Source organism: Phaeospirillum tilakii (assembly GCF_042683125.1).
Classification (GTDB): domain Bacteria; phylum Pseudomonadota; class Alphaproteobacteria; order Rhodospirillales; family Magnetospirillaceae; genus Phaeospirillum; species Phaeospirillum tilakii.
Genome location: NZ_JBHUIY010000036.1, coordinates 1 through 40,609 on the forward strand (window position 1 = coordinate 1; position 40,609 = coordinate 40,609).

The window sequence follows — 40,609 nt, forward strand, 5'->3', positions numbered from 1 at the left end:
CCGGCCCGGCCGCCGCCGCCGCGACCGGGGCCGCCGCCAGCGCCAGCACGGCGACCGCCGCCGCCGCCGCCGCCCAGCAGGCGGTGGGCGGCACGCGGGTCAGCCCCACCGACACCACCCCCGCCACCCTGTCGGCCAAGATCGGGGCGTCCGGGCTGCTGGGGGTCGCCATCACCAACCCCGGCGCGGCCGAGGGACTGACCCTGTCGGTTCCCGTCGCCCCCCAGGCCGAGGCCGAGGCCGGCACCGCCGGCGACAAGGCGATGACCCCGCTCCGCACCGCCCAGGCGATCGCGGCGCAGGCTCTGCCGCCGTTCCGCAACCTGCTGATCAACACCGACTTCGCCGACCCGGTCAACCAGCGGTCCTACGCCAGCGGCACCGTCACCACCGCCGCCAACCAGTACACCTACGACCGCTGGCGGGTGGTGACCAGCGGACAGGCGCTGGTCTGGGCCGACGGCGTCATCACCGCCCCCGCCGGTGGGCTCGAACAGGTGGTCGAGGGGAAGATGATCCCGCGCAGCGGCGTTTACGCCCTGTCCTGGACCGGCACCGCCACCGCCATCATCGATGGCGTCGCCGTCGCCAAGGGCGGCACCGTCACCCTGACCAAGGGCACCGACGCCACCGTTCGCTTTTCGGGCGGCACTGTTCAGTATCCGCAACTGGAGTGGGGACCCCGGGCGACCGCCTGGGAGGTGCTGCCCTACGACGTCACATTGGCGCGATGCTGGCGGTACTACGAACTCGTGGTGTACGGCGGTCGCTACTGGGGAACCGGCATCTCCACGACAATGTACGAAGTTGCCCCGTTTAAGGTACCCAAGCGAGTCACTCCGACGATTGTCCTCCCCCCGGCCACCAACGCCGCTTGGAACGCCACCGGCGGCGGGGCCACCCCAACGTCCTGGACGGCCGGTGCGACCCTTTGGGCTGCCGTGATCTGCGCAACCTGTAGCTCTTCCTTTGCCGGAATCTGCCTCAGCTACTTGAGCGCGAATGCGGAGTTGTAAGCCATGGCCCTCTATCGCCTGACCACCACCACCGAACCCTGCGTCGTGATCCGCGAGAGCGACGGCGCCTGTATCCCGCCCGATCCGGCCAATGGCGATTACGCCGCCTATCTCGCCTGGGTCGCCGCTGGCGGCGTGCCCGACCCCGCGCCCGCCGCCGCCGCCAACGCCGCGCTGCTGGCCCAGCTCGACGCGCTCGACGCCAAGAGCGTGCGGCCGCTGCGGGCGGTGCTGACGGCGACCCAGGCCGGCACCGCACCCGACCCCGCCGACCTCGCCAAGCTGGCCGCGATCGAGGCCCAGGCCCAGAGCCTGCGCCGGCAGATCGACGGCTGACCCCGTCATCACCCTTGCCTTGTCCCCAGGAGCCCGCCCGATGCCCCCCGCCCCGTCTTCCCTCGCCGATCTCGGCACCGCCGGCCTGGCCGGCGCGATCCTCGCCCTCGCCCAGACGCTCACCCCGCTGCTCCAGGTGGTGGTGCTGGCGCTGACCGTCCTGTTCCTGCTCCAGGGCGTCGCCCTGCGCCGCCGCGCCCTCAGGACCCGTTCCCCCCTCCCCCCCGGAGATGACCTGCCATGACCACCACCTACGACCCCGCCACCCTGCGCGCCGACCTGATCCGCGATGAAAGCCTGCGCCTCAAGCCCTACCGCTGCCCCGCCGGCAAGCTGACCATCGGCATCGGCCGCAATCTCGATGATGTCGGCATCAGCCGGGAAGAGGCGGAAACCCTGCTCGACCACGACATCGCCGCGCTCACCGCCGATTTCGACCGGGCGCTGCCGTGGTGGCGCGGCCTGTCCGAGGCCCGCCAGCGGGCATTGGTCAACATGGGGATCAATCTCGGCCTGCCCCGGCTGCTCGGCTTCAAGCGGATGCTGACGGCGCTGGAGCGGGGCGAATTCGCCACCGCCGCCGCCGAGGCGCTCGACAGCCCGTGGGCCGGCCAGGTCGGCGCCCGCGCCCAGCGCATCGCCGCGCTGCTGCGCGCCGGCTGAGGGGGGCGCGCGATGATCGCCCCGCTGCGCTGGCTCCGGGCCCGCCTCGCCGAGCGTTCGACCTGGATCGGGCTGAGCGCGGTCGGCACCACCGCCCTCGGCAGCCTCGGCCAGTATCTCGCCCCGGCCGAAACCCACACCATCGCCGTCGCGGTGGTCGCCGCCGGCATCGTCGCCGCGATCATGTCGAGCGGCGGCACCCCGGCAAACCCTCCCCCCGCCGGGCCGCCGGATGGTCCCGCCGACCCGGCCCAACCCTGACAGGAGACCCTGCCATGCCGATGCTGATTCCCAACAACGAACCGCGCCGGATTCCGCTCGCCTTCGCCGCCGCCGACGGCAGCGCCGCCGCGCCCCCCGCCACGCTGACCTTCGCCAGCGCCGCCGGGATGGTCACCCTGGCCTATGCCGACGGAGCGCTGACCGTCACCCCGCTCGGCGGGGTCGGCACCGACACCATCACCGCCGCCGGCCTCGCCGGCAGCCTGGTCCTGACCCTGACCGCTCCCGCCGCCAGGGTCAGCTTCGGCGAAGCGGCGGCGGCCTGACCGTCCGGGCGCCGTCCATCGCGACGGCGCCCCCGATCAGCCGCGCCTCAGCCGCATTTGGCCGAACCGAGCAGGGTCCATTCCTCCGGGGAGCGGAAGCGGCCGCGACTGGTGAAATCGACCACCCGCACCCCGAAGATCATCGCCTCGTAGGGCTGCATCAGCTGACACATCAACCGGGCGTATTTGTTCCAGTCGGCGTCCTGGTTCTTGACCAGCAGCCACAGGATGGCGCGGTCGTCGATCTCGGCATCCATCACCCCGGCCTGGGCCTTGGCCTTGGCCAGGGCGGCGGCGCGGTCGGCCTGGGCGGGAGCGGCGGTCAGGCCGAGCAGGCCGGCCACCAGCGTCAGAGCGAGCAGAAAAGAACGCATGGATTCAAGCCCTCCCCGGGCGCGTCGGATCGGAAGACGAAGGGGTCACGGCTCGAACACCCGGCCGCCGCCCAGCGGCGCGGCCACCCCGGTGGTGGCGGGAAAGGTGGTCGGCAGCCCGGCCAGCACCCGCACGGCGAGGAAGGCGAAAGCCTGGGCCTCGAGCGAATCGCCGTCCCAGCCGACCGCATCGACCGGATCGACCGGCGCCGCCAACAGCGCGGCCAGCCCGGCCATCAGCACCGGATTGTGACGGCCGCCGCCGCTGACCAGCCAGCGCGCCGGCGGCGCCGGCAGATGCGGCACCAGGGCGCCGATTGCGCCGACGGTAAAGGCGGCCAGCGTCGCCGCCCCGTCCGCCGCCGACAGCCCCTGGGTCAGCCGCCCGGCCAAAGCGGCGAAATCGTCGCGGTCGAGCGATTTGGGCGGCGGCCGTTCAAACCAGGGATCGGCCAGGAACACCGCGACCCGGTCGAGATCGACCCGTCCCTCGGCGGCGAGGCGGCCATCCTGGTCGCAGGGCAGCCCGGTATGCTCGGCCGCCCAATCGTCGAGCAGGGCGTTGCCCGGCCCGGTGTCGCAGGCGATCAGGTCGCCGTCGGCGCCGATCCAGGTGACGTTGCCGACCCCGCCGAGATTGAGCACCGCCAGCGGCCGCGGCAGCCCGGCGGCAAGGGCGCGGTGATAGACCGGCACCAGCGGCGCCCCCTGGCCGCCGGCGGCGACGTCGGCGGTGCGGAAATCGTTGACGACCCGGATCCCGGTGGCGGCGGCGAGGCGGGCGCCGTCGCCGATCTGGCGGGTGTGGCCCTCGGCCGGGCGGTGCGACAGGGTGTGGCCGTGAAAGCCGATCGCCCCGATCTCGGCCGCGCCGATCCCGGCCTGGTCGAGCAGGCAGGCCACCGCGTCGGCATGCAGGTCGGTCATCGCCCGTTCGGCGGCGGCCACCCCCTCGCCCGCCACCGCCGCGCGCCGGAGCGCGCTGCGCAGATCGGCGGGATAAGGCAGGGTCAGGCCGGGGCCGCAGCGCGAGACCGTTTCGCCGTCGGTTTCGACCAGGGCGGCATCGATGCCGTCGAGCGAGGTTCCGCTCATCAATCCCAGCGCCAGCATCGCAAGCCTCCCGGGGCAAACACGCCGCTCCCCCCCGCATTGAGAAGGGATCCCGAGTGTGATAAACGAGCGGGCTTCCGGCAGCAAGCGGATCAGCCCCGATGACCTCCCCCACCTCGGAATTCCTCCGCGTCGTCACCGAACGCGGCTACCTTCACCAATGTACCGACCTCGCCGGCCTCGACCGGCGGCTGAACGACGGCCCGGCCACCGGCTATATCGGCTTCGACGCCACCGCGCGCAGCCTGCATGTCGGCTCGCTGATGCAGATCATGCTGCTGCGCTGGTGGCAGAAGACCGGCAACAAGCCGATCGTGCTGATGGGCGGCGGCACCACCCGCATCGGCGACCCGACCGGGCGCGACGAAGCGCGCAAGATGCTGACCGACGCCGACATCGCCGCCAACATCGCCGGCATCCGCACCGTGTTCGACCGCTATCTCGCCTTCGGCGACGGCCCGACCGACGCGGCGATGGTCAACAACGCCGACTGGCTCGACCAGATCAACTACATCGCCTTCCTGCGCGATTACGGCCGCCATTTCACCATCAACCGCATGCTGACCTTCGATTCGGTCAAGCTGCGGCTGGAGCGTGAGCAGGCGATGACGTTCCTGGAATTCAATTACATGATTCTCCAGGCTTACGATTTCGCCGAATTGTGGGAGCGTCGCCGCTGCGTGTTGCAGATGGGCGGCTCCGACCAGTGGGGCAACATCGTCAACGGGGTCGAGCTGGGCCGCCGGGTCCATCAGGCCGAGCTGTTCGGGCTGACCAGCCCGCTGCTGACCACCAGTTCGGGCGCCAAGATGGGCAAGACCGCCAACGGCGCGGTGTGGCTCAACGCCGACATGCTGTCGCCGTGGGAGTTCTGGCAGTACTGGCGCAACACCGACGACGCCGATGTCGGCCGCTTCCTCCGCCTCTACACCGAACTGCCGCTCGACGAGATCGCCCGGCTGGAGCAGCTGCGCGACGCCGAGATCAACGAGGCCAAGAAGATCCTGGCCAACGCGGTGACCACCCTGGCCCACGGCGCCGAGGCCGCCGCCGCCGCCGCCGAGACCGCGCGCCAGACCTTCGAGCAGGGCACCGCCGCCGCCTCGCTGCCGACCGTCGATCTGCCCGCCGCCGAACTGGCGGGCGGGCTGCCCGCCTTCGCCCTGCTGGTCCGGGCCGGGCTGGTCGCCAGCAACGGCGAGGCCAAGCGGCTGATCAAGGGCGGCGGGGCCCGCCTCAACGACGAGGCCCTGACCGACGAGACCCGGGCGGTGACACCGGCCGACCTGCGCGACGGCGTGGTGAAGCTCGCCGCCGGCAAAAAGCGGATCGTGCTGGTCAAACCGGTCTGACCGGAAGAAGCGGACCCGCCCCGCCCGTGTCCCGGGCGGGGCGGAGGCCGCAAGCCTCAGCCGAGGCGCAGCCCGAATTCGTCGGACAGCAGCGGCAGCAGGGCCCGGGCGGGGTCGCGGGTGGACACCCAGGCGCCGCCGTTCCACAGGAAATGATGGGCGCCGCTCTTGGGCGAGGCGACCCAGATCTCGCGCGCGGCGCTTTGCTTGTTGATCACCCAGGTGGAATCATCGCCCAGGGTGACGGTCAGCACCCCGCTTTCATAATCGACGTCGGCATCGTCGCGGCCATCCTCGATCGCCACCGACAGGCGTTCCAGCAGCGGATCGGCCAGGGCGGCGAATTGGCTCTCATCAAGGCTCATCCGGTCCTCCTTCGGCGCAAGGGGGCGTCATGCTACCCCGGAGCCGCCCCCGGCGGTCAAGGATCGCTTGCACCGACCGGTCGTTTTGGTTATAGAGGCGCCTTCGATTTGCGGAGCACCTGGTCATGAAGGACAACATTCATCCCGACTACCACGAGATCACCGTGGTGATGACGGACGGCAGCGAGTTCAAAACCCGCTCGACCCTCGGCAAGGAAGGCGAGACCCTTCGGCTCGACATCGACCCGAAGTCGCATCCGGCCTGGACCGGCGTGCATCGTCTGGTCGACAGCGGCGGGCAGCTGGCGAAGTTCAAGAAGCGGTTCGACAGCTTCGGCATCAAGTCGAGCACCTGAACCAACCCGGCAAACGCCGGGTTCTCCGGCCGGCCGCCCTGCCGGCCGGCCCGCTTTGCGGTGGACTTCGCCTCCGGTTAAGGTTAGAGCAGGGTCGTGACCGGCCGATCGGGTGGCCGGACTCCTGACCGATGCGGCTGGGGCGCGATGATCATCGTCCATTTCGAGGTCTATGTTCTCGAACCTCAGGGATGGGTTCTCCACGCCCGTTTTCCGCGTGCCGACCGTGACGAGGCGCTGAGCGAGGCCTACCAGCTCGAAAGCACCTCCGGTCTGCGCGTCAAGGTTCTGCGCGAGACCTACAACACCGACGACAACAGTTTCAGCGAGGCGGAGGTCTACACCAGCCGGCGTGACCTCCCGCCGCGCAAGCCGGGCAGCCCGGCCCCGACGCCGGCGGCGCGCCCCCGTGGCCGCCCCGCCCCACCGCCCCGATCCCGCCGCCCGGCCGAAGAGGACGGTCACGACACCATCGCCAGCGCCGCCGCGGTGCTGATCCGGCTGACCCTGATCCTGCTGGTCGGGGTCGGCGTCGGCCTGCTCGCCCTCAAGATCCTGCCGTCGGTGGTGCTGAAGCTGTATGAATTCGGCTTCCGCATCACCCCCGAGGGCTACAGCCAGCTGCTGGCCGGGGTGTTCGTGTCGGTGGTGATCCTGGTGACGGTGCCGCTCGGCCTGCGCTTCCTGCCGACCCACGCCCTGCTGCCGGACCGGTCGCCGCGCCGCGCCCGCCCCGGCGCGGTCGCCCCCCAGCCCCAGCCCGAGGCCCGGCCGCGTCCGCTCCGGGCGCCGGCCGAGCCGACCCTGCCGGCCACCCCCTCCCCCGGGCTGGACGAGATCACCATCCCCGAGACCTGGGATTTCTCGCCCGAGGAACGCGCCGCCGACGCGCTGGAGGATCTGCCGCCGCCGGGCGAGCCCCCCGCCCCCGAACCGGTTCTGTCCGACGAGCCGCTGCCGCCGCCGCCGGCCCCGCCGGGGCCGCCCGCCGCCTATCTCGCCGCCGCCGCCGCCTGCGACCGCTTCCTCGACGGCGCCCTGGCGGTGGTCAAGGACGGCGGCACCGGCCTCGACCAGTACCAACGCTTCGCCCTCAACCTCTACATGGCCGGCGCGGTCGGCGCCCTGGCCGAGTCCCACCAGCTCGACGCCGAGGGGCGCGGCCGGCTGCTGGGCGAGGCGCTGCGCCGGCTCGAAGCCCCGGCCGACCTCGCCGCCCGCTTCGGCGAGCGCCTGGGCGAATACATGATGGAGCCGCGCTACATGCGGCTGATCCAGGCCGGGCGCGGCGGCGCCGACCTCCAGGAACTGGGCGACAGCGTCGGCGCCCACGCCACCCTGGCCGGCATCCTGCGCGAGTGGAACCGCCCCGCCGCCGAGAAGAAGGCCTCGATCATGACGGTGATGTTCACCGACATGGTCGGCTCGACCGACCTGACCCAGGCCAAGGGCGACGTCGCCGCCCAGGAAATCGTCCGCCGCCACAACGCGATCGTCCGCTCCGCCCTGGCCCGCTTCTCGGGCAAGGAGATCAAGCATACCGGCGACGGGATCATGGCGGCGTTCGGCTCGGCCGCCAGCGCGGTCGAGGCCTGCGTCGCGATCCAGACCGAGGTCGCCGCCCACAACGCCCGCCAGCCCGACCTCGCGCTGCATCTGCGCATCGGCCTCAATGCCGGCGAACCGATCCAGGAGGAGGACGACCTGTTCGGCGTCACCGTCCAGCTCGCCGCCCGGGTCTGCAACGCCAGCGCCGCCGACGCGGTGCTGTGCACCACGGTGGTCAAGGATCTCGCCTCGGGCAAGGGGGCGCGGTTCGAATCCGCCGGCAGCTTCGCCCTCAAGGGCTTCCGCGACAAGATTCCGCTCTGGAGCGTGGTCTGGCGCTGAGCGCCGGGCCGCCCCGCCCGCCCCTTTCCCTCGGAAGGAACGCCTGGGGCGGGACGCAGGACGGGATTATGGCCGGCGGGTCAGTTGAGTGACCCGCTGCCGTAATTGACCGCCATCCGGTCGATCAGCATCGCCTCGAGCCGGGCGACGCGCACGAACAGGCGGTGGGAACGGTCCATCAGGCTGCGCAGGCCGCGCGGCAGGGTCTCGTCGGCGCCGAAACTGTCATCGAGGCAGACATCCCAGCCGGACAGGCGGCGTTCGGATTCGAGCGCCTCCTCCGGGCTCAGCTCGCCGCTCTGCACCGCGCGCTGCACCATCAGCCAGGCCATCACCTGGGTCAGGCGCGAGGTCACCCGCATCGCCTCGCAGCTCATCCTGAGGCCGATCACCGGCTCGGCGCGGCCGCGCTCGACCCGTTCGTTGTGGCGGAAATAGTTCCGCGCCTCGACCATCAGGGTCAGGGTTTCGTCATAGGTCCGGTTGAAGTAGGCGGGTTGCGCCATCGCCGACCCTCCCCTGGGCACCAGCGCCCACTTTGGTTCAATGTCGCACCGCCCCCAGCCGGCTTCAAGCCGGTGGGGAAAAATAATCCGTCGCCGGCCACGGCGGCGACGGCTTGCGAAGCCGCCCCGATATCCGTTAAGCAGGTTGGGTCTTCTCGAAAATCTGGAACCGACATGAACACAGCAAGCCCCAAGGTGGGGATCGTCAGCCTGGGCTGCGCCAAGACCCTGGTGGATTCGGAGCGGATTCTGACCCGCCTGCGCGCCGAGGGCTACGAGATCGCCTCGACCTACCAAGGGGCCGATGTGGTGATCGTCAACACCTGCGGCTTCCTCGACAGCGCCCGGGCCGAATCGCTCGAGGCGATCGGCGAGGCGATCGCCGAGAACGGACAGGTGATCGTCACCGGCTGTCTCGGCGGCGACGAGGCGGCCATCCGCGCGCTCCATCCCACCGTGCTGGCGGTCAGCGGCCCGCAGAAATATCAGGCGGTGGTCGAGGCGGTCCACGCCGCCGTGCCGCCGCCGCACGGGCCGTGGGAATCGCTGGTGCCGCCGGCCGGGCTGCATCTGACCCCGCCGCATTACGCCTATCTCAAGATCGCCGAGGGCTGCGACAAAAGCTGTTCGTTCTGCATCATCCCCGCTCTGCGCGGCCGCCAGGAAAGCCGGCCGATCGCCGAGGTGCTGGGCGAGGCCGAGCGCCTGGCCGAGGCCGGGGTGCGCGAATTGCTGGTGATCGCCCAGGACACCGGGGCCTATGGCAGCGATCTCGGCCATGCTCCCGGGGTGTGGCGCGACAAGGAGCGCCGCGCCGACCTGATCGGGCTGGCCGAGGCGCTGGGGGAACTGGGCCTCTGGATCCGGATGCACTACGTCTATCCCTATCCCCAGCTCGACCGGCTGATCCCGCTGATGGCCGAGGGGGCGATCCTGCCCTACATCGACATCCCGTTCCAGCATGCCAGCCCCAAGGTGCTGCGGGCGATGCGCCGCCCGGCCAACCAGGACGGAATGCTGGAGCGGCTGGCCGAATGGCGCCGCCTCGTACCCGATCTCACCGTGCGCTCGACCTTCATCGTCGGCTTCCCCGGCGAGACCGACGAGGATTTCGAGCATCTGCTGCAATGGCTGGAGGCGGCCGAACTCGACCGGGTCGGCTGCTTCAAGTACGAGAACGTCCAGGGCGCCGGCGCCAACGCCCTGCCCGACCACGTCCCCGAGGAGGTCAAGGAGGAACGCCACCAGCGCTTCACCGAGGCCGCCCGCCAGATCGCCGACCGCCGCGCCGCCGCCAAGGTCGGCCAGGTGGTGATGGCGATCATCGACGAGGTCGACGAGGAGGGCGCGATCGGCCGCACCACCGCCGACAGCCCCGACGTCGATGGCGCGGTGTTCCTTGAGGGCGAGACCGAGCTGTCGCCCGGCGACCTGATCGCGGTCGAGGTCGATGCCGCCGAGGATTACGACCTGTGGGGCCATCCGGTCGGCCCGCCGCAATGATCCGCCGCCCCGCCGTGCCGCCGGACCTGTACCGGGCGGGGTTCGAAGCCTCGCCCCGGCCGCTGGCCCTGCTCGACGCGGCGGGGGGACTGATCGAGGCCAACCCGGCCTTCCTCGCCCTGGCCCGCCGCCCGCTGGCCGCCCTGCGCGGCCGGCGGATCGGCTGGGTCAGCCCCTGGCGCGACGGCACCGCCTGGCTGACCCCGCCGACCGGCCCGGTCGAGGAGGTGGCGCTGATCCTGCGCCCGCTGCCCGAGGGCGGCACCCTGGTCGAGATCGACCCGGCGGATTCCGTCCGCCGCGCCGCCCGCACCGAGGACGAAAAGCGGGCGATCCTCGAAAACACCTGTGAATTCATCGGCCTGCTCGACGCCGACGGCCGGGTGCTGCACGCCAACCGCGCCGCGCTCATCTTCATCGGCCTCGAAGACGATGCCGGGCTGCGCGGCCGGCCGTTCGCCGACACCCCGTGGTGGTCGCATTCCGACGCCGAGCGGGTCCGGCTGATCGCCGCGATCGCCCGCGCCCGCGCGGGCGAGATGGTCCGGTTCGAGACCTCGCATCCCGGCGGTGACGGCCGGCTCGCCGTGATCGATTTCTCGCTGCGGCCGGTGCTCGATGCCGAGGGGCGGGTGGTCTATCTGGTGCCGGAGGGGCGCGACGTCACCCAGCGCAAGCGGGCCGAGGCCGAGCTGCTGTCGGCCAAGCTGGAGGCCGAGGCCGCCAGCCGGGCCAAATCGACCTTCCTCGCCACCGTCAGCCACGAGCTGCGCACCCCGCTCAACGCGGTGATCGGCTTTTCCGAGGCGTTGCTGTCGCGGGCGCTGGGGCCGCTCGATCCGGCCCAGGTGCAGGATTATCTCGACCTGATCCACACCGCCGGCCAGCATCTCGGCGCGCTGATCAACGACATCCTCGACGTGTCGCGGGTCGAACTCGGCCATCTCGACCTCGCCGACGACGAGATCGACCCGGCCGATCTGGTGGCCTCGGTGCGGCTGCTGCTGGCCCCCCACGCCACCGACAGCGGCATCCGCCTGACCACCGACCTGCCCCCCGCCTTGCCCCGCTTCCGCGGCGACCTGCGCCGGCTGCGTCAGGCCCTGCTCAATCTGGTCACCAACGCGATCAAGTTCACCCCGGCCGGCGGCCGCGTCACCCTGCGCGTCCGCGCCGCGCCGGACGGGCTGCGGATCGAGGTCGAGGATACCGGCATCGGCATCCCGCCCGAACATCACGGCCGGGTGTGGCAGCCCTTTTTCCAGGCCGACGCCGAACATGCCCGCTCGCATGACGGCGCCGGGCTGGGCCTCGCCATCGTCAAGCGGCTGATCGAGGCCCAGGGCGGCGCGGTCGGCCTCGACAGCACCCCGGGCCAGGGCACCCGCGTCAGCATCCTGTTGCCGCCCGAGCGGATCCTGCCCGCGCGGGACTGATCCCGCCGCCTCAGCCCGCCCGCGCCGCCGGGGGCGGATCGAGATGCAGCGCCAGCCACACCGTCGCGACCTTGGGATCGGTCCATTCCACCCGGTGGCGACAATGGGCCGGAATCAGCAGGTAATCGCCCGGCCCCAGCCGGCAGGGGGTGAGGTCGGTCTCGAATTTCAGCGTCGCCGCCCCCGTCACCACCAGCACCCATTCGTCCTGATCCTGGTCGTACCAGCGCCCGGGGGGCGTGGTCTGCCCCTGCGAGACGATCCGTTCGATCTTGAGACCGGGCCGGGCCAGCAGCGCCTGGGTTTGCTCCGCCCCCCCTCCGGGCGGCAGGGAAGCGAACAGGTTGGCGACGATCGGGGTCATGGGCGGATCTTTCACGGCCGTGAGGTTGACACCGGCACAGTCTAGCGGTGTTCGCCCGCCAAGGGGATGGGAAGGTTAGGCCAGCAGGGCGCGAACCTGGGCGACCAGCGCCTCGGGCGGGACGGCGAGGCAGGGGAAATCCAGCCCGCGCGGACAGGTCATCAGGCCGCAATACTGGCATTCGATCACCGGGGCGGCCACCGCCTCGGCGCCGAGATGGCGCGGCGGCTGCGAGCCCGGCACCAGCAGGGTGGGACAGCCGACGGCACGGGCCAGCCACTGGCTGGAGGTCGGCAGCGAAATCAGCAGGTCGGTCGCCTTGAGCCGGTCCAGGGTGGTGGCAATCGGCACGCTGCCGTCGAACCCGCTCCAGACATGACAGCCGGCCTGCTCCAGCGCCAGCGCCAGCCGCCCGCCGTCGCGGTAGCGCAGCTTGCGGCCGGCCAGCGACAGCGCCACCACCGGCCGCCCGCCCGCCGCCGCCCGCAGCGCCGGATCGGGGGTCGCCGGCAGATCAAAATCGAGATCCCCCGCCAGCCCGCAGCAATGGCCGAGGAAGAAATGGGGATAGGACGGCCAGTCGGGGAAGCGGTCCCACCACGGCATCACCCAGTCGGCCATGTGGGGGAAGGTGCTGGCGGCGTGGCCGCCCTGGTCGCCGAAATAGGCCTGGGTCAGCCGCCCCGCCGCCAGTTGGTCGAGGAAGACCCGGGTCGGCAGCCGGGCGTAATTGCCCTCGACCGGTACCCCGGCCTCCATCACCAGCCGGGCCAGGAAGCCGGGAAAGAACCAGGTGTCGAAATTGATCACCCGGTCATAGCCGCGCCCGGCGATTTCGGCCGCCAGCGCCGCCGCGCTGCGCATCGCCTCGGGCAGGGAATCGGGCCATTGGGCGGCGCTGACCGGCAGCACCGCGTCGATTTCGGCCACCCGCGCCATCACCTCGATGCCGGCGGCGAAGGTCATCGCCTCGATCCGCGCGGCGGGAAAGCGCCGCCGGATCAGCCGCGCCGCCGGCACCAGGATCGCCGCGACGTCGCCCAGCCCCATCATCCGGATCAACAGAATCCGCAAACGCCCCTCCGCGCCCGGCGCCGTCGCGATCGAGGATGCTCCAACCCCGACGGAAAGGAAATCGGGTCCACACCCCGGGCCCCGCCCCCGGCGGCCCGGGTGAAAACCCGGCCCGGCCCGACGAAAGGCCGCTGGACCGGATGGCGCGGTTGCCCGATACTGCGCGGCGCGTTTTTCCTGATCCGCGAGTTGAGCTGCGATGCGTATCGTGACGATTTCCCTCGCCGTGCTGGTCCTGGTCCTGGCCGGGCTGGCGGCGGTGCCGGCCGACCTGTTCGGCGCGGCGGCCGATCTGGCCCCCCGCCTGCTGTCGCTCGCCGCGGCCCTGGCCGCCCTGGCCCTGGCCGGGGTCAGCCTGCTGCGCCCGCGCCCGAGCGCGCCGCTGGTGGTGCCGGCGGCGCCCGCCCCCGCCCCGGTGGCGGCCAGCCTGACCCCGCCCCCCGCCCCGGCCGCGCCGGCACCGCGCGCCGAGGCCGAGATCGTCGCCCTGCTCGGGCTGCTCCAGGACAAGGGCCGGCTGATCGACTTCCTGATGGACGACGTCACCGGCTATGACGATGCCCAGGTCGGCGCCGCCGCCCGGGTGCTGCATCAGGGCTGCAAGGCGGCGCTGGCCGAGCATTTCGGCATCGTCGCGGTGGTCGATCAGGCCGAGGGCAGCCGGGTCACCGTCCCCGCCGCCCACGCCCCCGACGAATTCCGTCTGGTCGGCCGCATCGGCGGCCAGCCGCCCTTCACCGGGGTGCTGGTCCATCACGGCTGGAAGGTCGAATGGGTCAAGCTGCCCCGGCTGGTGGCGGGCGATCCCGACCGGCTGCCGACCCTGGCCCCGGCCGAAATCGAGCTGGGCTGAGCCCGGTCCCCTTTCCTCTGCTTCTGCGCGGGTGACACCCGATGAGTGCTTCCTTCTGTCTCGGCATCGACCTCGGCACCAGCAACAGCGCGGTGGCGCTGGCGGCGATCGATGGCGCCGCCGCCGACGTGCTGCCGCTGGCCCAGGCGGTCGGCCCCGGCCGGGTCGATGACCGCCCGACCCTGGCCTCGGCGCTGTACCTGCCCCATCCCGACGAATTCCCCGCCGGCTCGTTCCCGCTGCCGTGGGGCGCGGCCCCGGGCGGGGCGATCATCGGCCAGTTCGCCCGCGATCACGGCGCGCTGGTGCCCGACCGGCTGGTGACCTCGGCCAAATCGTGGCTGTCCAACCCGCAGATCGACCCGCGTCAGGCGGCGCTGCCGTGGGGCTCGGACCTGCCTTCCGGCGACAAGCTGTCGGCGTTCGAATGCTCGCGCCGCTATCTCGACCATCTGCGCGAGGCGGCGCTGGCCGCCGCCCGCGCCCAGGGCCACGCCCTCGACCTCGCCGAGGCGATGGTGGTGCTGACCGTCCCCGCCTCGTTCGACGAGGTGGCGCGCGCCCTGACCGCCGAGGCGGCCGAGGCGGCCGGGCTCGGCCGCGTCACCCTGCTGGAGGAGCCGCTCGCCGCCTTCTACGCCTGGGCCGCCCATGCCGGCCGCGACTGGCGCAGTCAGGTCCGCCCCGGCGATCTGGTGCTGGTGTGCGACGTCGGCGGCGGCACCGCCGATTTCAGCCTGATCGCGGTCAGCGAGCGCGACGGCGAGCTTGACCTCGACCGGGTCAGCGTCGGCGAGCATCTGCTGCTCGGCGGCGACAACATCGATCTCGCCTTGGCCCACGCCCTGCGAGCGCGGCTGGAGGCCGAGGGCAAGGCGATCGGCCCCGCCCAGTTCCTGTCGCTGATCCAGTCGGCCAGCCGCGCCAAGGTGACCCTGTTCGAGGACGAATCCCTGACCGAGGTGCCGATCGCGGTGCCGTCGCGCGGCTCGGGGCTGTTCGCCGGCACGATCTCGACCCGGCTCGACCGCGCCACCCTGCTCCAGATCGCGGTGGACGGCTTCTTCGCCCGCACCGCGCTCGACGACCAGCCCAAGGCCGGCCGCCGCGCCGGCCTGCGCGAGATGGGCCTGCCCTACGCCGCCGATCCGGTGATCAGCAAGCATCTCGCCCGCTTCCTGACCCGCAGCCTGGAGAATGTCCGCGCCAGCGCCGCGCTGAGCGAGCGGGTCGGCGCCGCCGCGTTGCAGGGCAGCTTCCTCGCCCCCACCGCCGTGCTGTTCAACGGCGGCATGTTCAAGGCCCCGGCGCTGCGCCAGCGGGTGCTCGACCTGCTGGCCGACTGGTCGGGCGGGATCGCCCCGCGCGAGCTGGCCGGGTTCCAGCCCGACCTCGCCGTCGCCAAGGGCGCGGCCGAGTTCGGCCGGATCCGCGTCACCGGCAAGGGCATCCGCATCAAGGCCGGCGCCGCCCGGTCCTATTATATCGGCCTCGAAAGTTCGATGCCGGCGATCCCCGGCTTCACCCCGCCGCTCAAGGCGCTGTGCGTGGTGCCGCAGGGGATGGAGGAAGGCAGCGAGGTGGTGATCGAGGGTCAGGATCTGGCCCTGCTCGCCGGCCAGACCGCCGATTTCCGCTTCTTCGCCTCCGAGGTGCGCAGCGGCGACACCCCCGGCAGCCTGGTCGAGGACGCCGAACGCGACCTCGACGAGATCAGCCTGCTCGAAGTCGATCTGCCCGAGGTCGAGGGCGTCCCCCCCGGCCATCCCGTGCCGGTCCAGGCCAATGCGGTGGTAACCGAACTCGGCACCCTCGAATTGTGGATGAAGCACACCCGCTCCGATCAACGCTGGAAGATCGAGTTCCAGGTGCGGACCGAATAGCGGGGCTGCCGCCCCGCGCCCCGCTTGGGGCGATGCCCCAAACCCCCTTTGTTTTCAAAAATAAAGGGGGTCCGGGGCATCGCCCCGGCCGGGTGCGGGCGGGAGCCCGCCGACCAAGACAAAGGCCCCCCTCATGACCCCCCCCCGCTACGCCATCGGCATCGACCTCGGCACCAGCAATTCGGCCCTGGCCTATGCCGACCTCGCCGGCGACGCCCCGGCCGAGGTGCTGGCGGTGGCGCAGTGGGACGCCGACGGCCGCAGCGTCGAGTCCGACACCCTGCCCTCGGCGCTGCTGCGGCCCGATCCCGACCTCGCCGGCCGGCTCGGCGCCACCGAATCCACCTGGGTGGTCGGGCGGCTGGCGCGGCGGATGGCCGGCGAGACACCCGGCCGGGTGGTGGTGTCGGCCAAATCCTGGCTGGCCCATCATGGCGCCGACCGCGCCGCCGCCTTCCTGCCCTGGGGCGGCGAGACGCTGGGACCGGACGAGCGGCTGTCGCCGGTCAAGGCCTCGGCGCTGATCCTGGCCCATCTCCGCGCCGCCTGGGACGCCCGCTTCGCCGCCCTCGGGCCGGAGCATCGCTTCGACGCCCAGGACGTCACCGTCACCGTCCCCGCCTCGTTCGACCCGGTGGCGCAGCGGCTGACCCTCGACGCCGCCGCCGCCGCCGGCTTCCCCGCCGCCACCCGCCTGCTGGAGGAGCCCCAGGCCGCCTTCGCCTGGTGGCTGGAAAGCCACGAGGATCCCTGGGCCGCCCTGCCCGCCCCCGCCGCCGGCCCCGGGTCCGCCCGCCACGTCCTGGTGATCGATATCGGCGGCGGCACCAGCGATTTCAGCCTGTTCGCCCTCGACCCGCCCGCCCCCGGCGCCGCCCCCCGCATCCGCCGCGTCGCGGTCAGCGATCATATCCTGCTCGGCGGCGACAATATCGACCTCGCCCTCGCCCACCGGCTCGAACTCGGTTTCACCAACGGCTTCGACCGGCTGACCGGCACGCCGTGGGACCATCTGGTCGCCCGCTGCCGCGACCTCAAGGAACGGGTGCTGGCCGGTGACGGCCCGGCCGACGAAAGCTTCCCGGTCGCCCTGCCCGGGCGCGGCTCCGGCCTGATGGCCGCCGCCCGCACCGTCAGCCTGCGCCGCGACGACCTCGATACCGTGCTGCTCGACGGCTTCTTCCCCGCCTGCGCCGCCGACGCCGCCCCCAGCCGCCCCAGCGGCGCGGTGCAGACCTGGGGCCTGCCCTACGCCCATGACGGCGCGGTCACCCGCCATCTCGCCGCCTTCCTCGCCGGCCGGCCGCCAATCGATGCGGTGCTGTGCAACGGCGGCACCCTGACCCCCGACCGGCTGCGCCGCCGCCTCGCCGAGATGATCGGCGGCTGGCAGGGCGGGCGCGTTCCCGCCTTGCTCGACACCAGCCGGCTCGACCTCGCGGTGGCGCTGGGCGCCGCCTGCGCCAGCCGCCGCCGCCTCGGCCAGACCAGCCGGATCGAGGCCGGGTCCGGCCACGCCGTGTTCCTCGAAGTCCACCGCCCCGGCGAGGCCGCCGCCCTGGTCTGCCTGCTGCCGCACGGCACCCCGCCCGAGCGCGAGATCGCCCTCGACCGGCTCGATCTGCGCCTGCGGGTCAACCGGCCGGTGCGATTCGGCCTCTACAGCTCGACCCGCCACGAAGACACCCCGGCCGGCGCGGTGCTGCGGCTCGACCCCGTCGCCTTCCAGCCGCTGCCGCCGCTGGAGACCGTCGCCACCGTCAGCCCGGCCCCGGCCGATGCCGAGGCCAGCGTGCCGGTGGCGGTCACCGCCCGGCTCAACCCGGTCGGGCTGCTCCAGCTCGCCTGCCGCAGCCTCGACCGCAAGCAGCCCCACACCTGGCCGCTCGATTTCGATCTCCGCCCCGACGCCGCCCCGGCCGAGACCGCCGCCGAGGACGCCCCCCGGCTGGAGCCCAACCTCGCCGCCGACCTGATCGCCGCCGCCGGAAGCGACCTCGCCGCCCGGCTGAGCCGCCCGGCAGGCAAGGGCGAGAAGCTGGCCGCCCCCCGCCTGCTCCAGGGGCTCGAACGCGGCCTCGGCCCGCGCAAGGACTGGAACGGCGCGGTGGTCCGCGCGTTGTGGGAGGCGCTGGAAGGCGCCGCCGACGGCCGCGCCCTCTCGGTCGAGCATGAGGAAGCCTGGCTGACCCTGGCCGGCTACCTGCTGCGCCCCGGCTTCGGCGTTGCCGGCGACGCCGCCCGGCTCGATGCGCTGTGGCGCCTCGCCAGCCCCGCCCCCCGTTTCCCCGGCAAGCGGATCCGGCTGCATCAATACATCCTGTGGCGCCGTCTCGCCGGCGGGCTGTCGCGCGAGCGCCAGGAAGCCCTGCTCGCCCCCGAGCGCGACGCCCTGCTGACCAAAAGCAACGTCTCGCCCGAACTGGTGCGGATGGCCGGCGCGTTCGAGCGGATCGGGCTCGATCTCAAGACCGCGTTGATCGAACGGTTCCTCGCCGTCGCGGTCGAGCTGATGAAGGGGCGGCAGCACGCGGCGCCCTATCTCGCCGCCCTCGGTGGGTTGCTCAACCGCACCCCGCTCTATGCCGGGCCGGACAGCGTCACCCCGCCGGCTTTGGTCGAGCGGGCGTTCGAGGCGCTGAGCGATTTCGACTGGACCGAGGCCGAGTTCATCGAGGCGCAAAGCCTGTTCCTCCGCGCCGCCCGCGCCGTCGAGGATCGCCGCATCGACCTGCCCGACCCACTGCGGCGCAAGATCGCCTCGCGGCTCGAAAAAGGGGGCATGGCCCCCACCCGCACCGCCCGCTTGCGCGAGATCGTGCCGGTCGAGCGCGCCGAAAGGCTGGGTGGGTTCGGCGAGGATCTGCCGGCGGGGTTGATTCTGTCGTAAAAAAACGCGGGCGCTGCCCGCACCCGCCAGGAGCCAGCGGCTCCTGGACCTGCTTCGATTGAAGGCACTTGGCCATGGATGACGTCAACGGGGCCACCCTCGACAGTTACGAACAGCATGTCGCCGAATATGTCGGGGGGACCCCCGGTGCCGTCAGTGGCGAAGTGCGCGACTGGATCGGTGCGGCGTTGGAAGGTCTCGCCCCCACCGCCCGGCTGGTCGAGATCGGCAGCGGGTTCGGGCGCGATGCCGCCTACATTCAGGGCAAGGGCTATCGGATCGAGACCACCGATGCGGCCGAGTCCTTCGTCGCGGAATTGCGGCGGCGCGGGTTCGCGGCGCGGCGGTTCGATCTGCGGCGGGATCGGCTGGAGCCCGGGCAGGATCTGATCCTCGCCAATGCGGTGCTGCATCATTTTCCGCGCGGGCAGTTGGGAGCCATCCTCGGGCAGTTGGCCGGGGCGCTGGCGCCGGGCGGGCGGCTGGCCTTCAGCCTCAAGCGCGGCACCGGGGAGGAATGGTCCAGCGCCAAGCTCGGGGCGCCGCGATTCTTCTGCTACTGGGAGCCGGAGCAGCTCGCGCCGCTGCTCGCCGCCGCCGGCTTTGCCGACTGGGACATCGTCGAAGCCAATACCAAGCGGGCTCATGCCGCCTGGCTCTATCTGATCGCCCGCCGCGCCGCCACGCCATGACCGATCCCCGCCTTATCCTCGACCGGGTCCTCGCCGCCGCATTGGCCTCGGTCGATCCGGGCCGGCTGATCGCCGAGCGGCTCGCTTATGACGGGCGCCATCTGGTCGCCGAGGCCGGGGGACAGAGTTGGCGGGGCGATCTCGACGCCTTCCGCCGGGTGCTGGTGCTGGGCGCCGGCAAGGCGGCGGCACGGATGGCCCAGGCGATCGAGGCCAAGCTGGGCGAGCGGGTCTCCGGCGGGCTGGTGGTGGTCAAGCATGGCCATCATCTGCCATTGCGCCGCATCGCGGTGGCCGAGGCCGGTCATCCCACCCCCGACGAAGCCGGGATCGACGCCGCCCGCCGCCTCGCCGCGCTGGCCGATCAGGCCGAGGCCGATACCCTGGTGATCCTGCTGCTGTCGGGCGGCGGCTCGGCCCTGCTCTGCGCGCCGCGAGAGGACAGCGGCCTGACCCTGGCCGACAAGCAGGCGGTCACCGCCGCCTTGCTCGCCAGCGGCGCCGACATCGCCGCGATCAATTGCGTGCGCAAGCATCTGTCGGCGCTGAAGGGCGGCCGCCTGCTGGCCCGGCTGGCCCCCGCCCGCTGCCTCGCCCTGATCCTGTCCGACGTGATCGGCGACCGGCTCGACGTGATCGCCTCCGGCCCGGTCAGCCCCGACCCCACCTCCTACGCCGACGCCCTGGCGGTGCTCGATGCCCACGATTTGCGCCAGCACATCCCCGCCGCCGCCCGCACCCTGCTCGAACAGGGCGCGGCCGGGCAGCACCCGGAAACGCTGAAGCCGGACGATCCCCGCCTGGAATTGGTGACCCCGCTGGTGCTGGGCAACACCCTGACGGCGGTGCGCGCCGCCCGCGACGCGGGCATGGCGCTGGGCCTGCCGACTCTTTCCCTGACCGCCTCGTTGTGCGGCGAGGCGCGCGAGGCCGGACGCCAGCTTTACGCCATCGGCCGCGACCTGCGCGATCATGCCCTGCTGGCGCCGCCGCCGGCCTTGCTGGTCAGCGGCGGCGAAACCACCGTGACTCTCGGCGCCAATCCCGGCCTGGGCGGCCGCAACCAGGAACTGGCGCTGTCGTTCCTGTGCGCCCTGACCCGCGACCCGGCCCAGGGCGCCGGCCTGCATTTGCTGGCGGCGGCCACCGACGGCGGCGACGGCCCGACCGACGCGGCCGGTGCCTATGCCTCGGCCGCCGTGCTGACCCGCGCCCGCAGCCTCGGCCTGTCACTGGCGGAGGCCTTGGCCCGCCACGATTCCTATCGCTTGTTCGCCGCCACCGGCGATTTGCTCCGCCTCGGCCCGACCCTGACCAACGTCTGCGACCTGCAACTCCTGCTCGTCACCCCCTCCCCTTGAGAAAAGGGCCATCGCGTCATTCCGGAGGATAGAGGCGGGTCATGGCCGGGCCTGACCCGGCCATCCCCGTTGTCAACTTCGGACAAGGCGCCCGACGGCCCCCATGGATGCCCGGATCAAGTCCGGGCATGACGGAAAGGACAGGGACAGCCCTCCCCGCTCATCCGTGATGGCCCTAAAAAAGGGAGGGGTTCGGGGAGCCCCGCTCCCCGAGCGGGTGCGGGCGGCAAGCCCGCCTTACTTCCCGATCAGCCCGGTGGTGGGCGAGGACGGATCGGCGTAGCTCTTGCGCGGCATGCGGCCGGCCTGGAACGACAACCTGCCGGCGATCACGGCATGCTTCATCGCCCGGGCCATCGCGATCGGGTCGCGGGCATGGGCGATGGCGGTGTTGAGCAGCACGCCATCACAGCCCAGTTCCATCGCCACCGCCGCATCGGAGGCGGCGCCGACGCCGGCATCGACCAGCACCGGCACCGAGACGCTGGCCTTGATGATCTGGATGGTGGTGGGGTTGAGGATGCCGAGGCCCGAGCCGATCAGCGAGCCGAGCGGCATGATCGCGACGCAGCCGAGATCGGCCAGCATCCGCGCCTGGATCGGGTCGTCGGAACAGTAGACCATCACCTCGAACCCGTCCTTGATCAGCGCCTCGGCGGCGCGCAGGGTTTCGGGCATGTTGGGATAGAGGGTGGTCTGGTCGCCCAGCACCTCGAGCTTGACCAGGTTCCAGCCGCCGGCCTCGCGGGCGAGGCGCAGGGTGCGCACCGCTTCCTCGGCGGTGTAGCAGCCGGCGGTGTTGGGCAGGAAGGTGTATTTCTTGGGGCTGACGTAATCGACCAGCATCGGCTGGGTCGGGTCGGTCAGGTTGACGCGGCGCACCGCGACGGTGACGATTTCGGCGCCGCTGGCCTCGATGGCGCGGGCGGTTTCCTCGAAATCCTTGTACTTGCCGGTGCCGACCAGCAGCCGCGACGAAAAGCGCCGCCCGGCCACCACCAGCGGATCCTCGCCGGCCGCGTCGTCACAGCCGCCGCCGATGAAGGCGACCACCTCGATCTTGTCGCCCTCGTCGAGGACGGTGGCGTCGTAGGCCGATTTCGGCACGATTTCGAGGTTGCGCTCGACCGCCACCTTGGCGCGGTCGATGCCCATCTGGGCGAGAAGTTCGGCGACGCTGGCCGGGCCGGCCAGATGGCGCGGCTCGCCATTGAGAATCAGCTTCATGGGGGGACCCGTTATCGCAAGAGAGAATCAGGGAAAGACATTATGGAACGGTGTGAGGCGCCTTTTCAACCCGCTGAACCGGTGGCGGCACGCCACGCCGCGTAGGTTTCGGCCAGCCCCTGATCGAGGCCCCGGCCGGCCCGCCAGCCCAGCGCGGCGAGGCGGGCGGACTCGAGCAGCTTGCGCGGGGCGCCGTCGGGCTTGGCCGGATCGAAGCGGATCTCGCCGTCGAACCCGACCAGCCGGGCGATTCGTTCGGCCAGCTCGCGGATGCTGACCTCGACGCCGGAGCCGACATTGATCGGGGCCACGTCGGAATAATGTTCGAGCAGGAACACCAGCGCGTCGGCCAGATCATCGACATGGAGGAATTCGCGCAAGGGCGCGCCGCTGCCCCACAGGGTGACGGCCCCGAGCCCGTCGCGTTTGGCCTCGTGGAAGCGGCGCAGCAGCGCCGGCAGGACATGGCCGGCCTCGGGATCGAAAGTGTCGCCCGGGCCATAGACCCCGGTGGGGATGGCGACGATGAAATCATCGCCATACTGGCGGCGATAGGCCTGGGCCATCCGCATCCCGGCGATCTTGGCGGTGGCGTAGGCCTCGCTGGTGGGCTCGATCGGCCCGGTCATCAGCGCGTCCTCGGCGATCGGCTGGGCCGCCAGCCGGGGATAGGTGCAGGATGAGCCGAGGAACAGCAGCTTCTCGACCCCGGTGGCGTGGGCGGCGTCGATGGTGTTGGCGGCGATGGCGAGGTTGACCCGGATGAACTCGGCCGGACGGGAGGCGTTGGCGACGATGCCGCCGACCAGGGCGGCGGCCATCACCACCACCTGCGGCCGCTCCGCCGCCATCCAGCGGGCCACCGCCGCCTGATCGGTCAGGTCGAGATCCTCGCGCCCCACCGTCAGCAGGGTGCAGCCGCTTCCCGCCAGCCGCCGCCGCAGCGCCGAGCCGACCATGCCGCGATGGCCGGCGATCCAGACGCGCTTGCCGGCGAGGGAATAGAGGGCGGGGATGGAGGACATCGGCGGGCTTCCGGGCGGTGGAGCGAGCGGGCCGCAGTTGAGCACCAGTTGCGGGCGGATGACAAGGGCGTCGATCTGCGGTAACACGGAACAGGAGCCCGAGGCGAGACGACGGGGGATGCGGATGGGCGATCTCGAAGGCGTGGACGCGGTGATCCTCGCCGGCGGCCTCGGCACCCGGATCCGGGGCGTGCTGGGCGACCTGCCCAAGGTGCTGGCCCCGGTCAACCGGCGGCCGTTCCTCGACCATCTGCTCGATCAACTCGCCGCGCTCGGGGTGGGACGGGCGATCCTGGCCCTTGGCGTCGGCGCCGACCGGGTGCTGGCCCATCTCGCCGGGCGCCCGCTGCCGCTGCCGGTGGTCAGCGTGGTCGAATCCGCCCCGCTCGGCACCGCCGGGGCACTGCGGCTGGCGATCGCCGCCGGCACCACCGATCCGCTGCTGGTGCTGAACGGCGACACCTGGCTCGAAGCCGATTTCGCCGCCTTCCTCGCCGCCCACCGCGCCGCCGCCCGGCTGGGATCCCTGCTGTGCGTCGGGGTCGAGGACGTCGCCCGCTACGGCCGGATCGACACCGCCCCGGACGGCACGGTGGCCCGCTTCGTCGAGAAGGATCCCGACCATCGCGACCCCGGTTTGATCCATGGCGGCGCGCTGCTGCTGTCGCGCGCCGGGCTGGGCGCGCTGGCCGGCGCCTGCGGCCCCTCGCTCGAACGCGACTTCCTCGCCCGGCTGCCGCCCGGCAGCCTGCTGGCCCATGCCGCCGCCGGGGCGCGCTTCATCGACATCGGCACCCCGGACAGCCTCGCCCGCGCCGGGACGGTGCTGCCGGGGGAAACAACGCCATGATCATCAGCCGCACCCCCTACCGCGTCTCGCTGTTCGGCGGCGGCACCGATTATCCCAAATGGTCGCTGCGCCATGGCGGCGCGGTGCTCGGCTTCGCCATCAACAAATATTGCTACCTCAGCCTGCGGCAACTGCCGCCGTTCTTCGAGCACCGCCACCGCATCGTCTATTCCCGCATCGAGCTGGTCAGCGGGATCGAGGAGATCCAGCATCCCTCGGTGCGGGCGGTGCTGGGCGAGATGCGGATCGCCCACGGCATCGAGATCCAGCATCAGGGCGACCTGCCGGCCCGCTCCGGGCTCGGCTCCAGTTCGTCCTTCACCGTCGGCCTGCTCAACGCGCTGTGGGCGGCGCGCGGGCGGATGGTGACCAAGCAGGCCCTGGCCGCCGAGGCGATCCGGATCGAGCAGCAGGTGATCGGCGAGAATGTCGGCTCGCAGGACCAGATCTGGGCGGCCTATGGCGGGATGAACCGGATCGAGTTCAACCGCGACGGCAGCTTCGCGGTCGAGCCGCTGGTGATGCCGCCCGGCCGGCGCGAGGCGCTGGTCGCCTCGCTGATGCTGGTGTTTTCCGGCTTCTCCCGCTTCGCCGACCAGCTCGCCGCCCGCCAGATCGCCAACATCGACCGGCGCGAGGCCCAGCTCCACGCGATGCGGGCGATGGTTGACGAGGCGGCGGCGATCCTCCAGGACCCCGCCCGCCCGCTGGCCGAGATCGGCGAGCTGCTGCACCAATCCTGGATGCTGAAGCGCGAACTGGCCGACGAGGTCAGCTCGCCCGAGATCGACGCGATCTACCGCGCCGCGCGCGAGGCCGGGGCGATCGGCGGCAAGCTGCTGGGCGCCGGCGGCGGCGGCTTCATGCTGTTCTTCGTCCCGCCCGAGCGTCAGGCGGCGGTGCGCGCCCGCCTGGCCGACCTGATCCATGTCGGCTTCGACATCGACCCGGCCGGCAGCCGGATCGTGGTCTACGAACCGGACGGCGCCGACAGCCTCTGATCCCCTCCTCCTCGTGGATCGGCGCCGGATCGGCGTCCCCGCGCCCGGGGATTCGCCCGCCCTAAATTTGATAATGCGAATCACTTGCAATGGCTGGCCGGGCAGGCTAGGCTGCCCTCCATCGACGTTCCCAAACGGAGGAGGTTCCGGTGAGCCGGACGAACGACGACACCGCTGATTGTTGTGACCTGTGCGGACGCTGCATCCTGTTCGTCGGTGGGCGCGGGGTGCAGGTCGCCCATCTGCGCCGGCTGGTGGAAGCGCGCAACGGCACCCTGGTCTATCACGATGGCGGCTTCGAGGACGGCATCGGCCGGCTGGGGCGGATGATCGCCCAGGCCGACACGGTGATGTTCCCGGTCGATTGCATCAGCCACAACGCCCACGACCAGATCAAGAAGGCCTGCCGCCGCACCGACACCCCGTTCGTGCCGGTGCGCAGCCACGGCCTGGGTGCCTTCCGTCAGGCGCTCGAGGCGCTGCCGGCCCAGGCGGCGTCCTGAGCCCCCTCTCCCCCCATCAGTCTCGCGAGGTTGCGATGAGCGTTACCGTTGTCTATGGCTCCGAATCCGGCACCACCGAGAAGATCGCCCGCCGCATCGCCGGCCCGCTGGCGGCGCGGCTGGTCTCGGTCGGCCGCGCCAGCCCGGCCGATTTCGAAGGTTGCGACCTGCTGGTGCTGGGCGCCCCCACCTATGGGCTGGGCGACCTGTCGTCGGACTGGGAAATCGGCATCGACCGGCTGCGCGCCGCCAACCTCGACGGCAAGCGGGTGGCGCTGTTCGGCACCGGCGACCAGATGACCTATCCCGACAGCTTCGTCGATGCGATGGGCACCCTCTATGACGAGGTCACCGCCCGGGGCGCCCGGGTGGTGGGAGAAACCGGCACCGACGGCTACGATTTCATCGCCTCGCGCGCGGTGCGCGACGGCCGCTTCGTCGGCCTCGCCCTCGACGAGGACAACCAGGCGGGCAAGACCGAGGCGCGGATCGTCGATTGGCTGGGAGGGCTCAAATGAGCCCGACCCAGACCCTGCTGCAACACCACCTCTACGAAATCCGCAAGGGGGTGCGGCAGTTGGTGCTGCTGACCCTGCCGAGTGAGGAGGTGCCGGCGGTGCTGGCCCGGCTCGAACTCGATTCGGTCACCCACTTCCTCCAGCCGGTCGGGCCGGCCAAGGCCAACCTGTTCTTCGGGCGCGGGCTGTGGGTCGAGACGGCGCGGCGAATCGTGTCGCGGCCGCTGGCCCAATTGTCGCCCGAGGAGGATTTCATCCTCGGCACCCTGCTCGGCTATGACCGCGAGCAGCAGTGTCAGCGCTTCCTGATCCAGTCGAGCCGCGCCGCCGCCGCCTTCGCGATCGCGGCGGAGTAGAACAAAAAAAAGCCGTGGGCGCTGCCCACACCCGCCAAGGGCCGGAAGGCCCTTGGAACCCATTGGGGGGGGTGCCTCAGTCGGCGAAGCGCAGCGGCTGGCCTTCGGGGGCGCCGATCAGTTCGCCCTCGCGCATGATCACCCGGCCGCGCAGCAGCGTCGCCACCGGCCAGCCCTTGACCCGCTTGCCGTCGAACGGGGTCCAGCCGCAGCGGCTGGCGATCTGGTCGTTGCCGATGGTCCGCGCCGCCTTGAGATCGACCACGGTGAAATCGGCGTCGTAGCCGACCGCGATCCGTCCCTTGCCGATCAGCCCGAACAGCCGGGCCGGGCCGGCGCTGGTCAGGTCGGCCAGCCGCTCCAGCCCCAGCCGCCCCTCGGCGACATGGTCGAGCATCAGCGGCACCAGGGTCTGCACCCCCGGCATCCCCGACGGGCTGGCGGGATAGCCCTGGCCCTTCTCGGTCCGCAGATGGGGGGCGTGGTCGGAGCCCAGCGTATCGACCACCCCGTTGGCGATCGCCGCCCACAGCGCCTCGCGGGCGCGGGCGTCGCGGATCGGCGGGTTCATCTGCGCCAGGGTGCCCAGCCGCTCGTAGCATTCCGGCGCGGCCAGGGTCAGGTGCTGCGGCGTGACCTCGACCGAGGCCCAATCCTTGTGCTCGGCCAGGAAAGCCATCTCCTCGGCGCTGGTGGCGTGGAGGATGTGGACCCGCCGCCGCGCCTGCTCGGCCAGCCCGACCAGCCGGCGGGTGGCGATCAGCGCCGCCTCGGCGTCGCGCCACACCGGATGGGCGCGGGGATGGCCCTCGGCCTCGGCCAGCGGGCGGCGCTGCTTGAGGCGGGTCTCGTCCTCGCAATGGGCGGCGATCCGCCGGGTTCCCGCCGCCAGCAGGGTCTTGAGGCCGACATCGTCCTCCAGCAGCAGGGTGCCGGTGCTCGATCCCATGAACAGCTTGATCCCGGCACAGCCCGGCAGCCGCTCCCATGCGGCCAGATGGGGCAGCCCCTCGGCGGTGGCGCCGAGGAAGAAGGCGTGATCGACCCAGCAGCGCCCGGCCGCCCGCGCCAGCTTGTCGGCCAGCGCCTCGGGATTGGTGGTCGGCGGCTTGGTGTTGGGCATCTCGAACACCGCGGTGACCCCGCCCAGCGCCGCCGCCGCGCTGCCGGTGGCCAGATCCTCCTTGGCCTCGGCCCCCGGCTCGCGGAAATGGACGTGGCTGTCGATCACCCCAGGCAGCAATGTCAGGCCGTGCAGGTCGATCTCCTCGACCGCTTGCGCCCCGAACAGGTCGCCCAACGCGGCGATCCGCCCGTCGCGGATGCCGATCTCGGTCCGCACCACCCCGGCCGGTGTCACCGCCATGGCGTGGCGCAGGATCAGGTCGTAGGGAAGGGACATCGTCGGCGGCTCCGCTGCTGCTGGCTGATAGAAAGACAGAAAACGCGGGCTCCGCCCGCCCCCGCCAAGGGCCGCAAGGCCCTTGGATCCCAGGAATGGGAGTCCGCGTTCCCGGCCCGACTATAACCGAAGGTTCCGGGGACGGGGATGGCGATTCCGCCGGGGGCGAGCGGAAGACAGCGGCAATCATTGATTTTCTAATCAAACAAAGATAAAACCTATTGGCGATATCCTCTTGCGGAGGGATGGATCATGGCGGATGGGAAAATCATCGGCGCGGCCGTGGCCGCCATCCTGCTGCTGGGCGCGCCAGCCGCCTCGGCCGACGCGCTGGCCGATTACGAGGCGGGCTTGCGGGCGGCGGCGGTGGTCACCCCGGCCTTTCAGGTCCGCCTCGCGATTCCCCCCGCCGGGGAAACGGTCGAGGTGGTCAGCTTCGCCCGGCCGGACGAGATCCCGGTTGACGCCCGCGGCTTCGAGGTCTGGGTCAGCCTGCCCCGGGAACTGAGAAACGCCTGTGCCGGCGCGGCAAACCCGGCCTTGCGATTGCAGCAGGTGCTGGGCCTGCCCTACCAGCCGACCAACAACGTGATCAAGACCCTGTCGGTGAAGCGGGCCAGCCTGTTTCGTCCCTGCCTGGGGGGTGGCGGGCTCGACGACAGCCAGTGCGGTCTGGGCCGGATTCCCCCGCTTGCCGACAACGCGACGGCGGAGGAACAGCGGCGCCTCTATTTTCTGGCCTCGCAGGTGTGGGACAGCCACCGCCAGGGCTTCGCCCGAACCGGCGCGGTGTCGGGCGCCTATCCCTATGGCGGCTTTCCCTTCACCGGGATGGGCTGGACCTACGACTGGTCGCCGGCCAATCCGTCGCATGTCGGCGTGGCGGAATTCGTGGTGCCGCGCGATGCCGCCGTCACCACCGTCGGGGTGACCTCCCCCGCCGATTTCTGCCGCTGATCACGGGGTCCAGGGGCCTTGCGGCCCCTGGCGGGTGTGGGCAGCGCCCACGCCACCGGCCGTCAGGCCGGACTCTCGCCGAGGCTGTCGAACACATCGCCCTCCCCGCCCCGCCCGAGGATATGCGCCCGGTGCCACAGCGCATAGAACAGCAGACTCCAGCGGGCGAAGCCGTTCTCCGGCCGGGGATCGCGGAACAGCGCCTCGACCGCACCGGGCCGGCAGATCTCCTCGATTCCCGGCTGACGCGCCAGCAGCGCCCCCAGCTCCGGCCGCCGCCCGATCCATTCCCCCACCGGGACGGTGAAGCCGCGCTTGGGGGCGAACGGCTGGGCCGGCGGCAGAGCGAGATCGAGCCAGCGCCGCAACAGCCATTTGCCCTTGCCGCGATGCAGCTTGAGCCGGTCGGGCAGACGGAAGGCGAACGAAGCCAGCTCGCCGTCGAGCAGCGGCACCCGCCCCTCGATGCCGTGAGCCATCAGACAGCGGTCGGCCTTGGTCAGCAGGTCGTGGGCCAGCCAGTCGGCGCAATCGGCGGCCTGGACCGCCTGGAGCCGGTCGCGGCCGGGCGCGGCGGCGGCAAGGCTGGCGGCAAACCGCGCACGCCAGCCCTCGGTCACCCCCGGGCGCAGCACCCCCAGCCGGTCGAAGGTCCCCGACCGGCGCGGCGGCCGCCCGAACGGCCACGGCCGCAACGCGCTGCGGTAGCGGCCATAGCCGGCGAACAATTCGTCGCCGCCCTCGCCCGACAGGATCACCTTGACCGACTTCCGCGCCTCGGCCGCCAGTTTCCAGGTCGGCAGGCAGGCGTAATCGGCGGCGGGATCGTCCATCGCCCGGGCGATCGCCGGCAGCAGCGCCCACAGATCGGCCTCGGTCACCGCCACCTCGACGCAACGCGCCCCGGTCGCCTCGGCCAGGGCACGGGCCTGGGCGCGCTCGTCGCGGGCGCCGCTGTCGGGAAAGCCCGCACTGAAGGCCAGCACCCCGTTGGGATTGAGCCGGGCCATCAGCGCCAGCACCGCCGAGGAATCGATCCCGCCCGACAGGAACATGCCGTAGGGCACGTCGGACCGCTGGTGCAGCTCGACCGCCTCGGCCAGCAGGGCGTCGAGCCGGTCGATCAGCGCGCTCTCGTTCCCGGCGAGGAACGGCCGGCCGGGCGGCAAGGCGGCGCGATGGCGGCGTTCGACGATCCGGCCGCGCTCGACCACCAGGGTCTCGCCCGGGGCGACGCGGCGGATCCCGGCGAAGATGGTGTCGGCGCCGCAGGTGAACTGCATCTGGAGCAGCTCGGCCCGGGCGCGCGGGGCGAGCCGGGGCGCCACCAGCCCGGCCCGGAGCAGCGCCGCCGGCTCGGAGGCGAAGGCGAGGCCCCACGGCCCCTCGGCGTAATAAAGCGGCTTGATCCCGAACGGGTCGCGCGCCAGCACCACCCGGTTGCTGGCACGGTGATGGATCGCCAGGGCGTACATCCCGCGCAGGCGATCGACGAAATCGAGCCCGTCGCGCCGGAACAGATGCAGCGGCGGCTCGCTGTCCGAGGCGGTGGCGAAACGCTGCCCGGGCAGGCCGGCGCGCAGTTCGCGGTAATTGTAGATCTCGCCATTGGCGACGATGGCATTGCCTTCGTCGTCGAGGATCGGCTGGCGGCCGCCTTCGAGGTCGATGATCGACAGCCGGTTCTGGATCAGCCCGACGCCGCCGGCGACATGACGGCCGCGCCCGTCGGGGCCGCGATGGGCCAGCGCCTCGGCGAGGCGGTCGAGGATCGCCGGATCCGGCGGGGTGTCGTCGGGGCCGATCAGGCCGGCGATGCCGCACATCAGCGGGTGACCTTGGCGAGGAAGGCGCGGTAGCGTTCGACCACCGCCGCCTCGGTGAACTGGGCCTCGAACGCGGCGCGGCCGGCGCGGGCAAGGCGGGTGGCCCGGCTGGGGTCGTTGATCAGGGCCAGGATCGCCGCCGCCAGCGAGGCGGGATCCTCCAGCGGGGTCAGCAGCCCGGTCTCGCCCGGGCGGATCAGTTCGAGCGGCCCCTGGGCGGCGGCGGCGACCACCGGCCGGGCCGAGGCCCAGGCCTCGATCACCACGTTGCCGAGCGGCTCGTGCCGCGACGGGCAGACGAACAGATCGGCGCTGGCGAGCAGGCGGGGGGCATCGTCGCGCCAGCCGAGGAAGCGGACCCGCGGCGCCACCCCCAGCCGCTCGGCCAGGGCGGCCAGTTCGGCCTTCAGCGGCCCGTCGCCGGCCAGCCACAGCACCGCCTCATCGACATAGGTCAGCGCCTGGAGCAGCAGGTCGAAGCCCTTGTTGGGATGCAGCCGCCCCAGCGCCAGCAGCAGCGGCACCCCGGCCGGGGTGTCGAACTCGGCGCGCGGCAGCGGCCGGACCAGACCGGGATCGGCGGCGAAATTGGGCAGGTAATGGACCTGCTCGGAAGGCCAGCCCTCCTGCTTGATCCAGGTGCAGAGGTCGCGGGTGTTGGCGATCAGGTGATCGCAGCGGCGGTAATATTTGAGGTCGTAATAGCCGCCCAGCCGGCCGACCCGGACATAGGGGCCGCGCGGCAGGAAGCGGGCGGCGCGGTTCATCCAGGCCAGGATCACGTCGGGGCGGAACTCCTTGGCCAGCCGGGCCAGACCGGGACCGGTGGTCAGATCGAGCCGGCCGCCGAAGCGCAGTTCGCTGACGGCGAGGCCCTGGCCGCGCAGCCGGGCGGCGCGGGCGGGATCGCGGCGGATCGCCAGATGCTGCTCGATCCCGGCCCGGGCCAGCGCCGGGGCGAGGCGTTCGAAGAAGGCCTCGGCCCCCCCCTGCGGCGCCCCGGCCATCGCCTGGAGCAGCCGGGTCATCGCAACCACCCCTCCAGCGCCCCGGCGGCGTTGTCCCAGTCGAGCCGGCGGAAGCGGGCGCGCGCCTCGGCCCCCAGCAGCGCCCGGGTGTCGTCATGGGTCAGCAGCAGGGCGGCGAGATTGGCGAACGAATCGTCGTCGGGGACCAGATAGCCGCTGACCCCGTTGGCGATCCGCTCCGGCGCGGCGCCGAGCGGGCGGGCCACCGCCGGGCAGCCGCAGGCCTGGCTGTCCATCAGGGTGTAGGCCCCCATCTCGTCGGGATGGCCGGGATAAAGGTGGACGCTGGCCCCGGCATAGAGGCGGGCCATGCCGACATCGCCCTCGGGGCGGACGATCCGCACCCCGTCGGCGCGGGCGTCGAGCGCCTGCTGCGCCACCGGATGGAGGGCGGGATCGATCGCCCCGCCGGCCTCGGCCCGGGCCAGCAGCGCCGAGCACAGCCACAATTCGGCCTCGGGCGCGGCCGGGCGGATCCGCTCGCGCCACAGGGTCAGCAGGGTGTCGAGCCCATGCGCCGGGTGGGTGGTGGCGATGGCGTAGGGCGGCCGGGCCGGCGCCGGTTCGGCGTCGGCATAAGGGGGCGTCACCGCCATCGGCAGCAACGCGGCGGTCAGGCCGCGCCGGTCGAAACTGGCCTGGGCCTCGGCGATCAGCAGCAGGAACGGAGCGTGGCGGTCGAGCGCGGCGCGGGCCGGGGCGGCGTTCATCTGCCGCGCCGGGCCGGTCAGCCACAGCACCCGCCGCCCGGCCTTGGCGACGAAATCGAGCAGCTCGGGTTTGCGGTAGGCGATCAGCCAGTCGGTGCGCGACGGCCGGCGCGCGCCGAACGGCTGCCAGCGCACCCCGGCGACCTCCAGCGCGGCCGGGGTGGCGGTGAAGGCCTCGACCGTGTGACCGCGCCGCGCCAGCGCCTCGGCCAGAGCCGCGAAAGCCCGCTCCGCCCCGCCGAGCGGGCGGGTGGCGGGGCTCAAACCGTCGAAGGCGACGGATTCATCGACCAGGGTGACATGCATGGGGAGTCTTTATAGGCCGGGGCGACGGGCTTGTCATCCCGGCCGCTTTGTTCCACCCTTCTGCCGTGCGGTGCGGCGGGCTGCCGCCCGCACCCGCCCGGAGCGGCGCTCCGGACCTCGCTTTTTTTCGTCGGCCCGGCCGTGGAGGAAAGATGACGAACAAGTGGTTCACCCGTCTCGATCACCGGGCGGTGCTGGCATTGGGCGGGGCGGACTGCCGGTCCTTCCTCCAGGGGCTGACCAGCAACGATGTCACCCGGCTCGCGCCCGACCGCGCCCAGTTCGCGGCGATGCTGACCGCCCAGGGCAAGTTCCTGCACGACCTCTTCCTGTTCGACGACGGCGCCGGCGGGGTGTGGCTCGAGTCCGAGGCGGCGCGGCGCGACGAACTGGCCCGCAAGCTGACTCTGCACCGGCTGCGCGCCAAGGTGACGATCGAGGCGGCGCCGCTGGTGGTGTTCGCCGCCTGGGGCGACGACGCGGCCGAGGCGCTGGGGCTGGACGGCGAGGCGGGCGCCGCCGTGGCGTTCGCCGGAGGCGTGGCGGCGGTCGATCCCCGTCTCGCCGCCGCCGGAGCCCGGCTGCTGCTGCCCGAGGACGGCGCGGCGGCGCTGGCGGCGGCCGGATTCGCCCCGGTTGATTTCGCCGAATGGGACCATTTCCGGCTCGGCCTCGGCCTGCCCGACGGCAGCCGCGACATCGAGATCGACAAGGGGCTGTTGCTGGAATGCGGCCATGACGAGCTGCACGGGGTCGATTTCGACAAGGGCTGCTACATGGGCCAGGAACTGACCGCCCGCACCCGCTATCGCGGCCTGATCCGCAAGCGGCTGCTGCCGGTGACGATCGCCGGTCCGGCCCCGGCGCCGGGCACCCCGATTCTGGCGGGGGAGACCGAGGCGGGCGAGATGCGGTCGAGCCGGGGCGATCGCGGCCTGGCCTTGATCCGGCTGGAGGCGTTCCGCGCCGGCGGCGGCGCCGGCCTGACCTGCGGCGAGGCGACCCTGACCGCCCACCAGCCGGACTGGGCGGTGTTGCCGGCGGAGGGCTGAGCGGCGGCGTGGTCTGTTACCTTCGGTTACGCTAAACCAACCGACAGCGCCCGGCCCGGCCGGCTATAAGGGAAGGATGGAGCCCGGACCTCATATCCTCGTGGTCGATGACGACCAGGAAATCCGCGACCTGCTGGCGCGTTTTCTCGCCAAGCACGGTCTGCGCGTCTCGACCGCCCGCGACGGGATCGAGATGGGCCGCCTGCTCGACGAGCGCAAGGTCGATCTGGTGGTGCTTGACCTGATGCTGCCGGGCGAGGACGGGCTGGCGCTGACCCGCCGCCTGCGCGAGACCCGCTCCACCCTGCCGATCGTGATGCTGACCGCGATGGGCGAGGACACCGACCGCATCGTCGGGCTGGAGATGGGCGCCGACGATTACGTCGCCAAGCCGTTCAATCCGCGCGAATTGCTGGCCCGGATCAAGGCGGTGCTGCGCCGGGCCCAGGGCGCGGCCGAGGAGGCGGCACCCCCGGCGGCGACCGGGGCGCGGGTGCGGTTCGACGGCTGGGTGCTCGACCTCGCCACCCGCGACCTGATGTCGCCCGAGGGGGTGATGATCGGGCTGTCGGCCGGCGAATTCTCGCTGCTCCAGGTGTTCGTCGAGCATCCCCGCCGGGTGCTGTCGCGCGACCAGTTGCTCGATTACGCCCGTGGCCGCACCGCCGCCCCGTTCGACCGCTCGATCGACATCCAGGTCAGCCGGCTGCGCCGCCGCCTCGGCGACGACGCCAAGGACCCGCAACTGATCAAGACGGTGCGCGGCGGCGGCTATCTGTTCACCGCCCTGGTCGAACGGGCATGAGCCGGCTCCGCCGCGCGCTCGGCCGCCCCTGGCCGGACAGCGTGGTGGGCCGGACCGCGCTGGTGCTGGTGTCGGCGCTGCTGCTGACCGCCACCGCCTCGGTGCTGCTGTTCGAGAACCAGCGCCAGCAGGCGCTGGAGGCGATCGGCGGCCGCAACGCCGCCGAGCGGGTCGCCGCCCTGGTCGCCCTGGCCGAACAGACCGACCCCGCCTTGCGCCACGCCACCCTGCGCCGGCTCGACACCCCCCGCTTCCGCGTCGGCTGGGGCGAGCAGCCGGTGGTGGTCGAGGAGGAAAGCTTCGGCTTCGCCGCCTTCGTCCGCGCCACCCTGGAGACCGGGCTCGACGGCCGCGAGATCCGGGTCTCGACCCGGCCCGGCCCGACCGGCGGCCCGGCCACCGGCCTGTTCGGCCGCCCGCCGCTCCCCTCCGGCGGCCATCGCCCCCCGCCCGCCCCCTCCCCCGACCGCGAACCGCCGCCCGAGGGCGGGCCGCCCGACTGGTCCGCCCGTCCCGACGGCGGCCCGCCCGGCGACGGAGTCCGGCCGCACCCGCCCCGCCTGATCGGGCCGGCGCTGCGCATCGCGGTGCGGCTGTCGGACCAGAGCTGGCTCAACGTGCTGTCGCCGCTCGATCCCGGCGCCCCGCTGTGGCGGCCGCGTTTCGTGCTGCCGCTGCTGGCCGGGCTGGTGCTGCTGACCCTGGCGGCGCTGGTGGCGGTGCGGCGGGCGACCCAGCCCTTCGCCACCTTCGCCGCGGCGGCGGAACGGCTGGGGGTCGATGTCAACGCCCCGCCGCTGCCGGAAACCGGCCCGCGCGAGGTCCGCCGCGCCGCCCATGCCTTCAACGTGATGCAGGGGCGGATCCGCCGCTTCGTCCATGACCGCACCCAGATGCTGGCGGCGATCAGCCACGACCTCAAGACCCCGATCACCCGGCTGCGGCTGCGGGCGGAATTCGTCGAGGACGACGACCAGCGCGCCCGCATGCTGGCCGACCTCGCCGAAATGGAGCAGATGATCGCCGCCACCCTGGCCTTCGCCCGCGACGATGCCGCCAGCGAGCCGCGCCTGCGGCTCGATCTCGCCGCGATGGTCCAGGGGATGGTCGAGGACATGCAGGACCTGGGCGCCCCCTGCGCTTACGAAGGCCCGGAAACGCTGGTGATCGAGGGCCGCCCGGTGGCGCTGAAGCGGGCGCTGGCCAACCTGATCGACAACGCGGTCAAATATGGCGGCGCCGCCCGGGTCGGGCTGGCCGAACCGGGGGCGATGGTGCGGTTGACCATCGACGATGACGGCCCCGGCATCCCGGAAGAAGCGTTCGAGCGGGTGTTCGCCCCGTTCGTGCGGCTGGAAACCTCGCGCTCGCGCGCCACCGGCGGCACCGGGCTGGGGCTGGCGGTGGCCCGCGCCGCCGCCTTGGCCCATGGCGGGGCGATCACCCTGGCCAACCGGCCGGAAGGCGGGCTGCGGGTCAGCTTCACCCTGCCCCGGGCCTGACCCCGTTCAGGGCAGCGGCGCGGCGGTATAAAGCGTGATCGGCAGGCCGCCATGCGACAGCGGCGGCCCCGACGGGCTCAGCGGCAAGCCGGTGGCGGCGGCCAGTCCCGGCTCGCTGGTCACCAGCCCGACCCGCCAGCCGGCGAAGCGGTCGCGCAGGGTCTCGCCCAGCCGGCGATAAAGCGGCGCCAGCTGACCGCGCTCGCCGAGACGGCCGCCATAGGGCGGATTGACCATCACCAGCCCGGGCGGGCCGTCGGGGGCGGTCAGGTCGGCCACCGCCACCTGGGTGAAGGCGGTGACGGCGGCCAGCCCGGCCCGTTCGGCATTGGCCCGGCTCATCGCCACCGCCCCGGCGTCGCGGTCGCTGCCGTGAAAGCGCGGCTCGGGCAGGCTGACCCGTGCGGCGGCGGCGGCGCGCAGACGCCGCCATGCCGCCGGATCGAATCCGGCGAGGCGTTCGAAGGCGAAGGCGCGCGAACGGCCGGGCGCCAGTCCGGCGGCGATTTCCGCCGCCTCGATCACCAGCGTGCCCGAGCCGCACATCGGATCGAGCAGCGGCTCGCGCCCGTCATAACCGCAGCGGCGCAGCAGCAGCGCGGCCAGCGTCTCGCGCAGCGGCGCCTTGTTGACCTCCTGCTTGTGGCCGCGCTGGTGCAGCGGCGCGCCGGAGGTATCAAGGCTGAGGGTGCAGAGATCGTCCTCGATCCGCGCCATCAGGCGCAGCCCCTTGTCGGCGTCGATCGGGGCGCCCAGTTCCTCGCGGATCGCCCGTTCGATCCGCTGCGCCGCCGCCCCGGCATGATAGATGCGCGAGCCCTTGCAGGCCGCCTCGACCCGCACCGGCTGATCGGGACGCAGCACCCGGCCCCACGCCACCTTGCGCGCCCGTTTGTCGAGCTGGGCGAGGTGCAGGGCGCGGAAGGCGGCGAAACGGGCCAGCACCCGGCTGGCGCCGCGCAGTTCCAGATTGGCCCGCCACACCTCGGGCCAGCCACCCCGGATCGTCACCCCGCCCTTGACCGGAATCGGATCGCGGAAGCCGCGCTCCCGCGCCTCGGCGCACAACAGCGGCTCCAGCCCCGGCAGGGCCACCAGAAAGATCTCGAAATCGTCATCGTCGCTCATCGCGCCTGGATACGCCATCGCCGGAAGGGTGTCACCCTTCGTCTCGCGGCGGGGCTGCCGCCCCGCACCCCGCCCGGAGGCTGGCGCCTCCGGACCTCCCCCTTTTTTTCAGAAACAAAGGGGGTTCGGGGCATCGCCCCGAGCGGGGGGCGGGGCGGCAGCCCCGCTGATTCGTCGCGATTGCGCGCGAGGCGCGCGGGCGGCCCTCATCCCCCGAGCCGGTTGAGGATGCCGACGTCGCGTTCGATCGTCTTGAGGGTGGCGGCGCGGTCGCGGATCAGGTCCGACAGCGCCGACAGCACCTGCTCGATCGCGGCGGTGTGCTGATTGACGTCGAGCAGCCCGTCGGCCATCCCCCGCACCCGTTCCTGGGCCTGACCGAAGCGGGCGCGGGTGGCGTCGATGTCGGCGCCCAGGCCGGCCAGGGTGGCCTCGATCCCCGAAATCGCGGTCTGGGTGCGGCCCAGGGTGGTGCGGGTGCCGTTGGCGAGGTGCTTGACCTCGCCCGCCACCACCGCGAAGCCCTTGCCGACCTCGCCGGCCCGCGCCGCCTCGATGGTGGCGTTCAAGGCCAGCAGGTTGGTCTGGCCGGCGATGCCGTCGATGGTGGCGAGGATCTCGCGCAACTCGCCGACCGAGCGGCCGAGTTCGGAGAACTGGCCGAGCAGGGCGTCGCCATCGCTGCGATCCTGCTCGACCGTGGCGTTCTCGGCGATCACCCGCTGCACCGCCTCGATGGTGTGGCGGACCTCGGCGGTCTGCCCGACCGCCTGCTCGATCCGTTCGCGCAGGGTCGCCCCGCTGGAGAAATGATCGATCAGCCGCTTGATCACCCGCGAGCGCAACTGGTTGAGGATCGACATCCGCGCCAGCCGGGCGCGGGTGAAATAGCCGGCGAAGTGGGAATACTGGATCGGAAAGCTGTCGAGGAACGGATCGGACAGCCCGCCCGGCGGCACCGGGAAGAAGAACAGCGCGGTCAGGGTCTGGTTGACGTTGATGCCGAACAGCTCGCCGAAGGTCGAAAAGCCGGCGACCGGGATCCGGTAGAGCTGGTCGAACCGGCCGAGCTGGGACGGATTGTTGAGCCGGCGCAGGATGCAGTCATTGACGATGCCGCCGATCGGCGCCGGCTTGCCCCGGAAGAAGGCGTCGAGATCCTGCCGGGTCTGCTCGAACATGTCGGTCGCTTGCAGCAGCAGCAATTCATCGCCGGGATTGATGTCGCAGAAGAACGACACCGTCCCCTCCGTCGGATCGATCCTGGCGATCGAGCGGACGAACAGTTCGCCGTCGATCTCGATGCCGAAGGTATGGCCGGCCAGCTGATCGGCCAGCCGGTCGGGCGTCACCCCCATCAGCGCCGACAGCGACTCGATGATCGGGGTGACCTGACCGCTGTCGAGATCGATCGCCGCCGCCACCTGCCGCCGGTCGGGATCGGCCTCGGCCACCACCAGCGAGCGGCCGGTCTTGCGGAAATTCTGGCTTTTCAGCACGCCATAGCCGATTCCGGGGGCCAGCTTGAGGAACAGCAGCACCGCGTGATTCTCGACCACCCGGTTGCCGTCATGGATCTGGGTGCGGCGGAAATCGAAGGTGCCGCCGGCCGAGCCGCCGATGAACAGGCAGGGGAAGCGGCCACTGCGATAGACCGCCTCCATCAGATAATTCTCGCATGAGGACAACCCGTCGATCAGGGTCAGCGCCAGACTGTCGCGTGGGTCGAGCCGGAACGGCGGCACGGCGGCGACGAGCGAGTCGACGATGCGGTCGATCCGTTCCTCGCGGTCGAGCGGAGCGCCGCCGCCGCGGATGTCGGCGTTGGGCAGCGGCACCGAGCGGATGCAGACCTCGGCCAGCAGGGTGGGCGAAAAGGCCTGCACCACCACGCTCGACCAGGATTCCCCGGTCGGGCGATAGAACGGACCGCAGGCCGCGCCGCCGTCGGTGCACAATTCGCCCGCCGTGCTGACCGCCACCAGCGGCACCGCCCCGGCCAGCCGGCGCAGCCCGCGCACCACCGCCTCGAACTCGACATGCGGCGAGACGAAGGCCAGCACCAGGGCGGCCGGACGGCCATCGAAGCGGAAGAACGCCGCGTCGAGGCCACCCAGGCCGGCATCGCTGGTCAGCACCCGCAACGGCGGATCGGGCTCCGCCGCCGGCGTGAGATGGGGCTCGGCGCCCACCGCGTCCGGGGCCGGACGGGAACTGGCGGATGGCGTGCGGGCACGAAACAGCATCGACGGCCTCCCCTCGCAGAGACAGATCCGACGACATAGATGGGAAGCCACCCCCCGTCTTTTAAGCATAGGCCCGACGGATTGGGCCGCTTTTGCCGCCGCCCCGGCCCGGACCGCTCCCGCGCCGGGGCGGCGTCGCGACTTGCTACAAAATTGCATAAAATTTTTCTTAAACTTCCGACTATTTGGCTTTATTTTATATACCTTCGCCGTTGCGTGATTATGACTTTGGGTTTATATCTGTGAACCCGTTCACAGAAGGGTCATAACCATCGACCAGAGCCGGGATATCGGACGCGGGAAGGCGCCGCCCCGACGGGGACGCGGCAGCCGTGACGGCCCACCGGCAAGGCGATTGGGACGAACCAACGAACGTGAAAGGAAAAGTGGCAACGACGCAGGCTGGCGGGACATCGGGTCGAGATCCTCACCCCCCTCCCGGCGCGTTGTTTGGCAAAGAAGGCTGATCATGACGAATGGCAAGGCCCCCGACCCCACCCCCTCCGCCGACCCGGACAGCGCGCCGGGCGTCAGCCTCAACCTGTATGCCCTGCTGCTGCTGATCCTGATCGCGATCCCGCTGGAAACCTGTTTCTTCCTGTTCGCCAACTGACGCGGTCGGAGACCCGAGCCGGAAGATTGTCTTCAGCCAAAGTCAACAGTCAATTACCCCATCTTAGCGTTGAGACGGGCGCCACCCGACATAAGATGCCCTGCCCGCAAACTACTGCCCCGCCGAGGATGTGGCCCTGGTCAGAACTAGCGCCCAGACAACTCTGGCCGCCTACAAAAACAGACGTGGCAAGGGCCGGCTGCAAAAGCCGGCCCTTGCCCTTCATTAAGCCACTAACTTTTCGGCTTCAGCCTCTGCCAACTTCTTCTTCAACGACACGAGGCCCGGACGCGGTTCGAGGCCGACCTTGTCCCGGAGTTGATAACGCACAAGATCAGCAAAGTAGCGCGATATATCACGCGTATTGGTGCCGAGTTGGAGCCGGATGGTGTCTTCATCCCAAATGCCATAGGGCCGGCGGACAGCATCCGGCGTGATGTAGTCTTCAATCCCAGGGAATTGAGCCTCACGTTCATCACGGCTCATCAGGTAGACGCGCCACAGCGGGTTGTCATGGGAAAAATCCACCTCGCCATCAGAAATTGCCTTAATAATGTCATCCCGCTTAGCGTGCGCAGCCTCCCGATCCCGCGCTTCCTCCCCGTTGTGGAAAGAGCGCACAAGGAAGGCCATGCCCTTGAGCATGGTCGGATGAGCAAGGAGGCTAGTTTTCTCCCATGCTGGCTCGCCCCAGCCCGGCTGATTTGCCAAGGCGGCCCAGAAGCAATCGGCATATTCCTCAGACCCGATTACATCGAGAGGAGTGATTCCTGATTGGTTAAATGCGCCACGGAATAGTATGGCACATGTATTAACGAGATCGTCACGGTAGATTGCCGGCCACTCCAGCTTAGAGCCCAACTCAAAAAGAGTTGAGCGGTTTCAGAGGGTTGTGATTCCGTTTTGTTGCGAGACGAAACGGAGAGAGATCGATGCCCTGGACCGAAACCGCCCGCCGTGAGTATCGGCGGGCGAACCG

41 protein-coding genes are annotated in these 40,609 nt (G+C 71.6%); 26 read left to right on the forward strand and 15 right to left on the reverse strand.

Annotation, left to right across the window (positions count from 1 at the left end; all coding sequences use genetic code 11):
• The 6 genes from ACFSNB_RS14875 to ACFSNB_RS14900 all read left to right on the forward strand — a co-directional run.
• Positions 1-1,016: hypothetical protein (locus tag ACFSNB_RS14875; protein ID WP_377317951.1), on the forward strand; the 1,016-nt coding region annotated here is incomplete at its 5' end.
• Between the two features lie 3 nt (positions 1,017-1,019).
• Positions 1,020-1,352: a hypothetical protein gene (locus tag ACFSNB_RS14880; protein WP_377317953.1), complete on the forward strand. Its 333-nt coding sequence runs from the start codon at positions 1,020-1,022 to the stop codon at positions 1,350-1,352.
• A gap of 40 nt (positions 1,353-1,392) precedes the next feature.
• On the forward strand, positions 1,393-1,596 hold the full coding sequence (locus ACFSNB_RS14885) for a hypothetical protein (protein ID WP_377317955.1): 204 nt from the start codon (positions 1,393-1,395) through the stop codon (positions 1,594-1,596).
• Positions 1,593-2,015, forward strand: coding sequence for a glycoside hydrolase family protein (locus ACFSNB_RS14890; RefSeq protein ID WP_377317957.1), 423 nt, complete (start codon positions 1,593-1,595; stop codon positions 2,013-2,015). The genes ACFSNB_RS14885 and ACFSNB_RS14890 overlap by 4 nt, the downstream gene beginning before the upstream one ends.
• 12 nt (positions 2,016-2,027) lie before the next feature.
• On the forward strand, positions 2,028-2,276 hold the full coding sequence (locus ACFSNB_RS14895; RefSeq protein WP_377317959.1) for a hypothetical protein: 249 nt from the start codon (positions 2,028-2,030) through the stop codon (positions 2,274-2,276).
• Between the two features lie 14 nt (positions 2,277-2,290).
• Complete coding sequence (locus ACFSNB_RS14900) at positions 2,291-2,563, forward strand: hypothetical protein (RefSeq protein WP_377317961.1); 273 nt, start codon at positions 2,291-2,293, stop codon at positions 2,561-2,563.
• Positions 2,564-2,610: 47 nt separating this feature from the next.
• On the opposite strand, the gene ACFSNB_RS14905 is transcribed toward ACFSNB_RS14900, so the two are convergent.
• Together ACFSNB_RS14905 and ACFSNB_RS14910 are read right to left on the reverse strand one after the other, a co-directional pair.
• On the reverse strand, positions 2,611-2,937 hold the full coding sequence (locus tag ACFSNB_RS14905; protein ID WP_377317963.1) for a hypothetical protein: 327 nt from the start codon (positions 2,935-2,937) through the stop codon (positions 2,611-2,613).
• Between the two features lie 45 nt (positions 2,938-2,982).
• Positions 2,983-4,050, reverse strand: coding sequence for an anhydro-N-acetylmuramic acid kinase (locus ACFSNB_RS14910; RefSeq protein WP_377317965.1), 1,068 nt, complete (start codon positions 4,048-4,050; stop codon positions 2,983-2,985).
• Between the two features lie 101 nt (positions 4,051-4,151).
• Between ACFSNB_RS14910 and tyrS the strand changes: the two genes are divergently transcribed.
• Complete coding sequence (gene tyrS, locus ACFSNB_RS14915) at positions 4,152-5,402, forward strand: tyrosine--tRNA ligase (RefSeq protein WP_377317967.1); 1,251 nt, start codon at positions 4,152-4,154, stop codon at positions 5,400-5,402.
• Between the two features lie 56 nt (positions 5,403-5,458).
• Here tyrS and cyaY read toward each other — a convergent pair whose 3' ends face one another.
• A complete protein-coding gene (gene cyaY / locus ACFSNB_RS14920; protein WP_377317969.1) occupies positions 5,459-5,767 on the reverse strand; it encodes an iron donor protein CyaY in 309 nt (102 codons plus the stop codon).
• Positions 5,768-5,892: 125 nt separating this feature from the next.
• Here cyaY and rpmE point away from each other — a divergent pair, with 125 nt between their 5' ends.
• Both rpmE and ACFSNB_RS14930 read left to right on the forward strand, forming a co-directional pair.
• Positions 5,893-6,123, forward strand: coding sequence for a 50S ribosomal protein L31 (gene rpmE, locus ACFSNB_RS14925; RefSeq protein ID WP_377317971.1), 231 nt, complete (start codon positions 5,893-5,895; stop codon positions 6,121-6,123).
• Positions 6,124-6,270: 147 nt separating this feature from the next.
• Positions 6,271-8,013: an adenylate/guanylate cyclase domain-containing protein gene (locus ACFSNB_RS14930; protein ID WP_377317973.1), complete on the forward strand. Its 1,743-nt coding sequence runs from the start codon at positions 6,271-6,273 to the stop codon at positions 8,011-8,013.
• A gap of 80 nt (positions 8,014-8,093) precedes the next feature.
• On the opposite strand, the gene ACFSNB_RS14935 is transcribed toward ACFSNB_RS14930, so the two are convergent.
• Entirely contained in the window at positions 8,094-8,519 is a 426-nt protein-coding gene (locus ACFSNB_RS14935) for a DUF1465 family protein (protein ID WP_377317975.1), read from the reverse strand.
• 174 nt (positions 8,520-8,693) lie between these two features.
• On the opposite strand from ACFSNB_RS14935, the gene rimO reads away from it, so the two are divergent.
• Together rimO and ACFSNB_RS14945 are read left to right on the forward strand one after the other, a co-directional pair.
• On the forward strand, positions 8,694-10,022 hold the full coding sequence (rimO, locus tag ACFSNB_RS14940; protein ID WP_377317977.1) for a 30S ribosomal protein S12 methylthiotransferase RimO: 1,329 nt from the start codon (positions 8,694-8,696) through the stop codon (positions 10,020-10,022).
• Positions 10,019-11,458, forward strand: a complete 1,440-nt coding sequence (locus ACFSNB_RS14945; RefSeq protein WP_377317979.1) for a PAS domain-containing sensor histidine kinase — start codon at positions 10,019-10,021, stop codon at positions 11,456-11,458. Before rimO ends, ACFSNB_RS14945 begins: the two co-directional genes overlap by 4 nt.
• A 10-nt stretch (positions 11,459-11,468) precedes the next feature.
• On the opposite strand, the gene ACFSNB_RS14950 is transcribed toward ACFSNB_RS14945, so the two are convergent.
• Both ACFSNB_RS14950 and ACFSNB_RS14955 read right to left on the reverse strand, forming a co-directional pair.
• Complete coding sequence (locus ACFSNB_RS14950; RefSeq protein WP_377317981.1) at positions 11,469-11,822, reverse strand: cupin domain-containing protein; 354 nt, start codon at positions 11,820-11,822, stop codon at positions 11,469-11,471.
• A gap of 75 nt (positions 11,823-11,897) precedes the next feature.
• Positions 11,898-12,896 carry a glycosyltransferase family 9 protein gene (locus ACFSNB_RS14955; protein WP_377317983.1) on the reverse strand — a complete coding sequence of 333 codons (999 nt, stop codon included), beginning with the start codon at positions 12,894-12,896 and terminating at the stop codon, positions 11,898-11,900.
• A 199-nt stretch (positions 12,897-13,095) separates the two neighbouring features.
• Here ACFSNB_RS14955 and ACFSNB_RS14960 point away from each other — a divergent pair, with 199 nt between their 5' ends.
• The 5 genes from ACFSNB_RS14960 to ACFSNB_RS14980 all read left to right on the forward strand — a co-directional run bounded on the left by ACFSNB_RS14960 (position 13,096) and on the right by ACFSNB_RS14980 (position 20,575).
• Positions 13,096-13,749, forward strand: coding sequence for a DUF2760 domain-containing protein (locus ACFSNB_RS14960; protein WP_377317985.1), 654 nt, complete (start codon positions 13,096-13,098; stop codon positions 13,747-13,749).
• 41 nt (positions 13,750-13,790) lie between these two features.
• A complete protein-coding gene (locus ACFSNB_RS14965; RefSeq protein WP_377317987.1) occupies positions 13,791-15,632 on the forward strand; it encodes an Hsp70 family protein in 1,842 nt (613 codons plus the stop codon).
• A 133-nt stretch (positions 15,633-15,765) separates the two neighbouring features.
• Positions 15,766-18,522 (forward strand): hsp70 family protein, encoded by a 2,757-nt coding sequence (locus tag ACFSNB_RS14970; RefSeq protein WP_377317989.1) that lies wholly within the window; start codon positions 15,766-15,768, stop codon positions 18,520-18,522.
• Between the two features lie 74 nt (positions 18,523-18,596).
• A complete protein-coding gene (locus ACFSNB_RS14975) occupies positions 18,597-19,214 on the forward strand; it encodes a methyltransferase domain-containing protein (protein WP_377317991.1) in 618 nt (205 codons plus the stop codon).
• The gene (locus tag ACFSNB_RS14980; protein WP_377317993.1) at positions 19,211-20,575 is read left to right on the forward strand and encodes a glycerate kinase type-2 family protein; all 1,365 of its coding nucleotides are present in this window, start codon (positions 19,211-19,213) and stop codon (positions 20,573-20,575) included. Before ACFSNB_RS14975 ends, ACFSNB_RS14980 begins: the two co-directional genes overlap by 4 nt.
• Positions 20,576-20,812: 237 nt before the next feature.
• Here ACFSNB_RS14980 and thiS read toward each other — a convergent pair whose 3' ends face one another.
• Together thiS and ACFSNB_RS14990 are read right to left on the reverse strand one after the other, a co-directional pair.
• Positions 20,813-21,802 (reverse strand): sulfur carrier protein ThiS, encoded by a 990-nt coding sequence (gene thiS, locus ACFSNB_RS14985; RefSeq protein ID WP_377317995.1) that lies wholly within the window; start codon positions 21,800-21,802, stop codon positions 20,813-20,815.
• A gap of 65 nt (positions 21,803-21,867) precedes the next feature.
• Complete coding sequence (locus tag ACFSNB_RS14990) at positions 21,868-22,827, reverse strand: GDP-L-fucose synthase family protein (RefSeq protein ID WP_377317997.1); 960 nt, start codon at positions 22,825-22,827, stop codon at positions 21,868-21,870.
• 124 nt (positions 22,828-22,951) lie between these two features.
• On the opposite strand from ACFSNB_RS14990, the gene ACFSNB_RS14995 reads away from it, so the two are divergent.
• The 5 genes from ACFSNB_RS14995 to ACFSNB_RS15015 all read left to right on the forward strand — a co-directional run bounded on the left by ACFSNB_RS14995 (position 22,952) and on the right by ACFSNB_RS15015 (position 26,055).
• The gene (locus tag ACFSNB_RS14995) at positions 22,952-23,677 is read left to right on the forward strand and encodes a sugar phosphate nucleotidyltransferase (protein WP_377317999.1); all 726 of its coding nucleotides are present in this window, start codon (positions 22,952-22,954) and stop codon (positions 23,675-23,677) included.
• Positions 23,674-24,678: a GHMP family kinase ATP-binding protein gene (locus ACFSNB_RS15000; RefSeq protein WP_377318001.1), complete on the forward strand. Its 1,005-nt coding sequence runs from the start codon at positions 23,674-23,676 to the stop codon at positions 24,676-24,678. The genes ACFSNB_RS14995 and ACFSNB_RS15000 overlap by 4 nt, the downstream gene beginning before the upstream one ends.
• 149 nt (positions 24,679-24,827) lie before the next feature.
• The gene (locus ACFSNB_RS15005) at positions 24,828-25,181 is read left to right on the forward strand and encodes a DUF2325 domain-containing protein (protein WP_377318003.1); all 354 of its coding nucleotides are present in this window, start codon (positions 24,828-24,830) and stop codon (positions 25,179-25,181) included.
• A gap of 35 nt (positions 25,182-25,216) precedes the next feature.
• A complete protein-coding gene (gene fldA, locus ACFSNB_RS15010) occupies positions 25,217-25,699 on the forward strand; it encodes a flavodoxin FldA (protein ID WP_377318005.1) in 483 nt (160 codons plus the stop codon).
• Positions 25,696-26,055, forward strand: a complete 360-nt coding sequence (locus ACFSNB_RS15015; protein WP_377318007.1) for a DUF2023 family protein — start codon at positions 25,696-25,698, stop codon at positions 26,053-26,055. Before fldA ends, ACFSNB_RS15015 begins: the two co-directional genes overlap by 4 nt.
• Before the next feature lie 76 nt (positions 26,056-26,131).
• Here the strand turns inward: ACFSNB_RS15015 and ACFSNB_RS15020 are convergent, their stop codons facing one another.
• Complete coding sequence (locus ACFSNB_RS15020) at positions 26,132-27,457, reverse strand: dihydroorotase (RefSeq protein WP_377318009.1); 1,326 nt, start codon at positions 27,455-27,457, stop codon at positions 26,132-26,134.
• 252 nt (positions 27,458-27,709) lie between these two features.
• On the opposite strand from ACFSNB_RS15020, the gene ACFSNB_RS15025 reads away from it, so the two are divergent.
• The gene (locus tag ACFSNB_RS15025) at positions 27,710-28,414 is read left to right on the forward strand and encodes a hypothetical protein (RefSeq protein WP_377318011.1); all 705 of its coding nucleotides are present in this window, start codon (positions 27,710-27,712) and stop codon (positions 28,412-28,414) included.
• 62 nt (positions 28,415-28,476) lie between these two features.
• On the opposite strand, the gene asnB is transcribed toward ACFSNB_RS15025, so the two are convergent.
• Genes asnB through ACFSNB_RS15040 form a run of 3 tightly spaced genes read right to left on the reverse strand, consistent with a single transcriptional unit; the run spans position 28,477 to position 32,284 of the window.
• Positions 28,477-30,240, reverse strand: coding sequence for an asparagine synthase (glutamine-hydrolyzing) (gene asnB, locus ACFSNB_RS15030; protein WP_377318013.1), 1,764 nt, complete (start codon positions 30,238-30,240; stop codon positions 28,477-28,479).
• Positions 30,240-31,268, reverse strand: coding sequence for a glycosyltransferase (locus ACFSNB_RS15035; RefSeq protein ID WP_377318015.1), 1,029 nt, complete (start codon positions 31,266-31,268; stop codon positions 30,240-30,242). Before ACFSNB_RS15035 ends, asnB begins: the two co-directional genes overlap by 1 nt.
• Positions 31,265-32,284 carry a glycosyltransferase gene (locus ACFSNB_RS15040; RefSeq protein ID WP_377318017.1) on the reverse strand — a complete coding sequence of 340 codons (1,020 nt, stop codon included), beginning with the start codon at positions 32,282-32,284 and terminating at the stop codon, positions 31,265-31,267. The genes ACFSNB_RS15035 and ACFSNB_RS15040 overlap by 4 nt, the downstream gene beginning before the upstream one ends.
• A 152-nt stretch (positions 32,285-32,436) precedes the next feature.
• Between ACFSNB_RS15040 and ygfZ the strand changes: the two genes are divergently transcribed.
• From ygfZ to ACFSNB_RS15055, 3 genes are all read left to right on the forward strand, one after another.
• Positions 32,437-33,336 carry a CAF17-like 4Fe-4S cluster assembly/insertion protein YgfZ gene (gene ygfZ, locus ACFSNB_RS15045; protein WP_377318019.1) on the forward strand — a complete coding sequence of 300 codons (900 nt, stop codon included), beginning with the start codon at positions 32,437-32,439 and terminating at the stop codon, positions 33,334-33,336.
• A 76-nt stretch (positions 33,337-33,412) separates the two neighbouring features.
• Positions 33,413-34,141: a response regulator gene (locus ACFSNB_RS15050; RefSeq protein ID WP_377318021.1), complete on the forward strand. Its 729-nt coding sequence runs from the start codon at positions 33,413-33,415 to the stop codon at positions 34,139-34,141.
• Positions 34,138-35,643, forward strand: coding sequence for an ATP-binding protein (locus ACFSNB_RS15055; RefSeq protein ID WP_377318023.1), 1,506 nt, complete (start codon positions 34,138-34,140; stop codon positions 35,641-35,643). The genes ACFSNB_RS15050 and ACFSNB_RS15055 overlap by 4 nt, the downstream gene beginning before the upstream one ends.
• A 6-nt stretch (positions 35,644-35,649) precedes the next feature.
• Here ACFSNB_RS15055 and ACFSNB_RS15060 read toward each other — a convergent pair whose 3' ends face one another.
• Complete coding sequence (locus tag ACFSNB_RS15060; protein ID WP_377318025.1) at positions 35,650-36,771, reverse strand: THUMP domain-containing class I SAM-dependent RNA methyltransferase; 1,122 nt, start codon at positions 36,769-36,771, stop codon at positions 35,650-35,652.
• Between the two features lie 206 nt (positions 36,772-36,977).
• Positions 36,978-39,017: a methyl-accepting chemotaxis protein gene (locus ACFSNB_RS15065; protein ID WP_377318027.1), complete on the reverse strand. Its 2,040-nt coding sequence runs from the start codon at positions 39,015-39,017 to the stop codon at positions 36,978-36,980.
• A gap of 469 nt (positions 39,018-39,486) precedes the next feature.
• On the opposite strand from ACFSNB_RS15065, the gene ACFSNB_RS15070 reads away from it, so the two are divergent.
• Positions 39,487-39,630: a hypothetical protein gene (locus tag ACFSNB_RS15070; protein ID WP_377318029.1), complete on the forward strand. Its 144-nt coding sequence runs from the start codon at positions 39,487-39,489 to the stop codon at positions 39,628-39,630.
• A gap of 225 nt (positions 39,631-39,855) precedes the next feature.
• Here ACFSNB_RS15070 and ACFSNB_RS15075 read toward each other — a convergent pair whose 3' ends face one another.
• Positions 39,856-40,275 (reverse strand): hypothetical protein, encoded by a 420-nt coding sequence (locus tag ACFSNB_RS15075; protein ID WP_377318031.1) that lies wholly within the window; start codon positions 40,273-40,275, stop codon positions 39,856-39,858.
• Positions 40,276-40,609: the final 334 nt, after the last annotated feature.

Excerpts from the sequence above, each read along its gene's own strand:
- ACFSNB_RS15050 (WP_377318021.1), top strand. The coding sequence starts at position 33,413 with ATGGAGCCCGGACCTCATATCCTCGTGGTCGATGACGACCAGGAAATC.
- tyrS (WP_377317967.1), top strand. The coding sequence starts at position 4,152 with ATGACCTCCCCCACCTCGGAATTCCTCCGCGTCGTCACCGAACGCGGC.
- rpmE (WP_377317971.1), top strand. The coding sequence starts at position 5,893 with ATGAAGGACAACATTCATCCCGACTACCACGAGATCACCGTGGTGATG.
- ACFSNB_RS14945 (WP_377317979.1), top strand. The coding sequence starts at position 10,019 with ATGATCCGCCGCCCCGCCGTGCCGCCGGACCTGTACCGGGCGGGGTTC.
- ACFSNB_RS14960 (WP_377317985.1), top strand. The coding sequence starts at position 13,096 with ATGCGTATCGTGACGATTTCCCTCGCCGTGCTGGTCCTGGTCCTGGCC.
- ACFSNB_RS14950 (WP_377317981.1), bottom strand. The coding sequence starts at position 11,822 with ATGACCCCGATCGTCGCCAACCTGTTCGCTTCCCTGCCGCCCGGAGGG.
- ACFSNB_RS14900 (WP_377317961.1), top strand. The coding sequence starts at position 2,291 with ATGCCGATGCTGATTCCCAACAACGAACCGCGCCGGATTCCGCTCGCC.
- ACFSNB_RS15035 (WP_377318015.1), bottom strand. The coding sequence starts at position 31,268 with ATGACCCGGCTGCTCCAGGCGATGGCCGGGGCGCCGCAGGGGGGGGCC.
- ACFSNB_RS14885 (WP_377317955.1), top strand. The coding sequence starts at position 1,393 with ATGCCCCCCGCCCCGTCTTCCCTCGCCGATCTCGGCACCGCCGGCCTG.
- ACFSNB_RS15055 (WP_377318023.1), top strand. The coding sequence starts at position 34,138 with ATGAGCCGGCTCCGCCGCGCGCTCGGCCGCCCCTGGCCGGACAGCGTG.
- ACFSNB_RS14970 (WP_377317989.1), top strand. The coding sequence starts at position 15,766 with ATGACCCCCCCCCGCTACGCCATCGGCATCGACCTCGGCACCAGCAAT.
- thiS (WP_377317995.1), bottom strand. The coding sequence starts at position 21,802 with ATGAAGCTGATTCTCAATGGCGAGCCGCGCCATCTGGCCGGCCCGGCC.
- ACFSNB_RS14890 (WP_377317957.1), top strand. The coding sequence starts at position 1,593 with ATGACCACCACCTACGACCCCGCCACCCTGCGCGCCGACCTGATCCGC.
- ACFSNB_RS14965 (WP_377317987.1), top strand. The coding sequence starts at position 13,791 with ATGAGTGCTTCCTTCTGTCTCGGCATCGACCTCGGCACCAGCAACAGC.
- ACFSNB_RS14990 (WP_377317997.1), bottom strand. The coding sequence starts at position 22,827 with ATGTCCTCCATCCCCGCCCTCTATTCCCTCGCCGGCAAGCGCGTCTGG.
- ACFSNB_RS15040 (WP_377318017.1), bottom strand. The coding sequence starts at position 32,284 with ATGCATGTCACCCTGGTCGATGAATCCGTCGCCTTCGACGGTTTGAGC.
- ACFSNB_RS14995 (WP_377317999.1), top strand. The coding sequence starts at position 22,952 with ATGGGCGATCTCGAAGGCGTGGACGCGGTGATCCTCGCCGGCGGCCTC.
- cyaY (WP_377317969.1), bottom strand. The coding sequence starts at position 5,767 with ATGAGCCTTGATGAGAGCCAATTCGCCGCCCTGGCCGATCCGCTGCTG.
- fldA (WP_377318005.1), top strand. The coding sequence starts at position 25,217 with ATGAGCGTTACCGTTGTCTATGGCTCCGAATCCGGCACCACCGAGAAG.
- ACFSNB_RS14880 (WP_377317953.1), top strand. The coding sequence starts at position 1,020 with ATGGCCCTCTATCGCCTGACCACCACCACCGAACCCTGCGTCGTGATC.
- ACFSNB_RS15015 (WP_377318007.1), top strand. The coding sequence starts at position 25,696 with ATGAGCCCGACCCAGACCCTGCTGCAACACCACCTCTACGAAATCCGC.
- ACFSNB_RS15075 (WP_377318031.1), bottom strand. The coding sequence starts at position 40,275 with ATGCTCAAGGGCATGGCCTTCCTTGTGCGCTCTTTCCACAACGGGGAG.
- ACFSNB_RS14930 (WP_377317973.1), top strand. The coding sequence starts at position 6,271 with ATGATCATCGTCCATTTCGAGGTCTATGTTCTCGAACCTCAGGGATGG.
- rimO (WP_377317977.1), top strand. The coding sequence starts at position 8,694 with ATGAACACAGCAAGCCCCAAGGTGGGGATCGTCAGCCTGGGCTGCGCC.
- ACFSNB_RS14975 (WP_377317991.1), top strand. The coding sequence starts at position 18,597 with ATGGATGACGTCAACGGGGCCACCCTCGACAGTTACGAACAGCATGTC.
- ACFSNB_RS15070 (WP_377318029.1), top strand. The coding sequence starts at position 39,487 with ATGACGAATGGCAAGGCCCCCGACCCCACCCCCTCCGCCGACCCGGAC.
- ACFSNB_RS15065 (WP_377318027.1), bottom strand. The coding sequence starts at position 39,017 with ATGCTGTTTCGTGCCCGCACGCCATCCGCCAGTTCCCGTCCGGCCCCG.
- ACFSNB_RS14935 (WP_377317975.1), bottom strand. The coding sequence starts at position 8,519 with ATGGCGCAACCCGCCTACTTCAACCGGACCTATGACGAAACCCTGACC.
- ACFSNB_RS14980 (WP_377317993.1), top strand. The coding sequence starts at position 19,211 with ATGACCGATCCCCGCCTTATCCTCGACCGGGTCCTCGCCGCCGCATTG.
- ACFSNB_RS15000 (WP_377318001.1), top strand. The coding sequence starts at position 23,674 with ATGATCATCAGCCGCACCCCCTACCGCGTCTCGCTGTTCGGCGGCGGC.
- ACFSNB_RS15020 (WP_377318009.1), bottom strand. The coding sequence starts at position 27,457 with ATGTCCCTTCCCTACGACCTGATCCTGCGCCACGCCATGGCGGTGACA.
- ACFSNB_RS14905 (WP_377317963.1), bottom strand. The coding sequence starts at position 2,937 with ATGCGTTCTTTTCTGCTCGCTCTGACGCTGGTGGCCGGCCTGCTCGGC.
- ACFSNB_RS15060 (WP_377318025.1), bottom strand. The coding sequence starts at position 36,771 with ATGAGCGACGATGACGATTTCGAGATCTTTCTGGTGGCCCTGCCGGGG.
- ACFSNB_RS14895 (WP_377317959.1), top strand. The coding sequence starts at position 2,028 with ATGATCGCCCCGCTGCGCTGGCTCCGGGCCCGCCTCGCCGAGCGTTCG.
- ACFSNB_RS14910 (WP_377317965.1), bottom strand. The coding sequence starts at position 4,050 with ATGCTGGCGCTGGGATTGATGAGCGGAACCTCGCTCGACGGCATCGAT.
- ygfZ (WP_377318019.1), top strand. The coding sequence starts at position 32,437 with ATGACGAACAAGTGGTTCACCCGTCTCGATCACCGGGCGGTGCTGGCA.
- ACFSNB_RS15025 (WP_377318011.1), top strand. The coding sequence starts at position 27,710 with ATGGCGGATGGGAAAATCATCGGCGCGGCCGTGGCCGCCATCCTGCTG.
- asnB (WP_377318013.1), bottom strand. The coding sequence starts at position 30,240 with ATGTGCGGCATCGCCGGCCTGATCGGCCCCGACGACACCCCGCCGGAT.